The organism is Streptomyces sp. NEAU-YJ-81, assembly GCF_017592595.1.
In the GTDB taxonomy this organism is placed as follows: Bacteria; Actinomycetota; Actinomycetes; order Streptomycetales; family Streptomycetaceae; genus Streptomyces; species Streptomyces hygroscopicus_B.
Genome location: NZ_JAGFNO010000011.1, coordinates 57,672 through 115,342, shown reverse-complemented (window position 1 = coordinate 115,342; position 57,671 = coordinate 57,672). Strand labels below are relative to the sequence as shown.

Annotated in this window: 35 protein-coding genes (2 of these 35 cut by a window edge); 20 read left to right on the top strand and 15 right to left on the bottom strand. The window is 72.2% G+C overall.

Annotated elements, in window-relative coordinates; translation table 11 throughout:
- A protein-coding gene (locus J5X86_RS24035; protein WP_208518826.1) for a Gfo/Idh/MocA family protein crosses the window boundary here: on the bottom strand, positions 1-1,225 show its 5' portion. 134 nt of this gene lie to the left of the window's left edge; only the first 1,225 of its 1,359 coding nucleotides appear in the window; the start codon lies at positions 1,223-1,225; its stop codon lies off the left edge, out of view.
- Positions 1,226-1,421: 196 nt separating this feature from the next.
- On the opposite strand from J5X86_RS24035, the gene J5X86_RS24030 reads away from it, so the two are divergent.
- The 3 genes from J5X86_RS24030 to J5X86_RS24020 all read left to right on the top strand — a co-directional run bounded on the left by J5X86_RS24030 (position 1,422) and on the right by J5X86_RS24020 (position 6,777).
- Entirely contained in the window at positions 1,422-1,796 is a 375-nt protein-coding gene (locus tag J5X86_RS24030) for a hypothetical protein (protein ID WP_208518825.1), read from the top strand.
- 247 nt (positions 1,797-2,043) lie between these two features.
- Complete coding sequence (locus J5X86_RS24025; protein ID WP_208518824.1) at positions 2,044-4,734, top strand: SpoIIE family protein phosphatase/ATP-binding protein; 2,691 nt, start codon at positions 2,044-2,046, stop codon at positions 4,732-4,734.
- A gap of 171 nt (positions 4,735-4,905) precedes the next feature.
- On the top strand, positions 4,906-6,777 hold the full coding sequence (locus tag J5X86_RS24020; protein ID WP_208518823.1) for a potassium transporter TrkA: 1,872 nt from the start codon (positions 4,906-4,908) through the stop codon (positions 6,775-6,777).
- A 12-nt stretch (positions 6,778-6,789) separates the two neighbouring features.
- On the opposite strand, the gene J5X86_RS24015 is transcribed toward J5X86_RS24020, so the two are convergent.
- Positions 6,790-7,536: a helix-turn-helix transcriptional regulator gene (locus J5X86_RS24015; RefSeq protein WP_208518822.1), complete on the bottom strand. Its 747-nt coding sequence runs from the start codon at positions 7,534-7,536 to the stop codon at positions 6,790-6,792.
- Between the two features lie 41 nt (positions 7,537-7,577).
- Entirely contained in the window at positions 7,578-8,354 is a 777-nt protein-coding gene (locus tag J5X86_RS24010; protein WP_208518821.1) for an SDR family NAD(P)-dependent oxidoreductase, read from the bottom strand.
- 159 nt (positions 8,355-8,513) lie between these two features.
- Here J5X86_RS24010 and J5X86_RS24005 point away from each other — a divergent pair, with 159 nt between their 5' ends.
- Positions 8,514-9,125 (top strand): TetR/AcrR family transcriptional regulator, encoded by a 612-nt coding sequence (locus J5X86_RS24005; protein ID WP_208518820.1) that lies wholly within the window; start codon positions 8,514-8,516, stop codon positions 9,123-9,125.
- Between the two features lie 30 nt (positions 9,126-9,155).
- Complete coding sequence (locus J5X86_RS24000) at positions 9,156-10,370, top strand: DUF4032 domain-containing protein (RefSeq protein ID WP_208518819.1); 1,215 nt, start codon at positions 9,156-9,158, stop codon at positions 10,368-10,370.
- Between the two features lie 23 nt (positions 10,371-10,393).
- Here the strand turns inward: J5X86_RS24000 and J5X86_RS23995 are convergent, their stop codons facing one another.
- The 3 genes from J5X86_RS23995 to J5X86_RS23985 all read right to left on the bottom strand — a co-directional run bounded on the left by J5X86_RS23995 (position 10,394) and on the right by J5X86_RS23985 (position 13,147).
- Entirely contained in the window at positions 10,394-11,149 is a 756-nt protein-coding gene (locus tag J5X86_RS23995; protein WP_208518818.1) for a thioesterase II family protein, read from the bottom strand.
- 161 nt (positions 11,150-11,310) lie between these two features.
- Positions 11,311-12,162 carry a RimK family alpha-L-glutamate ligase gene (locus J5X86_RS23990; RefSeq protein WP_208518817.1) on the bottom strand — a complete coding sequence of 284 codons (852 nt, stop codon included), beginning with the start codon at positions 12,160-12,162 and terminating at the stop codon, positions 11,311-11,313.
- Between the two features lie 82 nt (positions 12,163-12,244).
- Positions 12,245-13,147: a RimK family alpha-L-glutamate ligase gene (locus tag J5X86_RS23985; protein ID WP_208518816.1), complete on the bottom strand. Its 903-nt coding sequence runs from the start codon at positions 13,145-13,147 to the stop codon at positions 12,245-12,247.
- A 166-nt stretch (positions 13,148-13,313) separates the two neighbouring features.
- On the opposite strand from J5X86_RS23985, the gene J5X86_RS23980 reads away from it, so the two are divergent.
- Positions 13,314-14,450: a PfkB family carbohydrate kinase gene (locus J5X86_RS23980; RefSeq protein WP_208518815.1), complete on the top strand. Its 1,137-nt coding sequence runs from the start codon at positions 13,314-13,316 to the stop codon at positions 14,448-14,450.
- Complete coding sequence (locus tag J5X86_RS23975; RefSeq protein WP_208518814.1) at positions 14,447-15,370, top strand: pseudouridine-5'-phosphate glycosidase; 924 nt, start codon at positions 14,447-14,449, stop codon at positions 15,368-15,370. The genes J5X86_RS23980 and J5X86_RS23975 overlap by 4 nt, the downstream gene beginning before the upstream one ends.
- Before the next feature lie 67 nt (positions 15,371-15,437).
- On the opposite strand, the gene J5X86_RS23970 is transcribed toward J5X86_RS23975, so the two are convergent.
- On the bottom strand, positions 15,438-16,097 hold the full coding sequence (locus J5X86_RS23970; RefSeq protein ID WP_208518813.1) for a PhzF family phenazine biosynthesis protein: 660 nt from the start codon (positions 16,095-16,097) through the stop codon (positions 15,438-15,440).
- 53 nt (positions 16,098-16,150) lie between these two features.
- Here J5X86_RS23970 and J5X86_RS23965 point away from each other — a divergent pair, with 53 nt between their 5' ends.
- The 3 genes from J5X86_RS23965 to J5X86_RS23955 all read left to right on the top strand — a co-directional run bounded on the left by J5X86_RS23965 (position 16,151) and on the right by J5X86_RS23955 (position 17,634).
- A complete protein-coding gene (locus J5X86_RS23965; RefSeq protein WP_059144654.1) occupies positions 16,151-16,477 on the top strand; it encodes an MmcQ/YjbR family DNA-binding protein in 327 nt (108 codons plus the stop codon).
- A 155-nt stretch (positions 16,478-16,632) separates the two neighbouring features.
- On the top strand, positions 16,633-17,181 hold the full coding sequence (locus J5X86_RS23960; RefSeq protein ID WP_208518812.1) for a hypothetical protein: 549 nt from the start codon (positions 16,633-16,635) through the stop codon (positions 17,179-17,181).
- A 111-nt stretch (positions 17,182-17,292) separates the two neighbouring features.
- Positions 17,293-17,634 carry a hypothetical protein gene (locus J5X86_RS23955; RefSeq protein ID WP_208518811.1) on the top strand — a complete coding sequence of 114 codons (342 nt, stop codon included), beginning with the start codon at positions 17,293-17,295 and terminating at the stop codon, positions 17,632-17,634.
- A gap of 44 nt (positions 17,635-17,678) precedes the next feature.
- On the opposite strand, the gene J5X86_RS23950 is transcribed toward J5X86_RS23955, so the two are convergent.
- Positions 17,679-20,093: a tetratricopeptide repeat protein gene (locus J5X86_RS23950; protein WP_243981245.1), complete on the bottom strand. Its 2,415-nt coding sequence runs from the start codon at positions 20,091-20,093 to the stop codon at positions 17,679-17,681.
- Between the two features lie 72 nt (positions 20,094-20,165).
- On the opposite strand from J5X86_RS23950, the gene J5X86_RS23945 reads away from it, so the two are divergent.
- The 4 genes from J5X86_RS23945 (at position 20,166) to J5X86_RS23930 (ending at position 25,672) form a co-directional block, all read left to right on the top strand.
- Positions 20,166-20,711 carry a GNAT family N-acetyltransferase gene (locus tag J5X86_RS23945; RefSeq protein ID WP_208518810.1) on the top strand — a complete coding sequence of 182 codons (546 nt, stop codon included), beginning with the start codon at positions 20,166-20,168 and terminating at the stop codon, positions 20,709-20,711.
- A 71-nt stretch (positions 20,712-20,782) separates the two neighbouring features.
- Positions 20,783-22,354 (top strand): ABC transporter substrate-binding protein, encoded by a 1,572-nt coding sequence (locus J5X86_RS23940; protein ID WP_208518809.1) that lies wholly within the window; start codon positions 20,783-20,785, stop codon positions 22,352-22,354.
- Positions 22,355-22,509: 155 nt separating this feature from the next.
- Positions 22,510-24,282 carry an ABC transporter permease subunit gene (locus tag J5X86_RS23935; protein WP_208518923.1) on the top strand — a complete coding sequence of 591 codons (1,773 nt, stop codon included), beginning with the start codon at positions 22,510-22,512 and terminating at the stop codon, positions 24,280-24,282.
- Positions 24,283-24,463: 181 nt separating this feature from the next.
- Entirely contained in the window at positions 24,464-25,672 is a 1,209-nt protein-coding gene (locus J5X86_RS23930) for an RNA-guided endonuclease TnpB family protein (RefSeq protein ID WP_208518808.1), read from the top strand.
- 300 nt (positions 25,673-25,972) lie between these two features.
- Here the strand turns inward: J5X86_RS23930 and J5X86_RS23925 are convergent, their stop codons facing one another.
- Positions 25,973-27,055 (bottom strand): NAD(P)/FAD-dependent oxidoreductase, encoded by a 1,083-nt coding sequence (locus tag J5X86_RS23925; RefSeq protein WP_208518807.1) that lies wholly within the window; start codon positions 27,053-27,055, stop codon positions 25,973-25,975.
- A 74-nt stretch (positions 27,056-27,129) separates the two neighbouring features.
- Complete coding sequence (gene sigJ, locus J5X86_RS23920) at positions 27,130-28,002, bottom strand: RNA polymerase sigma factor SigJ (RefSeq protein WP_208518806.1); 873 nt, start codon at positions 28,000-28,002, stop codon at positions 27,130-27,132.
- A gap of 204 nt (positions 28,003-28,206) precedes the next feature.
- On the opposite strand from sigJ, the gene J5X86_RS23915 reads away from it, so the two are divergent.
- Together J5X86_RS23915 and J5X86_RS52045 are read left to right on the top strand one after the other, a co-directional pair.
- Positions 28,207-29,316, top strand: a complete 1,110-nt coding sequence (locus J5X86_RS23915) for a PP2C family protein-serine/threonine phosphatase (protein ID WP_208518922.1) — start codon at positions 28,207-28,209, stop codon at positions 29,314-29,316.
- A gap of 126 nt (positions 29,317-29,442) precedes the next feature.
- The gene (locus J5X86_RS52045; protein WP_208518805.1) at positions 29,443-32,112 is read left to right on the top strand and encodes an ATP-dependent Clp protease ATP-binding subunit; all 2,670 of its coding nucleotides are present in this window, start codon (positions 29,443-29,445) and stop codon (positions 32,110-32,112) included.
- Between the two features lie 28 nt (positions 32,113-32,140).
- Here the strand turns inward: J5X86_RS52045 and J5X86_RS23905 are convergent, their stop codons facing one another.
- Entirely contained in the window at positions 32,141-33,334 is a 1,194-nt protein-coding gene (locus J5X86_RS23905) for a CapA family protein (protein ID WP_208518804.1), read from the bottom strand.
- Between the two features lie 319 nt (positions 33,335-33,653).
- On the opposite strand from J5X86_RS23905, the gene J5X86_RS23900 reads away from it, so the two are divergent.
- The gene (locus tag J5X86_RS23900; protein WP_208518803.1) at positions 33,654-34,505 is read left to right on the top strand and encodes an SAM-dependent methyltransferase; all 852 of its coding nucleotides are present in this window, start codon (positions 33,654-33,656) and stop codon (positions 34,503-34,505) included.
- A 41-nt stretch (positions 34,506-34,546) separates the two neighbouring features.
- On the opposite strand, the gene J5X86_RS23895 is transcribed toward J5X86_RS23900, so the two are convergent.
- The 4 genes from J5X86_RS23895 to J5X86_RS23880 form a co-directional block, all read right to left on the bottom strand.
- Positions 34,547-36,445 carry a Xaa-Pro dipeptidyl-peptidase gene (locus J5X86_RS23895; RefSeq protein ID WP_208518802.1) on the bottom strand — a complete coding sequence of 633 codons (1,899 nt, stop codon included), beginning with the start codon at positions 36,443-36,445 and terminating at the stop codon, positions 34,547-34,549.
- Positions 36,446-36,531: 86 nt separating this feature from the next.
- Complete coding sequence (locus tag J5X86_RS23890) at positions 36,532-36,762, bottom strand: DUF5988 family protein (RefSeq protein ID WP_208518801.1); 231 nt, start codon at positions 36,760-36,762, stop codon at positions 36,532-36,534.
- A gap of 26 nt (positions 36,763-36,788) precedes the next feature.
- Positions 36,789-37,559: an AfsR/SARP family transcriptional regulator gene (locus J5X86_RS23885; protein WP_078647100.1), complete on the bottom strand. Its 771-nt coding sequence runs from the start codon at positions 37,557-37,559 to the stop codon at positions 36,789-36,791.
- Positions 37,560-38,302: 743 nt separating this feature from the next.
- Positions 38,303-39,115: a cyclopropane-fatty-acyl-phospholipid synthase family protein gene (locus J5X86_RS23880; RefSeq protein ID WP_208518800.1), complete on the bottom strand. Its 813-nt coding sequence runs from the start codon at positions 39,113-39,115 to the stop codon at positions 38,303-38,305.
- Positions 39,116-39,358: 243 nt separating this feature from the next.
- Here J5X86_RS23880 and J5X86_RS23875 point away from each other — a divergent pair, with 243 nt between their 5' ends.
- The 3 genes in view from J5X86_RS23875 to J5X86_RS23865 are tightly spaced (at most 41 nt apart) and all read left to right on the top strand, a layout consistent with a single transcriptional unit that may run on beyond the window.
- A complete protein-coding gene (locus J5X86_RS23875; RefSeq protein ID WP_243981243.1) occupies positions 39,359-46,639 on the top strand; it encodes a type I polyketide synthase in 7,281 nt (2,426 codons plus the stop codon).
- A 41-nt stretch (positions 46,640-46,680) separates the two neighbouring features.
- Positions 46,681-53,388 (top strand): type I polyketide synthase, encoded by a 6,708-nt coding sequence (locus tag J5X86_RS23870; protein WP_243981241.1) that lies wholly within the window; start codon positions 46,681-46,683, stop codon positions 53,386-53,388.
- A gap of 41 nt (positions 53,389-53,429) precedes the next feature.
- Positions 53,430-57,671: the beginning of a type I polyketide synthase gene (locus tag J5X86_RS23865; RefSeq protein WP_208518798.1), read on the top strand. 7,920 nt of this gene lie beyond the right edge of the window; only the first 4,242 of its 12,162 coding nucleotides appear in the window; the start codon lies at positions 53,430-53,432; its stop codon lies beyond the right edge, outside the window.

Sequence of the window (57,671 nt, the reverse complement as noted above, 5' to 3'; positions counted from 1 at the left end):
CGGCGGCCTTCCCGGTGGCCGCCGCCGGATCCACCGGGCCGTACAGCACCTCCAGCATCCGCTCGTCCCCGCCGCCGTGTCCCGCGTGGTCGAACGCCGGCAGCTCCACCTCCCGCGGCGGCTCCCACAGCGGCCGCAGCACCAGCCGCGGACCGCCCGCGTTGGCCAGGGCCTGGTCGCCGTGGATGGTGCCGCGGCCGGAGGAGGTGCCCAGCAGCGACGGCTGCCACTTGCTCTCCTCGACCTCCAGCTCCAGCCGGCCCCGGGTGCCGTTGAACATCACCCGGTAGCCCTCCCAGGGGGAGTAGGCGGTCAGGTGGTACGTCATGGTGGCGCCGGTGTCGAAGCGGACCAGCAGCGCCATGTCGTCCTCGATGGTGACGCCGTCGCCGAACACATTGCGGTCGCGGTGGTAGCCGTCCGCACCCTCGGCGTCCAGATACAGCGAGCGCAGCGCGTCGTTCTCGGCGAGCTCCAGCGCGAACGGGTCGTCCTGCGCGGCGGCGGCGCCGTGCGCCCGCTCGTACTCGCGCCGGTAGCCGCTGCGCTCGCCCGCCGCACGGCCGTAGAAGCCGAGCCGGCCGTAGCCGAACACCTCCTGCGGCCGGGCCCCCAGCCACCAGTTGACCAGGTCGAAGTGGTGACTGGACTTGTGCACCATCAGCCCGCCGCTGTGCTCCTTCTCGCGGTGCCAGCGGCGGAAGTAGTCGGCCCCGTGCCGGGTGTCCAGCAGCCATTCGAAGTGCACCGAGAGCACCTCGCCGATGGCGCCGCCGGACAACTGCCGGTGGACCTCCTCATGCACCGGGTTGAAGCGGTAGTTGAAGGCGACCGCCAGATGGTTGCCGGTCTCCTCGACCGTCTCCAGGATGCGACGGCACTTGGCCGCGTCGGTGGTCATCGGCTTCTCGGTGACCACCCGGCAGCCGGCTCGCAGCGCGGGCACGACATACGCGTCGTGCAGCGCGTCCACGCAGGTCACCACCACCTCCTGGATATCGTCCGCGCGCAGTCGCCGCTCGAACTCCTCGGGGGTCCAGGCGGCGGCCTCCGGCTCGCCGGCCTCCTTCAGCAGCCGCTGGTGGTGGGCGATGCGCACCGGGTTCGGATCGCACAGTGCGGCGACCCTCAGCTGCGGGCGGCGGGCCAGCGCCTCGGTGAACATCTGGGCCCGGGAGCCGGTGCCCACCACCACGGCCCGGGACGGGGTGCTGCCGACGGTCATGCGTCCTCCAGCGGGAAGCAACGATTCAATCCGAAGTCGATCAACGCGTGCGCAGGATAGGACGATCGGCGGCCCGCCACCACGGGGTGGGGCACGCGGCGCCGGGGAGCGGACGCGCGCGGGGGTGCGTCGGCGGACCCTGTGCAACGATGAAATATGTGGACATGATCTCCAGGTCCCGGGAGGGCGACGGGCGATGATCGACATCGAGGAGTCGCTGCGCGAGATGATGGAGTGCGAGGGCGCGCTGGCGGCTTCGCTCGTCGACTATCTGAGCCGGATCACCCTGGGCGCCGTCCAGACCCCGCGCGGTCCGGACCTGGAGAAGGTGGCCTACGGGGACACGGATGTCATGCGGGCCAAGCTGTCCACTCTGGAGCTGCTCGGCTACGACCCGGACCGTCTCGAGGACATCGTGGTCACGCTGGACACCGAGTACCACCTGATACGTCCGCTCAGCCAGCGCACCCGCCAGGGTGTCTTTCTCTATCTGGTGGCCGACCGGGCGCGGGTGGATCTGGACGCCGTGAGGGCGGCGATGCGGGCTGTGGCCCACCGGCTTGATGTGTGACCGTGGTAGAGGGGCCGATATGACCTGTGACGCTCGACGAGGAGCGCCGCGGTGAGCGATGCGTGGCCGGGCCGCCACACACCGTGCCGATGTGTATCGGAGACCGGGACGGTCCCCGATCGTGTGCCGCCAGGCTTCACGGTCCGAGGGTGATAAATGGTAGGAAGGGTGCGTGGTCGGAGTTTTCGGTCGGTCAAGACCTGCCCCACACCCCCTCTCCCGGAAGCGCTTCCGTTCGCTCTTGAGCATGCGCAGCTTGAGCGTACGCAGCATCGCCGGGCAGGTTTTCGCTGTTCAAGTGCTGCTTGTCGGCCTCCTCATCGTCGCGGCGACGACGGCGCTCATCCTCCAGGCGCGTAACGACAGCGAGCAGGAGGCCGTCCGCCGCGCGACCGCCGTCGCCCAGACCTTCGCCACCTCCCCGGGGATCGCGTCCGCGATGGGCGCGGAGAATCCGACCGCCCAGCTGCAGCCGCGGGCCGAGGAGACCCGTAAGCGGGCGCATCTGGACTTCGTGGTCGTGGCGAACACCAAGGGCATCCGCTACACCCACCCCAAGCCGGAGTTCATCGGCAAGGAGCTCGTCGCCGACTGGCGGCCCGTGGTGAAGGGCAAGATCGTCACCGAGTCCGTGCAGGGGCCCCTCGGCCGCGAGGTCCAGGCCACCGTCCCGATCCCCCGGGGCAACGGCACCGTGGCCGGTGTGGTGTGCGCCGGAATGACCGCCGCGGATGTGAGCGGCCGGGTCGAGCGCCAGCTGCCGCTGGTCTTCGGCTCCGCCGCCGGTGCGCTCGCGCTCGCCACCGGCGGGACGGCGCTGGTCGGCGGGCGGCTGCGACGCCAGACGCGAGGGCTCGGCCCCGCCCAGATGACCCGCATGTACGAGCACCACGACGCCGTCCTGCACTCCGTGCGCGAAGGCGTGCTCATCGTCGACAGCCACGGCCGCCTCGTCCTCGCCAACGACGAGGCCGGCCGGCTGCTCGATCTGCCCCGGGACGCCGAGGGCCGCCCCATCACCGAGCTCGGCCTCGAGCCGCGCACCGCCGAGCTGCTCGCCTCGGGCCGGGTCGCCACCGACGAGGTGCATCTGGCCGGGGACCGGCTGCTCGCCGTCAACCAGCGCCCCACCCGGTGGGACGGCGGGATGTCGGGAAGCGTCGCCACGCTCCGTGACTCCACCGAACTGCGCGCGCTGTCCGGCAAGGCCGAAGTGGCGGAGCGGCGGCTGAGGCTGCTCTTCGAGGCGGGCTCGAAGGTCGGCACCACCCTCGACATCGTGCGGACCGCCGAGGAGCTGACCCAGTTCGGCGTCCCGTGGTTCGCCGACTTCGCCACCGTCGACCTCGTGGACCCCGTGCTGCGCGGCGACGAGCCCGCGGGCAGCGCCATGCGCCGCACCGCCACCAGTGGCATCCGGGCCGACCATCCGCTGTGGCGGGTCGGCAAGATGATCACCTACGCCGGAGGCGTGCCCCAGGCGCTGGGCTTCGGCGCGGGCCGGCCGGTGCTCGAGGCGGATCTGCGGGCCTATGAGGGATGGCAGGAGCAGGACCCCGAACAGGCGACGAAGATCGTCAAGTACGGCATCCACTCGATGATCACCGTCCCGCTGCGGGCCCGGGACGTCACCCTGGGTATCGCCACCTTCTGGCGCTCCGAGCAGTCCGAGCCGTTCGACGAGGACGACGTGGCGCTCACCGAGGAGCTGGTCGCCCGCGCCGCGGTCGCCATCGACAACGCCCGCCGCTACACCCGCGAACACGCCATGGCGGCCACCCTCCAGCGCAGTCTGCTGCCCCAGGGCCTGCCCGAACAGGACGCCCTGGACGTGGCCCACCGCTATCTGCCCGCCCAGGCCGGGGTCGGCGGCGACTGGTTCGACGTCATCTCCCTGCCCGGCGGCCGGGTCGCCCTCGCCGTCGGCGATGTCGTCGGCCACGGACTGCACGCCGCCGCCACCATGGGCCGGCTGCGCACCGCCGTGCACAACTTCTCCGCCCTCGACCTGCCGCCCGATGAGCTCATCGCCCATCTCGACGAGCTGGCCAGCCGGTTCGACCAGGACCAGGCCGCCGCGGGCGCCGACGCCCCGGGGATCAGCGGCGCCAGCTGTCTGTACGCCATCTACGACCCGGTCTCCGGCCGCTGCACGGTGGCGGGCGCCGGCCACCCGGGCCCGGCGGTGGTCCTCCCGGACTCCACCGTGACCTTCCCCGACATCCCCCTCGCCCCGCCGCTGGGCCTGGGCGGCGAACCCATCGAGACCGTCGAGCTGGAGCTGCCCGAGGGCAGTCGGCTGGCCCTGTTCACCGACGGGCTGATCCGGGACCACGGGCGGGACTTCGACGAGGGCCTCGGCGTCCTGCGCACCACCCTCGCCGGGCTGCCCGACGGCACACCGGAGGAGACCTGCCAGGGCGTCTTCGACACCATGGTCTCCGCCCACCCCGGCGACGACATCGCCCTCCTGGTCGCCCGTACCCACCTGCTGGACCCCGGGCATGTCGCCGAATGGGAGCTGCCCTCCGACCCCGCCGCGGTCGCCCGCATCCGCAACGAGGCCGCCGAGCAACTCACCGCATGGGGACTGGAGGAGATCGCCTTCACCACCGAACTCATCCTCAGCGAGCTGATGACCAACGCCATCCGCTACGGATGCGCCCCCAGCCGCGTCCGGTTGCTGCGCGCCCGCACCCTCATCTGCGAGGTGGCCGACGGCTCCAGCACCTCCCCGCATCTGCGGCGCGCCGCCACCACCGACGAAGGCGGCCGAGGGCTCTTCCTCGTCGCCCAGTACGCGCTGCGCTGGGGGACCCGCTACACTCCCAACGGCAAGATCATCTGGGCCGAGCAGCCCCTGACCGACCCGATGCTCCCGCTGGCCGACACCGAGGGCGAGGACCTCCTCGACCAGTGGGACGACATCCCCGGCTGACCCCGCCTCCCCGCATGGTCGCCAAGGGGAGCGCCGGACGGACGCTCCGCTGGTCACCGGCGGCGCCCGATTGGCGCTGAGGCGGGGTCAGACGACACCCTCATGGCGTAAAGCGCCGCTCACCACGGGCCGTTGGGCCCGGCGGCGTGATGGGCTATGGAGGAATGCGGCATGCGCAAGAGGCTGCGGGAGCGGCTGCGGTACTGGTTCGACGGGACGATGGACCGTGGCACCCCGGCGCTGATCGGCTGGCTGGGGCTGGCCTCCCTGGCGTTGATCACCCTGGTCTCCGCGGTGGTGGTCGCCTTCGCCCACAAGGACACCGAGGACAACGGCGGTTGGCTCGGCGTCGTCTGGATGAGCCTGCTGCGGACCCTCGATCCGGGCACGATGGGCGGGGACACGGGCCGGCCGCTGTTCCTGGTCCTCATGCTCACGGTGACCATCGGCGGAATCTTCATCGTCAGCGCGCTGATCGGTGTGATGACCACCGGCCTGGAGGCCCGGATCCAGCAGCTTCGCAAGGGCACCTCACGGCTGATCGAGCATGGCCACACCATAGTGCTGGGCTGGTCGGAGCAGGTCTTCACGGTGATAGCGGAGCTGGCGGAGGCCAACCAGAGCGAGCGGCGCTCGTGTGTGGTGATCCTCGCCGACCGGGACAAGGTCGACATGGAGGACGAGATCCGGCGCCGCATCCCGGACACCGGGAAGACCCGGGTGGTCTGCCGCTCCGGCAATCCGCTCCAGCGCGGCGACCTGGAGCTGGTGAGCCCGGACAGCGCCAAGGCCATCATGGTGCTCTCTCCCATCGGGGACGACAGCGATATCGACGTCATCAAGACGCTGTTGCTGCTCAACGGCCGCACCTGGACCGGGACGCGGCCCAATGTGGTGGCCGCCGTGCAGAGTTCGGCGAACCTGGCGGCCGCCCGGCTGGCCGCGGGGGACACCGCGCTGGTGATCGACGCCGATGACATCGCGGTCGGGCTGATCGTGCAGTCCCACCGCCAGTCCGGTCTGTCCACCGTCTTCAACGAACTGCTCAGCTTCATCGGCAACGAGATCTACCCCTGGCATGCGCCCACATTGGCCGGCGCCACCTACGGGGAGTCGCTGAACGCCTTCGAGCTCGGTGTGCCCATCGGTGTGCAGCGCGCGGACGGCGAGGCGCTGGTCAACCCCGCCATGGACACCGTGATCGAGCGCGGGGACCGGCTGCTGATGGTCGCGGAGGACGATCTGCTCATCAAGGTGGCGGCCACCCGGCCCCGGATCGCGCGCTCGGCGATGGCCGCGGCCGCGTTCCGCCCGCCGGTACCGGACCGGACCCTGCTGATCGGCTGGAACTCCCGCGCGGAGAAGATCATCGCGCAGCTCGACCTCCTGGTGAAACCCGGCTCGGTGGTGGACATCGCCGCCCCGCGCCCGCCCCGGGAGGAGGCGAACCGGGAGCTGAAGAACCTCACGGTCGGCTTCAAGCACTGCGAGCCCACCCGCCGCCCGTCGCTGGAGACACTCGGGCTGGACGGCTACCGCCATATCGTGGTGCTGACGGACGACGGGATCGACCCCGGGCGGTCCGACGACCGCACCCTGGTCACCCTGCTCCATCTGCGCGACATCGAGATCCAGCTCGGCGATCCGTATTCGATCGTCACCGAGATGCACGACGACGCCAACCGCGAGGTCGCGCAGGTCACCAAGGCCGACGACTTCATCGTCTCCACCAAGGTGATCAGCCTGCTGCTGACCCAGCTCACCGAGAACCGCCATCTGTACGCGGTCTTCGCCGACCTTTTCGACCCAGAGGGTTCCGAGATCTATCTCAAACCCGCGCCCAGCTATCTGATACCCGGCGCGGAGGCCAACTTCGCCACCGTCATCGAGGCCGCCCGCCAGCGCGGTGAGACGGCCATCGGCTACCGGCTGGCCCGGCAGAGCGATGAGCCACCGCTCTACGGCGTCCACCTCAACCCGTCCAAGACAGCGCCGCTGACGCTGGAGGAGGGCGATACGGTCGTGGTCCTGGCCGAGGACTGAACCAGCGGCGGATCAGCCGAGCGCGCGGTGGGCGCCGGGGGTGTGGCCGAAGGCCCGGCGGAAGACATCGATGAAGGCGCTGCTGGACGCCCAGCCGCACCGATGGGCGACGGCCGTGACCGGGGCGCCCTCGGCCAGCAGCCGCAGGGCGTGGTGCAGGCGCAGTTGGGTGCGCCACTGCGGGAAGGTCATCCCCAGCTCCGCCGCGCACAGCCGGGTCAGGGTGCGCTCCCCGACCCCGACCGCGGCCCCGAGCTGCCGCAGGGTCCGGTTGTCCGCCGGGTCGTCGTGGAGGAGGGCGCACACCGCCGCCAGGCGCGGGTCCCCGGCGGCGGGCACATGCACCGGCTGCTCGGCACAGCGGCGGAGCTGATCGAGCAGTACGGCCCGAAGCCGGCGGCGTTCGGCGCCAAGGTCCGCCGGCCGCGCGGTGTATTCGATGATCAGCTCGCGCAGCAGCGGGCCGACGCCGAGGACCGCGGGCTGCTCCAGCCGCAGCGGATTGTCCGCCACCGCCAGCCCCACCATATGGAGGTCGGTGGCGCCGTACGCGCGGTGCTCATGGACGGTCCCGGCCGGTATCCACAGCGCCCGGTTGGCGGGCGCGATCCAGCTTCCCGCGTCGGTGGTGACGGCCAGCACCCCTCGCCCGGCGTAGACGATCTGGTGCTCGTCATGCCGATGCGCGTCGATGCCGCCACCGGCGGGCAGCGGGCGCAGACCCGTCGTCGCCTGGGGAGTGTGGCGGATTCTCGGCATCGGAGGCGATTTTATCGGCCGCCGGGCTCTTGCGAAGGTGGTCAGCGGACGGTCAGCCCGCCGTCCACGTTCATGATGGTGCCGGTGGTCCACCCCGCCTGCGGGGAGGCGAGGAAGGCCGCCGCGGCGGCCACCTCGTGGGGTTCGCCGACGCGGCCCAGGGGATAGGCGTCCCGGGTGCGGCGGTCGTGCCCGTCACGCTCCTCGGCGCTCATCGGGCCGAGGTAATCCCGTTCGTAGGTGGGGGTGCGTACGGCGCCGGGGGCGATGCCGTTGACCCGGACGCCGGAAGGGCCCAGCTCATTGGCGAGGGCCCGGGTCATCGCGTTGATGGCGCCGCGGGTGGCGGAGTAGGCCGCGGACGGGCGGTCGGCGACCATCTTGTGCGCCCAGTAGCTGCTGATGTTGATGATGCTGCCGCGGCCCTCGACGAGCGCGGGCAGCAGCGCTTGGGCGAGGAGGAAGGGCACCCGGACATTGAGGTGGAGCATGGCGTCGAAGGAGTCGGCCGAGGTCTGGGCGAGCGGGCTGAAGTGTGCCGTGCCCGCGTTGTTGACCAGGGTGTCCACCCGTTCGGTGAGCGCGAGCACCTGACGCGCGGCGGTGGTCACGGCGCCGGGGTCGGCCAGGTCGACGGAGAGGGTGCGTACGGTGGTGCCGTGTCCGGCCAGGGTGTGCCGGGCCCGGTCGAGCTTCTCCTGGTCGCGGGCGAGCAGCACCAGGTCGGCGCCCTCGGTGGCGAAGGCGTCGGCGATGGCGTAGCCGAGGCCCTCGCTGCCCCCGGTGATCACCGCGGTGCTGCCGTCGAGATGGCTCATGCCCGTGGCTCCTGTTCGGTCGTGCGGGTGGGACGTGTGGCGGGAGGCCGGTGGGGTAGGCGGCCGTGGTGCCGCTCGCTAAATGGACAGATCTTGTCCGCTTAGAGTTCAGCGTACGGAGGTGGACAGCTTCTGTCCACTTCTGACTAGGCTGGGGACATGACGGGCATGCCCTCCGCTCAGCGGCCCCCCAGACCGCCGCGCGCGGACGCGCGGCGCAACGCCGCCCGCGTCCTGACCGCCGCACGCCAGGCGGTGGCCGCCCATGGCTTCGACGTCAGCTATCACGAGATCGCGCGGCTGGCCGGTGTCGGCGTCGGCACCGTCTACCGTCGCTTCCCCGAGCGGGCCCAACTGCTGGAAGCCGTCCTCCTCGATGTGCTCGGCGAACTCGCCGACAGCGCCGAACAGGCCTTGGGCGAGGACGAGTCCTGGCCGGCCTTCACCCGGTTCTTCACCGGCCTCGCCCTGCGCACCGGAGAGAACGCGGGGCTGTCGGACTCCCTCGACGACCGCGGCGGACCGCAGGTGGCCGCCGCCCGCCGCACCCTGCTCGATTTCGTACGGCGCCTGACCGAGCGCGCCCAGCGGGACGGCGTGCTGCGCGCCGATCTGTCCTGGCGGGACATTCCGTTCCTGGCCAGGGCGGCCGCCGCCGGAGCCTGTGTGCTGGACATCCCGGCCGACCCGCTCCAGGTCGAACGGTGTGTCACGGTCGTCCTCGACGGAATGCGCGCACCGGCGAGTACCCCACTGCCCGACCGGCTCTGATCACATCTGCGTACCGCACACTGGGGTGTCATGGAGCTGCAGATCACCGCCACCTCGCCCGAGCATCCGGCGTCGCTGCTCGATCTGCCGTGGAACATCCCGCTGGAGGAGTGGCCCAAGGAGCACCTGGTCGCACTGCCCCGGGGCATCTCCCGCCATGTCGTCCGCTTCGCGCAGGCGGGCGGCGAGATCGTCGCGGTCAAGGAGGTCGGCGAGTGGGCGGCCGTGCGGGAGTACGGGCTGCTGCGCGACCTGGACCGGCTCGCGGTCCCCGCGGTGGACGCGCTCGCGGTGGTGACCGGGCGGACCGACGAGCACGGCGAACCGCTGGAACCCGCGCTGATCACCCGCCATCTGGTGGGCTCGCAGCCATACCGCTCGATGTTCCAGACGACCATGCGGCCGAGCACCATCCGACGGCTGCTCGACGCGCTCGCCGTGCTGCTGGTGCGGTTGCATCTGGCCGGGTTCGCCTGGGGCGACTGCTCGCTGTCCAACACCCTCTTCCGGCGCGACGCGGGCGCGTACGCCGCCTATCTGGTCGACGCCGAGACCGGGCAGATCCAGCCGAGGCTCACCAGCGGACAGCGGGATTACGACGTCGAGGTGGCACGGGTGAACATCGCGGGCGAGCTGATGGACCTGGAGGCCGGCGGTTCCCTGCACCCCTCGGTCGACCCGGTGCTCTTCGGCGAGGCCATCGCCGAGCGCTACCGCGACCTATGGCATGAACTGACCCGCCAGTCGGTCTATCCGCTCGCCCAGCGCCACGCCATCGACCAGCGCGTCCGGCGCCTGAACGACCTCGGGTTCGACGTGGCGGAGATGCAGATCGAGCGCTCACCCGACGGCGACACCGTCACCTTTGTGCCCAAGGTCGTCGACGCGGGCCACCACCAGCGGCAGTTGCTGCGGCTGACCGGACTCGACGCGGAGGAGAATCAGGCCCGCAGCCTGCTGAACGACCTGGAGACCTGGATGGCCACACAGGACGACTACGCGCCCGGCGATCCGCTCGGCGCGCGCCCGGAGGTGCTCGCCCACCGGTGGGTCCGCGATGTCTTCCGGCCCACCGTGCGGACCGTTCCCAAGGATCTGCGCGGTGCCACCGACACCGCGCAGATCTACTACGAACTGCTCGAACACCGCTGGCTGTTGTCCGAGCGGGCCGGGCGTGACGTGGGCTTGGAAGCCACCGTCGAGGACTACATACGAACCGTCCTGGCGGACCGGCCGCAGGGCTGAACGCCTCGCGGCCGGGCGGGAGTTCAGGACCGCTCGGACAGCACCTTCCGGATCGAGGCGATGACGCGCGGGGCCTCGTCGTTGAGGTAGAAGTGGCCGCCGGAGTAGACCTGGAGGTCGAAGCCACCGGTGGTGTGCTCGCCCCAGGCGCGGGCCTCCTCGACGCTCGCCTTGGGGTCGTCGTCCCCCACATGTGCGTGGATCGGCGTCGCCAGCCGCGGGCCGGAGGCGTAGCGGTAGGTCTCGGCCGCCTTGTAGTCGCTGCGGATGGCGGGCAGCACCATCCGGAGGATCTCGTCGTCGCCCAGGAGCTGGGTGTCGGTCCCGGCGAGCGCCTTCACCTCGGCGATCAGCCCGTCGTCGTCGCGGAGGTGGACGGACTCGTCACGGTGGCAGGAGGGGGCGCGCCGCCCCGAGGCGAACAGCGCCACCGGCACCACGCCCTTCTGCTCCAGGCGCAGGGCGACCTCGAAGGCGAGGGTGGCGCCCATGCTGTGGCCGAAAAGCGCCACCGGCTTGTCCGTGAAGGGCAGCAGCTCCGGCACCAGCGCGTCGGCCAGCTCGGGGATGTTGTCTATGCACTTCTCGTTGCGCCGGTCCTGGCGCCCCGGGTACTGCACGGCGAGCACATCGACCGTGGGCGAGAGCGCCTTGGAGACCGGGAAGTAGTAGGAGGCGGACCCGCCGGCGTGGGGCAGGCAGATGAGTCGCGTCGCCGCGGCCGGCACGGGGTGGAACTGCCTGATCCACAGGCTTGTGCCGGTGGGGTTTGCGGTCACGTGATGTCCTTTCGCGCCGTTCGTTCTACGGCGGCTGTCGTGTGGCTGTCACGCGCGTGCCTCGGGTCGCGCGGAGACCAGTAGACCACCCTGCCGGACCGGCCCGACCTGCGACCACCCCTATTTCGGACCGGAGTCCCCTAGTATTTCCCTCGTGTCGGTCATGTGCGGGGCGCGGTGAGTCCGCCTCGTTCGGCGGTCCGCAGTGCCAGGGCCGCCAGCGCCTCGGGGGCGCCGGCCTGACCGCGGACGCCCGGGAAGGCGTTGATGTCCACGATCAGCGGGGCGCCGCCACCCGCGTCGATCAGATCCACGCCGTAGACGTCCAGCGAGAACACCGGACCGACGCGGCGCACCGGATCCAGCCAGCCGGGTGGCAGCGCGTCCAGGGCGAGCGGCAGGCTCGGACCGCGGCCGCCGGTCGCCAGCTCCGACCGGCGCAGCGCGGCGAACACCCGGCCCGCGATCACCCACAGCTTGTGGTCCCAGCCGTCGTTCGGGGTGAAGTCCTGCACCACCACGGGCTCATCCGCCCAGTCGGCGCTCAGGGCGCGCAGCCGTGCGGTGTCGTCGACGCGGGCCACCAGATCATGGCGGCGGCTGTGGCGGCTCTTGACGACGACGGGGCGAGGCAGCCGCTCCGTCGTCAGCCCGGCGAGTGAGGCCACGGTACGGGTGGGGGCGAACGGCAGACCGGCGCGGAGCGCCAGTTCGGCCATCGCCGTCCGGTCCTGGCACAGCGCGGTGGCCGCGGCGGAGTTCACCACCGGGGCGCCGCGCCGCTCCAGGGACCGGGCGAGCGCCAGCGCACGCGGCGTCCGGGCCTTCAGCAGATACACATCGGCGAGTTCCCCGGGGTCGGCCGGGTCTTCCCCGGGGGAGACCCGGCCCCGTGCCCCGGCCCCGCGGCCGCCAGGGTCGAACGCCACCACCTCATGGCGGGGCGTCAGCAACTCCGCCGTGTCGGCGAGGAGTTGATGACCGGGGTCGGCGGTGATCAGACCGATCCTCATCGGTCGCCGCTCACCGTCGCGCTCATGACCGGCTCGTGGCCACGGCCCGCGCTCATAGCCGTCCCGTGGCCACGGCCCGCGGTCATATCCGACCCGTGGCCACGGCCGGGACCGGCTCCGGAGCCGGCACCGACTCGGTGAGGGCACCGACGAGCGCCGCCCCGGACCGGGCGCCGCCCCTGCGCGCCAACTCCAGCACCGCACGCCCCACCCGGGCCGCCGCGTCCGGCACCTCCTTGAAGCTGGGGAAGTCGTTCACATCGACGACCACCGGCCCGTCCGGGCCCAGCAGTACGTCCACCCCGTACAGATCGAGGCCGTAGACCGCACCCACCTCGGCGGCGATGGCCGCCACTTCGGCGGACAGCCGTACCCGACGGCCGCGTGCGCCCCCGCCGGGGCTGAGCGGTGAGTTCCGCTCGGTCGCGTGCAACTCCCCGTCCACGCAGTACACCTTGAGGTCGATGCCCGAATTCGGCACATAGGGCTGGGCGATGAGCATGCCCTCCGCGGCCAGTTCGGCGCGCAGCGCCCGCAGCCGGTCCAGTGTCGGCACCAGCCGTACGGCCCGCCCGGAGCTGCCGTCCGCGGGCTTGACCACCAGCGGGAACTCGGCCTCCGGTATCTCCTCCAGCGCCTCGGGCCGGGCCGCCGCGTAGGTGGGCGGCAACGGCAGCCCCCGGCCGCGCCCGATGGCGGCCGCCAGCGCCTTGTCCCGTACGCCGCGGATGGCGCGGGCGTCGTTGACGGTGGTCAGCCCGACCGCCGACGCGGCCTCCAGCAGCGTCAGCCCGGGGCCTCCGGACACCGTCTTGAGCACCCAGGCGTCATGGCTGCCCGCCCGCACCGCATCGGACATCCGCAGCAGGGAAGTGCCCGGCCGGACCACGTCCACCTGGTGGCCCCAGGCGGAGAGCTGACGGATCACCTCACGGGGCATCCCGTCATGGCGATAGCGCTCCTCCACCAGAAAGCAGAGTCTCATCGGCCTTCTTCCTCGTCACCGGACAGGTTCCCGGGCCGCTGCCGAGAGTGTCCGGCGCGCCATGGCTTCCCAGGATGTCATCCGCCGTTCCTTTACGATCTCCTGGGCCAACCCATGGGTGTCGGTGGCCTGTTTATCGGGCTAAGGGTCCTTTACTCTGCTGAGCATGATGCTGACGCGCAGGGAACGGGAGATTCTCGCGCTGCTGCGGCGGGACCCGCTGGCCGGGGCCCAGTCCATCGCCGACGCCCTCGGGACCACACGGGCCGCGGTCAACGTCCATCTCTCCAACCTTGGCAAAAAGGGCGCCATCCTGGGACGCGGCTACATCCTGCGCCAGGAACACGCGGTGGTGGTCATCGGCGGGGCCAACGTGGACATCAAGGTGCGCAGCCTCGCACCCGTCGCGTACCGCACCAGCAATCCGGGCCGGTCCCACACCGGCCCCGGCGGGGTAGCCCGCAATGTCGCCGAGAACCTCGCCCGGCTGGGCACCCCCACCCATCTCATCGCCGCGGTGGGTCAGGACGCGGCGGGGGAGCGGCTGCTGACCGAGACCCAGGCCGCCGGGGTGCGCATCGACCATGTGCACCGCGGCCCGCACCCCACCGGCACCTATACGGCGGTGCTGGACGCCGACGGCGATCTGGTCGTGGCCATCGCCGACATGGCCGCCACCGACGCGCTCAGCCCCGAGCATCTGCACGCCGCGCGTGAGCTCATCGGCCACGCCGGTCTGCTGGTGCTGGACGGGAACCTCTCCCCGCGGGTGCTCTCGTACGTCCTGGACATCGCCGCCGCCACCGGCGTCCAGACGCTGATCGACCCGGTGAGCGTCCCCAAGGCGGCCCTGCTCGCCCCGCTGTTCGCCACCGGGCGGCCGGTCTTCGCCGTCACGCCGAACGTCGCGGAGCTGGGCGCGCTCACCGGCCGGGACCTCGACGGGGACGCCGACGCGGAGGATCCGGAACTGCTCGGGGCCGTGGCCCTCCTCCACGAGCGCGGCGTGCGGCATGTGTGGGTGCGGCTCGGTGCGCGCGGCTCCCTGCTGAGCACCCTCGACGAGGGCCGGGTGCCGCTGGAGGCGCCACCGGCCGAGGTGCACGACGTCACCGGGGCCGGCGACGCGATGCTCGGCGCGTTCGCCCACGCCCTGCTCGGTGGCGCCGACCCGGTCGACGCCGCCCGCTACGGCCACGCCGCCGCCGCGCTGACCGTGGCCACCCCCGCCACCGTACGACCCGACCTGACCCCGCGTCTGATCGAGGACGCGCTCAACGAACCGCTGCGGAGGACCACATGACCACGCCCCACCCCCGGCTGACCCTCACCGAGGAGGTCGCGGAGGCCCTGCGCGACGGCCGTCCCGTGGTCGCGCTGGAGTCCACGATCATCAGCCACGGCATGCCGTATCCGCAGAACGTCGAGATGGCCACCGAGGTCGAGGAGATCATCCGCGCCGAGGGGGCGATCCCCGCCACCATCGCCGTCCTCCACGGCACGCCACGTGTCGGACTGGACCGGGCCGCTCTCGAACTGCTCGCCACCAGCCCCGACGTCGGCAAGGTCAGCGTGCGCGACCTCGCCCATGTCATCGCGCGCGGCGGCCACGGCGCCACCACCGTGGCGTCCACGATGCGGCTCGCCGCGCTCGCCGGGATCCGGGTCTTCGTCACCGGTGGCATCGGCGGAGTGCACCGGGGAGCGGAGCACTCCTTCGACATCAGCGCGGATCTCACCGAACTCGCCACCACCCCGGTGGCCGTCATCAGCGCCGGGGTCAAGAGCATCCTCGACATCGGACTGACCCTGGAGAAGCTGGAGACCCTGGGCGTTCCGGTGCTCACCTACGGCACCGACGACTTCCCCGCCTTCTACTCGCGGGTGAGCGGCTTCCGCTCCCCGCTGCGCGTCGACTCGCCCGAGGAGATCGCCGCCACCATGCGCGCCCAGTGGGAGCTGGGCATGACGGCGGGGCTGAGCATCGCCAATCCGGTGCCCGAGGCCGAGGAGATCCCCGCCGAGCGGATCGACGGCATCATCGAGCAGGCCCTCGCCGAGATGGCGGAGGCGGGAATCGGCGGCAAGGACGCGACCCCGTATCTGCTGGGCCGGATCGTCGAGTTGACCAAGGGCGAGAGCCTGCGGACCAATATCGCGCTCGTCAAGAACAACGCGCGCCTCGGGGCACGGATCGCGATCCACTACGCCCGTACGGACTGACCACGACGGCCCGGACCTCCGCCGGGATTCAGGACGGCCGCCGGGCCGACTCGTCTCCGCGAGGGGCCTACAGCGAGCGGACCTCGGCGAGCTCGACCCGGCCACCGATCTCGATGGAGCCGTCCGGCAGGGGGCCGGTGAGGATCTGCGACCCCACGCCCTGGGTGATGTTGAGGGCACGGCCCAGCTCGCCCGAGAGAATCAGGGCGGCGGCGCCGGTGGCCTCGTCCTCGACGATCCCGTCACCGCGGCGGGGAAACGCGCGCGCCCGCACCCGGCCCGCCGCCTCGTCCTGCCACGCCCAGGCGTAGAGCCAGCCTTCGCCCTCGGGAGGGGTGGGCAGGGCCTCGACCTCCTCCGGGGAGGCGTACTGCTGGGTGCGCCGCCCGGCCGCCCACGCGGGCCGGCCGGTGATCCAGGTGAACTCGCCGTCCTGGCGCGTGGGGACCTCACCGGCGGGCGGCAGCAGCTCGGGCAGGTCCAGCAGCCAGGCGGTGCCCACCAGCGGATGGCCTGCGAAGGGCAGCCGGACGCTCGGGGTGTAGATGTCGACGACGCCGCGCTCCGGGTCGTCCACGAACACGGTCTCGCTGAACCCCAGCCGGGCGGCGACCCGCTGCCGCTCCGCCTCACCGACTACGGCGGCGCCGTCCCGCACCACGCCGAGTTCATTGCCACCGCGGCCGTAGGGCCCGCAGAACACCTTGAGCACGTCCAGATCCGTCACCTGGGCATTCAAGCACGGGCACGCTTGTCGGTGGGGTGTTCTACGGTCGGGCCATGACCACCTCCGACGATGTCCGTGCCGTCGCCCTGTCGCTGCCGGAGACCACAGAGAAGATCGCCTGGTCGATGCCCACCTTCCGGGTCGCCGGGAAGATGTTCGCCACCTTGCCCGAGGACGAGACCTCGATGGCCGTCAGATGTCCCAAGGAGGAGCGGAAGGAGTTGGTGCTGGCGGAGCCGGAGAAGTTCTGGGTCGCCGCCCATGAGGCGAGTTCGGCCTGGGTGCGGGTGCGGCTCGCCGCGCTGGAGGACGTCGATGAGCTGCGGGACATCCTGCTGGACTCCTGGCGGCAGGCCGCACCGGCCACGCTGCTCGAATGATCACACCACGGCGGCCGGTGATTCCTCGAAATGCGACGATATGTGTGTTCGAGGAGATAACCGACACGGGTGAAAGTATAGACTTTTCCCGGTAATCGGAGTGCCGTCTTCCGCTGTGCGGGGTTTCCTGGAGGGGGATCAGCGAGGGAGGCCGCATGGTGCACGGCCGCGACACGAACCGCCCCGCGGTGTGCGGCGGCCCGTGCGCGGCCGCCCTCCTTCTGCTGCTGGCGGTCACGTTGCTGCATGCCGTGCTGGCTCTGGGGGTTGTCCGCGACTCGCCGTCCACCGGGCCGGACCAGTGCGCGGCCGGGCCTCCGAGCCCGGCCACGTCCACGCCCGGTGACGCCGGTGCTCCCGCCTCGGCCCTGGCCCTCGCCGCGTCCGCCCCCTCGGGTGCTCCCGTCGTCCCAGCGCCTGTTCCGGTGGCGCCGGAGACCGAGGACGAGCGCTCCCCCGCGTCGGCGTCGGCCACGCTCTTCGCCCGGGACGGTGCCGGGCATCCGGCGCGGCATGCCGGGCGGGTGGTCCACGGCGCGTCGTTCGGCGCCCATCGATCCCTCTCGACGTCCCTCGGCCCCCTCGTGCTCGTCGCGGTCCGCGGTCGCCCCGCCGACCCCGCGACGGGCGTCGGCGCGTTCGCCGCCGGTGGCGACATCCCGGCCGATCGGCTCTCCTCACGGTCCGCCGTCCTGCGCTGCTGACCGGGCCCGGGCGCGTCCGTCATCCCGTTTCCGCGGCTGCCGCGCGGATCCCGGATGCGGTGTGCCCTGCCCGCTCAGCCATCGGACGTCCGAGACCGCAGGAGTATCCGCATGCCCATCGATGTCTATGCCGCCATGCGCGCGATGATGCGCGCAGAAGCCACCCGGCGCCCCGTCACCCCGCAGGCCAGGACCACCGATCCGTCGCCGCCCCCGGCCGATCCGGCCGCTCCCGATCCGGTGGACGCCACCGCTCAGGACGTGGCCGAGGCCGCACCGGCTCCGACGTCCGCACCGGCCCCGTCGGCCGTACCGGTTCCATCGGCCACACCGCGCCCGGGCCGCCGGTCCCGCCCGGCCCGGTATCTGTCGCGCTGCCGTGCCGTGCTGCGCGCCGTACGCCACGCCGTGTCGTCCTGCATCACCCGGCGCGTGTCACGACAGGGCCGGTGACCGGCCGCGGAGGGAGAGGAGCCGGAAGCACGGGTGCCGGGAGGTCACACCGGTCCGTCGTTCCGTCCGCCCTCCGGTGAATCCCCGCCGAGCAGCAAACGCTCGCGCTGCGCCACGGCCCAGGCGTAGCCGGGATTCAGCTCCACCGCACGGTCCAGATCCGCCAGCGCCGCCGCGCGTCTGCCCAGGGCCTCGTTGGCCATCGCGCGGCTTCCCAGGGCCCAGGCGTAGCCGGGGTCGAGGGCCAGCGCCCGGTCGTACGCCGCGATGGCCTCCTCGTAGCGGCCCGCGAAGCGGTGGACATCGCCGCGCTCGCCCAGCGTTCCCGGGATGCCGGGCTCCAGTGCCTCCGCCCGGTCCAGGTCCTCCAGCGCGCCCGCCGCGTCCCCCAGGGTGCTGCGGACACGGGCCCGCCGGACCAGCGCCCAGGTGTAGTCGCCGTGTCGCTCGATGGCCCGGTCGAAGTCCGCCAGGGCCTCCTGGATCCGGCCGAGCGCCATCATGGTCTGGCCGCGGCTGCCCAGGGCCACATGGTCCGCCGCATCGGCCTCGACCACCGGGTCGAGCAGGGCCAGCGCCTCCTCGTACCGGCCCGCCCGGCGGCAGGTCTCCCCGCGCTCCCGCTGAACCCAGGTCGAGCCCGGCTCCAGCGCCTCCACGCCCTCCAGCGCGTCCATCGCCGCGGTGAAGTCCCCGGTCGCCCGGTGGACCACGGCACGCCCGAAGTGCGCGCGTACGTTCCCGGGGTCCAGCTCGATCGCCCGGCGGAAGTCCTCCAGCGCCGCGTCGTACTCCTCGACCGACCGGCGGTGCCACCCCCGTACGACGAGTGCCGCGACCCGGTCGGCGGCGTCCAGCCCGGCCCGCGCCAGCAGCAGCCCCAGCGCCTCGATACCGCGCCGCCGTTCGTCCGCCAGCGCCTCCACCAGGCGCCGCCCCCAGGTGCGCACCGCGTCCGAGTCGGCGTCCTCGCCCGCCTCGACCAGGGTGGACGCCCAGCGCCGGGCCACCGCCGGACCCGCGTCGCAGGCGTCGATCCCGTCCCGCAGCGCTCCGGGCAGTGCCGCCGACGGCCGTGCGCACAGCAGGTGGTACCACTCCTCCAGACGCGGTCCGCTCCAGGCGTCCAGCCGCCACCCGTCGCGCGCGTCGAGCCCCCCGGCGGCCGCCTCCCGCCACCCGGCGAAGGTCTCCGCGAGCCGGGTGTGCGCCGTGCTCCACCGCTGCGGTGAGGTGGTCCGCTGAAGCCGCAGCATCGGGGCGCGGACCACATCGTGGTAGCGGGCCGCCCCGTTGCGGTCGCCGATGAAGGGCAGCGACCGCAGCCAGCCGAACAGCTCGGCTCCGTCCTCGTCCGCCGCCGCCCTGAAGACGTCCTCGTTCAGCCGCCGGGGCAGCGCGCCCGCCAGGGCGGCGGAGCGGCGCACCGGATCGCGCTCCCACTTCAGGAACCGGTCGACGGCGGTGGCGCTGGGGTCGTCCAGGTCACCGCTGGTTCCGGGGTTCTCGGCGAGGGTGGACACCAGCACCGGCAGCCGGCCGGAGAGCCGCAGCACCTCCCGCACCACCGGCTCATCGGTGATCCCCTTGGCGGTGAGCAACTGCCGGGCCTCCGCGTCCGTGAACGGCTCCAGCGGGAGCTCCGCGACCACATCGGCCAGGTCGCCCCAGCAGCCGGGGTCCGGGCGGGTCTGCCCGGCCAGCACCAGCACGGTGTTGGCGGGGAGGGTGCCAAGGCGTTCGCTGGTCAGCAGGGTGCGCAGCCAGGGGTCGAGCAGCGGGCCGAGGCGCTCGTAGGTGTCGAAGAGCAGCACCAGCCACGGCACCGCCGCTGCCGCCTCCGACAACTCCCTGACCAGCAGCGGGGTCAGCGTCTCCGCCGGGTCCAGCACGAGCTGGACGTCCTTGTGGTCGCGGAACCGCGAGCTCAGCGCCGCGCGCAGCCGGTCGGTCCCCTCGGCGAGCGGCACCGGGTCGACGGCGCCGGCCAGCGCCCCGACACCCGGCACCAGGCCGAGGCCGGTGAGCCCGGCTCGCGCGGCGACCATGCTGCCGGTGCTGGGCCCGGTCCGCTCGCCCTCCGCCGGTACCGACTCCGCCTCATGGCGGCGCTGCCGATACGTGGCGAGCCGCCGGTCAAAGGCTGTTAACTCCCGCCCCTGGCGGGCGAATTGCTCGCTGATCGCGGCCATCGCCTCGGGGACGGAGCCCGCCGCCTCGTCGACGCGGGCGGTGAGCGCGCCGTACTCCTGGCGGGCGGTCTGTTCCAGCCGGCGCATCAGCCAGGTCTTGCCCACGCCCGCGTGGCCGTGCACATGGAAGACGAAGCGATGCCGCCCGTCCTCCGGCGGCAGCCCGAAGTTGTCCCGGAACGCGTCCAGTTCCCGGTGCCGCCCCACGAATCCGGCGTTCCTGCGCCGCTGGATCAATTCCTGCATCGACGGCCGTCCCCGCCCCATCGGCCCCTCCTCCGGTCCCGGACCAGTCTGCCAGTACGATCAGCGCGTAGGCTTATTGCGTACGATGCGCAGGTGCCCAGCTACCGCATCAGAACCGCGACCCCCGATGACCTCGACGCCGTCCGCAGCGTGATGCTCGACACCGTCTACCGCGACTTCGGAACCGGCTATGTGCCACGCTGGCACGCCGACATCATCGATCCCGCCGCCGCGTATCTGGACGGCGCGCGCCACACCCTGCTGGTGGCGGTGGACGAGAGCGACGGAGCGGTCGTGGCGACCGCCGCGCTCGACTCCCGGGGCCCGGCCCATCCGCCCAACCCGTCGTGGCTGGCCGCGCGGTACCCGTCGGGAGAGACCGCCCAGTTGCGCCGGGTCTATGTGCGATCCGAGCATCGGCGCAATGGGCTGGCCCGGCGGCTGGTGCATGCGCTGCTGGACTTCGCCGTGGCGGACGGCGGCTATCGCGCGGTCTATCTGCACACCGATCCGGGGGTGGCGGGCGCCGAGCCGTTCTGGCGGTCCATGGGGAAGGTCGTCTGCGATGAGCGGGAAGCGCCCGGGGGTGGCCAGGGCATCGTCCACTTCGAGGTCCCCATGGGGCCGGGGATGCCATGAGTTGATGGAAATGATTATCATCTAGCATTGGTGTTTCGCCGTCCCCGCGCAGCCCCTGGAGAACCACGCCCATGCACTCTGTCCGCCGCCGGTGGGCCGCCGCGCTGCTGCTCGTCCCGCTGCTCGCCGGGTGTTTCGCGGCCCGCGACGGTTCGCCGTACGACGCCGGGGCCGGTGCGGGCGGCGGACGCCTCCGGGTCGCCATGGCCTTCCCGCCCGCCGAGCGCTTCTCCCCGTACGGCGCCGACGCCACCTTGCTCAGCCGGCTCGGGGTCACCGAGGGGCTGACCCGGCTGGACGGCAACGGCGGCGCCGTGCCCGCCCTCGCCGAGTCCTGGACCCGGGAGAGCGGCGGCGGCTGGGTGTTCACCCTGCGCGAGGCGCGGTTCCAGGACAGCACCGAGGTCACCCCGGAGGCGGTGGCGGACGCCCTCACCCATGCCACCCACGCCGATCCCGCGCCCGCCGCGCTCACCGGGGTCACGCTCACCGCCGAGGCGGTGGGGGAGCGGCGGGTCCGGGTCACCACCGCCACCGCCGACTCCGCTCTGCCGCTGCGACTGTCCAGCCCGAGCCTGGCCATCCTCTCGCCCAAGGCGTATCGCACGAAGGCCGGTACGAGGACGGCCGGTACGGATAAGTCCGGTTCGGCGGAGGCTCGTTCGGACGCGGCGGACGGGAAAGCGGCCGTCGATCCGGCCGGCACCGCCACCGGTCCCTTCACCCTGGCCAGGACGGGCGGCGCCACCCGCGCCACCCTCCACCGCTTCGACGACTACTGGGGCGGCCTCGCCCACGCCTCGGGTCTCGATGTCCGCTTCATAGCCGACGGCACGGCCCGCACCAACGCGCTGCGCAGCAGCGAGGTGGACATGGCCGAGGCGGTTCCGGTCTCCCAGGCGGCCACCCTCGACCAGCCGACCGTCCGCGAGGTGCCCACCGCCCGCACCACCGCCCTCTTCCTCAACACCCGCTCCGGACCCTTCGCCGACCCCGCCGTCCGCGCCGCCGCCCGCGAGGCCGTCGACGCCTCCGCCCTCGCCGAGGACGTCTACGAGGGGCATGCCGACACCGGCCGCGGCCTGTTCGGCCCGGCCCTCACCTGGGCCGCGGGCGAGCGCCCCCGGCCGTCCGGCCGCCCTGCCGCCAAGCGCGCCGGGAACACCGCGCTCACCCTCGCCACCTACGACAACCGGCCCGAGCTGCCCGAGGTCGCCCAGGTGCTGCAACAGCAGCTGCGCAAAGCCGGGTTCAGCGTGAAGCTGGAGGTGCGGGAGTACTCCCGGCTCGAAGGCGACGCCCTGGCCGGGAAGTTCGACGCCGTGGTGGCCGCCCGTAACACCATGCTCGACACCGGCGACCCGGTCTCCTATCTCGCCGACGACTTCACCTGCGACGGCGGCTACAACCTGGCCCGGGTGTGCGACAAGGCCGTGGACCGCGCGGTCGCCGAGGCCGGGTCCCGCGCCGACGACGCCGCGCGCCATCGCGCCGCCCTGGCCGCGCAGACCGCCGTGCTGCGCACGGACGGGGTCGTCCCGCTGGTCCATCAGCGGATCATCCACGGCGTCGGCACCTCGGTGCGGGGTGTGATCCTCGATCCGTACGAGCGCACGCTCGTCGGCACCGGTACGCGGCGTTGAGCGGCGCGCGGACCAGGCCGCGGTCCACCGGGCCGAGCGCGGGGCGGTCCACCGGGGAGAGCGCGGGGCGGCCGACCGGGCCGAGCACGGGCGGGCGGTCCAGTGGGCTGGGCGCCGGGCGGTCCGCCGGGCCGAGCGCGGCGCGGTTCACCCGCCTGAGCGCCGGGCGGTCCACCGGCCTGAGTGCGCTGTGGCGCCTCGCGCTCGCGGGGGTGCTGCTGTGCGGTATCGGGCTGCTGCCCTGGCTGTCCCGCACCGATCCCGCCCGTACCGTCCTCAAGGCGCGCGAGGCCGACCGCGAGCCCAGCCCCGAGCTCCTGGAGTCCCTGCGCTCCCAACTCGGCCTCGACGCCGGGCCGTTGCGGCTGCTCGGCCGGTGGCTCGCCGGACTGCCGCACGGCGACGCGGGCACGTCCTGGATCTCGGGGACGGCCGTGGCCCCCTCGGTCGCCGAGGCGCTCGGCGTCTCGCTGCTGCTCATGGGCGGGGCGCTGGTGGTCGCGGCGGTCACCGCGGGCGCGGTGTGCGGGCGCACGCTGTGGCTCGGGCCGCGGCGGCGGGCCGCCCGGCGCGGGGCCGCTGCGGGAAGCGGCGGCGCGCTGTTCGCCGCGCTGCCGGAGTTTCTGCTGGCGTCCGTGCTGGCCGCCGTGGTCGGGGTGCGGCTCGGCTGGCTGCCCGCGGTCGGCTGGTACGGGCCGCGGTGGATGGTGCTGCCCTCGCTCGCCCTCGGCGTCCCCGCGGGCGCCCTGCTGGGCCGGGTCCTGGACGACGCCCTGCCCGGCGCGTTCGCCGAACCCTGGGCCCGGGCCGCCGCCGCACGCGGGCTGCCCGCCCGGCGGATCGCCCGCCACGCGCTGCGGCGTGCCGTGCCCGGAGTGCTGCCGAACATCGGGCTGTTCGTGGTCGGGCTCACCGGCGGGGCGGTCGCCGTCGAGCAGGTCTTCGACATCCCCGGGCTCGGCCGGCTCACCCTGCAGGCGGCCATCGCCCAGGACCTGCCGATGCTTCAGGCGGGCACCCTCGTCCTCGTCCTGCTCGCGGCCGCCGCCGGAGGTCTCGCCCGGCTCGCGGCCCGGCTGTTGCTCGGGCCCGCGCTGCGCGACGGGGCGCTGCCCTCGCTCCACCGGCCCTCCGCGCCGTCCGCCCGCTCCGTTCCGCTGCTCTACGGCACGATCCTGCTCGCCGTCGTGGTGCTCGGTGCCCTCCGGGACCCCCTCGCGGTGGACACCGCCGCCCGGCTCACCTCCCCGTCCTGGACACATCCGTTCGGCACCGACGCGCTGGGCCGCGATCTGCTGGCCCGGGTGGGGCACGGCGCGCTGTCCACGCTCGCGCTCGCGGTGGCGGTGAGCGCCGCCGCGCTGGTGGCGGGGGTGCTGCTCGGCCTGGTGCCCCGGCTGTCCGGTGGACTCGTCGAGACCGTGAACGCGGTGCCGCCCGTGCTCGCCGGGCTCCTGGTCGCCGGAGCGGCCGGGCCCGGTCCGTACATCCCCGCGCTCGCCGTGGCCGCGGTCGCCTGGGCGCCGCTGGCCGCGCACACCTCCGCCCTGCTGCGGCAGCAGCGCGCCGCCACGCATCTCGCCGCCACCCGCGCACTGGGCGCCTCCCGCCGCCATCTGCTGCGCCGCCACGTCCTGCCCGCGGTCCTGCCCCCGGTCGTCCGGCACGCCCTGCTGCGCCTGCCGGCCGCGGCGCTCGCCCTGGCCTCGCTGGGCTTCCTCGGCCTGGGCGCGCAGCCGCCGTCCCCGGAGTGGGGGCGGCTGCTGGCCGAGAACCACCCCTACGCCGAGCGCGCCCCGTGGACGGTCCTCGCCCCCGCCACCGCACTGGCCCTCCTGGGCGTCCTGGCGGTGACGGCATCCGGCGGGGTGCGGTGGCCCCGTCGGCGTCTGCACATTGACGACGGCCCGGGGCGCGGCGGAGACTGACGTCCCGCCATGGTGAAATTGAAGTTCATCTGATGCCTCCGTGGATACGCTGGCCTTCAGGCCGGGGAGGAATCGGCCCCCTGCGGGGTAGGGCAAGGGGCGGGGTTTCGCCGCCAAGGCGAAGGTCCGTGCCCTGACCAGCAGGCTTGATTCTCACAAGTGGCCTGGCTAGTTTGTGAGCATGTCCGAGACTCATGTGAAGCGGGCGTACAAGTACCGCTTCTATCCGACCGGTGCGCAGGCAGCCGAGCTGTCGCGCACGTTCGGGTGTGTCCGGAAGGTCTACAACCTGGCGCTCGCGGCCCGTACCGAGGCATGGACGCGGCAGCAGCGCGTCAACTACAACGCCACGTCGGCGATGCTGACGGCGTGGAAGAAGACCGAAGAACTGGCCTACCTCAATGAGGTCTCGTCAGTGCCGCTCCAGCAGTGCCTGCGGCACCTCCAGGCGGCGTTCACCAACTTCTTCGGCAAGCGGGCCAAGTATCCGCGCTTCAAGTCGCGGAAGAAGTCCCGGGCGTCGGCCGAATACACCACATCCGGTTTCCGGTACCGGGACGGGAAACTGACCCTGGCGAAGATGACCGAGCCGCTGGACATCGTTTGGCCCCGGCCCTTGCCCGAGGGCGCGGCGCCGTCCACGGTGACGGTGTCGCAGGACGCGGCCGGACGCTGGTTCGTGTCCTTCCTCGTCGAGGACCCGACAGTTCAGCCGTTGCTCGCCACCGATACGGCGATCGGTATCGACGTCGGCCTGGGCCACCTTCTGACTCTGTCCACCGGGGAGAAGGTCGCCAACCCTCGCTACGAGCGCCGGGACCGGGTTCGTCTCGCCCGTGCCCAGCGGGAACTGACCCGCAAGGTCAAGGGGTCCGCGAACCGGGTCAAGGCCCGGCTCAGGGTTGCCCGCGTGCACGCCCGGATCACTGACCGGCGCCGCGACCACCTGCATAAGCTGACCACTCGTCTCGTGCGTGAAAACCAAACGCTCGTGATCGAGGACCTGACCGTGCGCAACATGGTCAAGAACCGGAAGCTCGCCCGCGCCATCTCGGATGCGTCGTGGACAGAGTTCCGCAGCATGCTGGAGTACAAGGCCGCCTGGTACGGCCGCGAGGTGATCGCGGTCGACCGCTTCTTCCCCTCCTCCAGGCTGTGCTCTCACTGCGGCACCCTGCAAACCAAGATGCCGCTGAATGTCCGTACCTGGACGTGTGATTGCGGCATGACCCATGACCGCGATGTGAACGCGGCGAAGAACCTTCTGGCCGCCGGGCTGGCGGTGTCGGCCTGTGGAGCCGGTGTAAGACCTCAACGGAGAACTCCGGGCAGGCAGTCGGCTGTGAAGCAGGAACCCCAGCGGGCGACCGCTGGAATCCCCCGCCTTTAGGCCGGGGGAGATGTCAAGAACTCCGGTCAGATCTGCATGTCCGGCGACCGGATACTCGTCCACGAGAGCCTCGCGGTTCGGTGGCCGCTGGGGCATCGAGGCGTTCAGCGACACCCGGTGGATCACCCTCGCCACCCAGCACGCGCACTACCCCTTCTAGCGGCTGTCCGGTCCCTCGGCGCATTCCGGGGATGCGGCCCGTCCCCGGGACTCAGCTCACCCCGGGGACCGGGACTCAGCTCACCCCGGGACCGGGACGCAGCTCACCCCCGGGACCGGGACGCACCTCATCCCGGGGACTCAGCTCATCCCGGGGATGAGGGGCACGGCCCCGGGGCGGCGCGCCGCCAGCCGCAGCATGCTGACCGTGGAGCGCACGACCCGCTCCTTGGTGCGTGCGGCCAGGCCACCGCGCAGCACCCGCTCGCGCGGGGAGTCGTCCGCCCGCACCATCTGGATCAGCCCGTCCCGGCGGCCCAGGCTCACGCACTGCACCACAAACCGGAAGCGCAGCGGCTCCGGCTGCCGCCCCCGCGTCTCGGCGATGATCGAGGAGGCGGCGTGCGAACCGGCCGGGAGCGCGGTGGCACAGGCCATGCGCAGGGCACCGGCGGCCGGGGTGGTCATGGCCGCCGAGTCGCCCACCGCGTAGATCTCCGGATGGGACACCGAGCGCAGGGCGCCGTCGACGCTGATGCCGCCGGTGGGGTCAAGGCTGATCCCGGCGGCCTCGGCCAGGGAGGTGTTCGCGGTCATCGCGGTGGCCCAGACCACCGCGTCGGTGTCGATGTCCTCGGGGCCCGCCACCCGGCGGCCCTCCTCGATCCGGACCCCGAGCCCGGTGAGCGTCGCCCGGACATGAGCGCGGCCCTTCGCCGACAGCCCCGTGCCGACCTCGTCGCCCGTGATCAGCCGGACCTTCCAGGTGTGCTGGGACTCGGCGATCTCGGCCGCGAGCTCGATGCCGGTGAGTCCCCCGCCGACCACCGTCAGCTCACCCGGGCCGTCCAGCAGCCGCTTGTGCAGTTCGGCCGCCGTCTCCGGGGTGTAGGCCCGCTCACCGGGGTCGGGGGTGCGGCTGCCGAGCGCGTACACCAGCCGGTCGTACGGATACCGTCGGCCGTCGTCGGTGGTGACCTGCCGGGCGGCCGGGTCGATCCGGGTGGCGCGGGCGGCCACGTGGACGATGCCGGCCCGCCGCGTCAGCGCGTCGAGCGGATGCGTGATGTCGGGCCGTCCGGCGGCCCGCTCATGCAGCCGGACGCGTTCGGTGAAAGCGGTGCTCGGATCGACCAGGGTGACGCGGGTGTGCGGGGCCAGCCGCAGGGCGGCCATCAGCCCCGCATAGCCCGCGCCGAGTACCAGGACCTGCTGCTTCTCCATACCGGCGGCCTCCTTCTCGGGTGGTGTTCACGAGGAGGACGACATAGCGGCTCCAGATGTGACGGTGATGCCGGTCACAGGTTCGGCAGGTCGAGATGGCGGAGCTTGTCGGGGTTGACGACCACGTCGATCTCGGTGATCAGCCCCTGGTGCACGGAGAACGCGAAGACCACGGCCTGGCCGGCCGTGCGGTCGGCGATGACCAGGCCCGGGGCGTCGTTGACCGCGCAACGGTGCACCACCATCGTGGCCGGGTCGAAGCCCCGGGCGAGACCCTGGGCGAAGCGGGCCACCTTCTCGTTGCCCAGCACCGGGACCCGGGCCGCCGCCACCTTGCCGCCACCGTCCGAACGCCAGACGACGTCCGGATCCAGGATCTCCAGCAGCCCGTCCATGTCGCCGCCCAGGACCGCCTGGAGAAACGCGTCCACGGCCCGCCGGTGCTCCCCGCGGTCCACCGAGCGCCGCGGCGCCTCCTCCCGGACCCGCTTGCGCGCCCGGGAGGCCAGCTGCCGTACGGACTCCGGGCTGCGGCCCACGACCTCGGCGATCTCGGGGAACGGCACCGAGAAGACATCGTGCAGGATGAACGCGGTCCGCTCCGCCGGGGTCAGCCGCTCCAGCACGGTGAGCAGCGCCAGCCCCACCGACTCGTCGAGCGTCACCCGGTCCTCAGGACCGCCGGTCGCCACCACCGGCTCGGGCAGCCAGGGGCCGACGTACGCCTCGCGCCGCACCCGCGCCGAACCCAGCAGGTCGTAGCAGATCCGGCTGATGACGGTGGTCAGATACGCGCGGGGGTCGGCGACCTCGTCCGCGGGCAGCGCCTGCCAGCGCAGCCAGGTCTCCTGCACCGCGTCATCGGCGTCGGCGACCGAGCCGGTGATGCGATAGGCGACGGCCCACAGCCGGTCGCGCTGCTGTTCGAAGTCGGTCAGCTCTGCCATGTCCTGATCCTCTCGTCGGCCTGAGAGGGAGGACGAGATGGCGGCCGGAAGTGTGACAGCCGCCTCCCGGGCGCGGCGGCGGTCTCGTCGGCGAGGCCGCGGCCTCGTGGGAGGTCCGGGCCACTTCCGGTGGAACGTTGTGCCCTGCCGGGCGGGGCGGGGCTGGCGCGGGGGCAAGGGCAGGCGTAAGCAGTAGATGTGCATATGTGGCAGGGTCATTCGGATCTGCGCCGGCCAAGGTGGCGTACCCGCGTCTTGGTCGTGATCCCCCTGCTGGTCATCGGGCTGATCACGCTCGGCGATGTGCTGGCCCCGGCGAGCGTCCGGCTCAGCCCGCTGCTGATCGCGGCCCCCGCCATGACCGCCTCGTTCGCCGGCCCCCTGCTCACCGCGTGCATCGGGCTCCTGGCCGTCGGCGCTCAGATCGTGGCGAACGCCTATGAGGGCTTCCTCGGCCACCCCGGCCGCCTGACCGAGGTGATCACCCTGGCCCTGGTCTCGGCGATGATCGTGCTGTTCCGCGCGGTCCTCGACCGGCATATGCGCGAGCTGAACCGGGTGCGGGCGGTGGCCGATGTGGCGCAGCGGGTCCTGCTGCGCCCGCTTCCCGTCCGGGTCGGACCGCTGCTGATCGCCTCGGTCTACCTCGCGGCCGAGCCGGGGGCGGAGATCGGCGGCGATCTGTACGCGGCGGCGCGCACCTCCAACACCACCCGCCTGATCATCGGCGATGTCCGGGGCAGCGGCCTGACCGCCGTCGCGGACGCCTCCCTGGTGCTCGGCGCCTTCCGCGCGATGGCCCACTGGCCCGTGCCCCTGACCGATCTGGCGGCCCACTTGGACACCGCCCTGTCCGCCGAGCGGACCGAACCCCCCGACAAGGCGCCCGGGGCGGGGGAGTCGTTCGTCACCGCCGCCGTGCTGGAGATCCCCGACGACCAGCCGGTGGTCCGCCTCGTCAACTGCGGACATCCACCGCCGATCGTGCTGCGCGACTCGGGTGTGAAGACGCTGGAGGGCTATGCGCCCGCACTGCCACTGGGCCTCGGCCATCTGGTGGCCGACCGGTACCACAGCGAGGTCTTCCCCTTCGGCGAGGGCGATCAGTTGCTGCTCTACACCGACGGGGTCATCGAGGCGCGCAACAGCGAGGGCACCTTCTACCCGCTCGCCGAACGGCTCCCCGGATGGAACGGCGCCGGACCCCAGCACCTCGTCGACCGAGTGCACCGCGATCTGCTCTCCCACACAGGCGGCCACCAGGGCGATGACGCCGCCCTGGTCGTCCTCGAACGCCACCGGATGGAGCCCTGACCCCGCCGGACGGAGAGCCGAGGCGGCCCGGCGGTGAGCTGGGCGGGGTCTGATGTCGCCGATGCCCGCCGCCCGCGAAACCGCCCACGAACGGACATCAGTGTCAATCGCCCTTAAACTGGTCACATGGGCAGCGGGAATGAGGGCCCGAACCAGGGCCCCGAGGACTTCGGGCCGGATCCACTCGGCGACTTCCTCGCACGCTTCCTCGGGACCGGGCCTGCCGGGCAGCGGCCCGATTCACGACATGTCGACTTCGGCCGGCTGATGAGCGAGAACGCGCGGCATCTCGTCTCGGCCGCCGCCTCCTACGCCGCCGAACACGGCAGCACCGACCTCGACACCGAACATCTGCTGCGGGCCGCGCTCTTCTCCGAGCCCACCCGGACGATGGTCTCGCGCGCCGGGGCCGACCCCGACCGGATCGCCGCGGACATCGACCGGGAGGCGGGGGGCGGCCCGCCGCGCAACTCGGTCGCCGTCACCCCGGCCGTCAAGCGGGCGTTGCTCGACGCCCATGAGATAGCCCGCTCACGCGGCTCCTCGTACATCGGCCCCGAACACGTACTGATCGCGCTCGCCGCCAACCGCGAGTCCACCGCCGGGCAGATCCTGGGCGCCGCCCGCTTCGAACCCCGGGCCCCCGGGCCGCCCCAGACCGGCGGCCTCACGCCGAGCGCCCCCACCACCGACCAGCGGCCCGTCGTGGACCAGCGGAAGACCCCGAACCTCGACCGGTTCGGCCGCGATCTGACCGAACTGGCCCGCGAGGGGCGGATCGACCCGGTGATCGGCCGCGATGAGGAGATCGAGCAGAGCATCGAGGTGCTAGCCCGGCGCGGCAAGAACAACCCCGTGCTCATCGGCGAGGCCGGAGTCGGCAAGACGGCCGTCGTCGAAGGGCTCGCCCAGCGGATCACCGACGCCGAAGTGCCGGACATCCTGCTCGGCCGCCGGGTCGTCCAGCTCGACATCGCGAGCGTCGTGGCCGGCACCCGCTTCCGCGGCGACTTCGAGCAGCGGGTCACCGGCATCGTCGATGAGATCCGCGCCAACACCGACGAGTTGATCATCTTCATCGACGAGCTGCACACGGTCGTCGGCGCCGGCGGCGGTGGCTCCGAGGGCGGCCAGATGGACGCGAGCAATCTCCTCAAGCCCGCGCTGGCCCGCGGCGAACTGCATGTGATGGGCGCATCAACGCTCCGGGAGTACCGCCAGTACATCGAGAAGGACGCGGCGCTCGCCCGCCGCTTCCAGCCCATCATGGTCCCCGAGCCCACCCCCTCGGACGCCGTCGCCATCCTGCACGGTCTCCGGGACCGGTACGAGGCCCATCACCAGGTCCGCTACACCGACGAGGCGCTGCTCGCCGCCGTCGAGCTCTCCGACCGCTATCTGACCGACCGTTTCCTGCCCGACAAGGCCATCGACCTCATGGACCAGGCCGGGGCCCGGGTCCGGCTGCGCTCCAGCGGCCGCGGCACCGATCTGCGCGCCCTGGAGCGGGAGGTCGAGCAGCTCACCCGGGACAAGGACCAGGCCGTCGCGTCCGAGAGCTACGAACGCGCCACCTCCCTGCGGGACCGCATCGCCGAACTGAACACCCGGATCGCACAGGCATCCGGTACGCAGTACCACGGCGGGCGCGTCGCCGAGGTCACCGTCGAGGACATCGCCGAAATCGTCTCCCGGCAGACCGGAATCCCCGTCGCCAGCCTCACCCAGGAGGAGCGCGAACGCCTGCTGGGCCTGGAGGAACACCTCCATCGGCGGGTCGTCGGGCAGGAGGAGGCCGTGGCCGCCGTGGCCGACGCGGTCCTGCGCGCCCGCGCCGGACTCGCCGACCCCAACCGCCCGAGCGGCAGCTTCCTCTTCCTCGGCCCCACTGGCGTCGGCAAGACCGAACTGGCCCGCGCACTGGCCGAGGCGCTCTTCGGCAGCGAGGACCGCATGGTCCGCCTCGACATGAGCGAGTACCAGGAGAAGCACACCGTTAGCCGCCTGGTCGGCGCGCCCCCCGGATACGTCGGGCACGAGGAGGCCGGGCAGCTCACCGAGGCGGTGCGCCGCCAGCCCTACTCCCTGCTGCTCCTGGACGAGGTGGAGAAGGGGCACCCCGATGTCTTCAACATCCTGCTCCAGGTGCTCGAAGACGGCAGGCTGACGGACGCCCAGGGCCGCACCATCGACTTCAAGAACACCGTCATCGTGATGACCAGCAACCTCGGCTCGGAGGCCATCACCGGACGCGGCGGCCCCCTGGGCTTCGGCGGCGGTGACGACGAGGCCGACGAGGCGGCGCGCCGGGAGCGGGTGCTGCGCCCGCTGCGCGAGCACTTCCGGCCGGAGTTCCTCAACCGCATCGACGAGGTCGTCATCTTCCGCCGGCTCGCCGACGACCAGCTCCGGCAGATCGCCGATGTGCTGCTGGAGGAGACCCGGCGCCGGCTGCGCGCCCAGGACGTCAGCGTGGAGTTCACCCCGCCCGCCGTCGAGTGGCTGGCCCGGCACGGACATCAGCCGGAGTACGGCGCCCGGCCGCTGCGCCGCACCATCCAGCGCGAGGTCGACAATCCGCTCTCCCGGATGCTGCTCGGCGGCACGCTGCCGGCCCACAGCCATGTCCGCGTCGATGTGGAGAACGAGAACCTGGCCTTCCACACACAGGAGGCGGAGCGGACGGGGCAGCCCGGCCCGCCGGGTCAGGCGGAGCAGGCCGGGGGTCAGGCGGAGCGGCCGGGCCGGACGGAGCAGCGGGACGAGCCGGGCGGGCCGGACCAGCCCGAGTGGTAGCGCCAGGCGGCACGGGGAGCGGGCCGGGTCAACGGCCCATCGTCAGGCCGTCCTTCTTGGCGCCCCGGCTGAGCACCGCCTCCTGGATGGTGCTCAGGGCGCTGGTGTAACCCGGGTTGCCGGGGCTCTTCTCCAGGGCCCGGGGAAGGTTCACCAGGGAGATCGGATCGTTGTCCACGGCGTGCGGGATGTACTCCGCCTTCTTCACCTCCCACGCCCTGCCCTGGGCGGTGGGCGGGGTGAAGGTGAAGCGCGCCGCCGAGCCCATCTGGCCGCGCTTGTCGGGCATGATCCCCGCGATCTGGTCCCCCATGCCGTAGACCACCCAGGTGCCGTTGACCTTCTCGTACGCCTGGGGGATATGGGCGTGGGTGCCGATGATCAGGTCGATGTCGCGGCGGCCCCCGTCCTTGGAGGCGGTCAGCTTCTTGGCGAGCGCGAGCTGCAGCTTGTCCGGCGCCTGCTGCCATTCGGTGCCCCAGTGCACGCTGACGACGACCACATCGGCCCCGGCGCGCCGCGAGGCCCGCGCGTCCTTGATGATCCGCGCCGGATCGATGAGGTTGACCAGCCACGCCTTGCCCTTGGGGACCGGGATGCCGTTGGTGCCGTAGGCGTAGGCGAGCTGGGCGACCTTGGCGTCACCGGCCTCCATCATCGTGGGACGGGTGCTCTCCGCGGCGGAACGGGCCGATCCGGCGTGCTTGAGCCCGGCCTTGTCCATGGCGTCGAGGGTGCGGACCACCCCCTCGGGACCGGCGTCGAGGGTGTGGTTGGAGGCGGTGGAGCAGGAGTCGTAGCCGAGCCTCTTCACGGCCGAGGCGAGCTGCGGAGGCGTTTTGAAGGTCGGATAGCCGGTGAACGGCCCGTGGGCGGCCCCGTAGACGGTCTCCATATGGCAGATGGCCAGGTCGGCCTGGGCGACGACGGGCGCGGCCTCCCGGATCATGCGCTGGAAGTCATAGCCGTCACCGCCCGCGTCCGCCTGTGCCTGCCGGATGACGGAGGCGTGCACCAGCAGATCGCCGGTGGCCACCAGGGTGAAGCCCTTCATGGCCCTGCTCCTGGCCGGTGCGGTTCTCGATGGCTTCTCCTCGGCCTTGGGGGTTGCCGGTGTCCCGCTGCCGCACGCGGTGGCGGCACCGAGCAGGGCGACGGCGAGCAGCGCCGTCCGGTGGCGTGGGTGATGGGACACGGTGCACTCCGCACTGGTCCGGGCCATGCCGGACCCTTTTGTTCTGATTGTCGGATTGTCATATTTATAGGCATGACATCCGGAGGGGTTGCGGAGTGATGGGGAGCTTCACCGGTTCGGCCGACCGGATGTACCCGATGGGCCCGGCTGCCCCCTGTCCGGCGCCCATCGATGGGACAATGCGCGCCTGCCGGGCGGCGCCGCGGCCCCGGCGGTCCCCAGGCCGTTGCCCGTCGCGTAACTCCCTTGTGAACATGAGCGGTTGGCGATGCGCGCGGAGTGCGGAGCTGACACCATGGGGTGTGCCGCCCGCGACATACGGCGGGACCTCGGGGGAGGACGCTTCATGCAGATCGGCCGGCCCAGCATCACCGCCCGCGGCGCCGCCGCGTTCCGCGCGGCCCACCAGGAGCTGGAGGGCGGCCGGGTGTTTCACGATCCGCTGGCGCTCCGTATCCTCGCCGCCGACGCGGACGACCCCCTCCTCGAGACGGCCTTCCGGCCCGAGCGCGAAGATGTGCGGCTGTCCGTGGCCGCCCGCGCGCGGTTCGCCGAGGACGCCGTAGCCGCCGCCGTGACGCGCGGGGTGCGGCAGGCGGTGGCGCTGGGGGCGGGGCTGGACACCTTCGGCTGCCGCAATCCGTACGAGGCGGAGGGCTTGCGGGTGTTCGAGGTGGACCATCCCGCGACCCAGGAGTGGAAGCGCGGCCGGCTGGCCGCCACGGAGATCCCCGTACCGCCCTCACTGACCTTCGCGCCGGTCGATTTCGAGCGGCAGAGCCTGGCCGACGGGCTGACGGCGGCGGGCTTCGACCCGGCCCGCCCGGCGTTCTTCATCTGGCTCGGGGTGGTGCCGTATCTGACACACACCGCCGTGCTGGACACGCTCGGCTTCATCGCGGGCCTGCCGGGCGGCTCCGGAGCCGTCTTCGACTACGGCGAGCCGCCGGACACGCTGCCACCGGAGCACCGCGCCGTGCACGAGGCCCGCGCGGCATGGGCCGCCGAGGCCGGTGAGCCCTTCCTCAGCTTCTTCACCCCGGAGGAGCTCGCCGGTGACCTGCGCCGGCTGGGCTTCTCCGCGCGGGAGGACATCCGCTACGGCGACCTCACGGCCCGGTACGAGAGCGGCCACCGCATGGCCGACGGGTACGCGGACCTGGGCGCCCATGTGATCCACACCTGGGTCCAGGGCTGAGCCCGGACCGCCGGTGGGCGGCCCGGGCATCGCCAACGTGCCTATGAGCGAAGGGACTTGGTGATTCCACCGGTGGCGGTCACCGGCACGGTGACACGGCTGCCGCCCAGGTCAACCGTCACCTTCGACCCGGTCGGATCCTCGAAGTAGAGGAAGTCGGCGTCGGTGCCGCCGAGGACCAGCCCCAGCCGATGGCCCGGCTTGATCTCGTAGTCGTTCGGCAGTGTCTTCCAGGCGATCCGGTAGGACCGGCCGGGGGTCATCGGTTGGGGGGTGGTGAGCGAGTGGCGGTTCTGGGCGTCCATCCAGCCGCGGGCGATCACCTCCGAGGATTTGCGCGCCGTCACATTGGCGGTCTTCTGGTAGCAGGCGTCGTCCTGGGCGGTGCTCTCCCCGTGGCAGGATTCCTCGTCCAGCCCCCGCAGACCGTCGTGGATCCTGTTCTGGGGCTCGTTGCGGTTCCAGTCGATCCGTTCCTCCTCGCCGTAGTCCACGAGCAGCGCGGTGAGGTTCGAGGTCGGTTTGTCGAGCGTGACCCGCAGATCCGCGGTGGGCGTGCCGGAGAGCCGTACCCCGGTGCGCAGCGGCGGGGTGAGGAACGCCAGCCGGCCCGGACGGCTCGCCGACGGGTCGGCCGTGAGATCCGCCTCGCTCAGCTTGGTGTCGGTGAAGGTCCCGGTGCCGCTCGCGGGGCTCAGCGCCAGCGAGCCGTCGGGCCCGGGGTGCAGGGGCACCGAGGAGGTGCGCGCGGGCCAGTCGGCCTGGGTCGTCCAGGTGGTCGGGCCGGTCTGCAGATCGACCCGGGGCTCGTCCATGATTCCGTTCTGGACGCCGTACAGCCAGTGGTCGAACCACCGGTGCACGGTGTCGACCCACTGTGCGCGCCGACCGGGCCAGTCGAACGGATCGGTGTGCCCGTAGCGGCCCAGCCACAGCTTGCGCGGCACATCGCGCTCGGCCAGCGGGGCCCACCAGTTCGCGAACTGGTCGATCCGTACGTTGTAGTCGCTGAGGTCGTGTGCCGCGAGGACGCTCGCGCGCACCTTGCTCACCTCGGGCGCCGGCCGCGCGAGGTAATTGCGCTCATGCCAGTGGGCGTTGTAGTTGCCGGTGGCGTCGTCCTCGCCGGCCTGCAACAGGTCGCGCACCGCCTGGCACTTCTGGGGTGGGTCGGTGTCCAGCGCCGTCGTCAGATAGGAGGCGAAACCATTCCAGTGCTTGGCGCCGTTGGTACGGGCGAAGTCGTACCACGAACTCATCCCGGAGATCGGGACGATGGTCTCCAGCCCCTCCACACCGGTGCCGGCCACGGCATTGGCCAGCATGCCCTCGTACGAGTGGCCGATCATGCCCACCTTGCCGGTGGACCAGGAGGCTTTCACCTCGCTGCCGTCGGCCGCGTACGCCGTGGCCCGGCCGCCCAGCCAGTCGATCGTCGCCTTGGCGGCCGCCACGTCGGAGGCGCCGCCGACCGTCAGACAGCCGTCGGATCTGCCGGTCCCGGTCACATCCACATCGACCACGGCGTAGCCGCGCGGCACGAAGTAATTGTCGTAGAAGAGAGGGAACTTGGCCGGGGCGCCCTGGGCGTCGTAGCTCTTCCGCTCCGACTCGAACCCGCGGCCCACGGTGTCGTTGTAGGGGCTGGCCGACATGATGACCGGCACCTTGAGACCCTGCTGGGTCTCCTTGGGCCGGATGATGTCCACCGCGACCCGGTCCTTGTGCCCATCGCCGTCACTGTCGACGGGCGTCTGGACCATGAGGTGCTCGCGCACGGCATCCGGATACGAGAACACCGGCTGGGTACGGCCGTCCACCACCCGGGCACCGGGCCGGGCGGATGTGCGGGCCGAGGCGGGCCCGGCGGGCAGTGCGGCAAGGGCTGTCGATATCGCGACCGCGGCGATCACCACGCCGCGCCATCGTGAGGTGAGCATACGGACCTCCTGGCCACGGCCCCCGCCCCGGGATCGGGAGTCGGCGGCGACCGGTCGGCGATCCCGGGGTTCCGGGGCCATGGAGGCTACTCGGCGATTTTCGTTCGCATGGTCCAGCGAAAGATCGCTGTGGTGATGTCAGCGGAATCGCTGACGAGTTCGAAGTGCTCGTATCCATCGCGATGCTGGATTTTGAGCTTTTTGCTGGTGAGGGTCGATTGCCCGGTCTGGAATGCCCGGGGCAGATCGTCCGGTCCGCCTTCGAGGACGACCTCGATCGGGCTGCCGTCGGACAGGTAACTGACGTGATCGCTCATATGTCCACCTCCTTACGCGGTCTTCCTCATGCGGGAACATGCAGTTCCAGCCGGTCATCCGAGGTGAGGATGGCCCGCTGCATGTCCTGCAGGGCCCGGCACGGTTCGAGCCCGAGTTCCTCATTGAGCGTCTTGCGCGCCGCTTGATACACATGCAACGCGTCCGCCCGGCGGCCACAGCGGTAGAGCGCCAGCATCAACTGACGGTGGAGTGCCTCCCGCAAAGGATGCTCGGTGGTCAACTGGTACAGGTCGCTCACCAGTTCACGATGGCGGCCGAGCATGAGGCGGGAATCGGTCAGCATCTCGATGCATTCCAGCCGGGCTTCCTTCAGCCAGGTCTGAAAGCCTTCGAGGATCGGCCCATGGCATACATCATCCAGCAACGGATCGCGCCAGAGATCGAGTGCGCTTTCGAAAGTGTCCGTGGCCTGCTGGTAGCGCCGCTCCCTGAGATGATCCCGGCCCTCGCACACCAGTCGTTCGAAGCAGTGGAAGTCCAGGCGATCGGGGCCCAGCCGCAGGACATATCCCGGGGGGCGGGTGAGAACGGGGCTTTCGCTCTGGCCGGGCCGGCGCAGGAACTTACGGATCTGGGAGACATACACATGGAGCCCGGCGATCGCCCGGCGCGGCGGATACTCCCCCCAGATCTCCGCGATGAGCTGGTCGATCGGGACCACTTGATCGGCGCGGACGAGCAGAACGGTCAACAGGACCTCGATCTTCCGCGCCCTGATGGTTAATTTCCGCTCTCCTTCTACCACCCGGAGAGGTCCCATGATCTCATATCGCACGATGTGCCCCATCCGAGTCGCCGACGTGTGCGGTCATGGGACAGTCGGCGCCTTTGCCGGAAGTGCCCGTGGTGTTTTCTGGGTGTTTCCTCGATTTCGAGGGCGATGTCCGTCTGCTTCCGGAGGCGCACGCATGTGCGGGGCGGGCTCTGGTGGCTCTGGAGGTCCGCGCGGATCGCCGTCCCGGGCCGTCCGGATGGCGCACGGCAATTGTCACGTCCCCGGAGTCCGGCGACCCCGGAGGGGATGGGAAGTGGGCGCTTGCTGAGCCGCTTGCGTGTGGAAAGTGGTCCGGCCGCGCCCCTCTGCGCGGGGACGGGCGGTGCCGCCGGATCCACTGACGCACGCCGTTCGCGACTGCCATTACTCACCCCTCTTTTATCGCGGGCCCTGCCGAGGAATCAGAGAACGGACAAGATCGACGTCTTCGGCGGGTGCCCCACATCGTAAGCAAGTCCTATGACTACCCACCTCACCTAGAATCCGGATATACGCGCCCTCGAGGCGGCGTCCTCGACGGTGCGGAGCGGGTATTCGCAATACGTCCGGAAGATCGGAGTCCGGATATCCCGCACTTGAGGTGGTGCAGTCCGCGAATGAGAATACGCGGACCGCATCGGCCGGGACAAGCGAATCTTGCGAGATCATGGGCCCCTTGTCGCCGCTTTGATGAGGAGCGAGGAATTCCGGCTCCGCGGGGCCCATGAAGGGGATGTCGAATAACCGTCAGGTTTGTTGGTGATTCAGGGCTTGTGGGCCACCACGATGGCGCAGCCGGCGCTCGGCACGGTGGGAAGCGCCGACTTGGCGGCGTCCAGCACCTCCTGGACGCTGACCCCGTGCCGCGCCTCGAACTCCCGGCGGCAGCGCAGGATGCCGTCGATCATCCGGTTGGCGGTGTCCTTCGTGTTCTCGGTGACATCGGTCAGCTCATCGAGCACCAGCCCCGCGTCACCGATCAGACCGGGCCAGTCCTCCAGCCGGGTCAGCGAGGTGACCACATCGGGATCGGCGTCCGGCTGGTAACTGCCGTCGCTCGGCGGGGTGACATCCGTGAGCACCACCCGGCCCCCGGACCCCAGCACACGGGCCATCTCCCGCAGCGCCGTCGGGCGGTCCATGTGATTGATCGATTCGAATGCGAGTACGGCGTCGAAAGCCGCGTCGTCGAAAGGCATGGCCATGGCGTCGGCGTATTGGAATGCCACCTGGTGGGACAGGTCGGCCAGCCGGGCGGATTCGGTCGCCTGTTTGACCTGGAGCTCGCTGATCGTGATGCCCAGGACATCGGCACCGGTGGCGGTCGCCACGCGCATCGCGGGTTTCCCGATACCGCAGCCGACATCCAGTACCCGGTCTCCCGCCCCCACCCGCAGCCGTTCGATCAGCAGATCCGTGAAGCGATCGGTGGCCTCCTGGACCGAACGGGTATCGGACGGACCGTCCCAGTAGCCGAAGTGGAAGTTGTCGTCCCACGCCATCTGCAGAAGCGGTCCCAGCGAGCTGTAGTAGTCCGACACCGTGCCGCCTGGCGGCACGGCCGATGGAGATGTCATGGCACTCCTCCTGTGTGCTCGGAGATCGGGTCGGCCAAGGGCACATAAAGGGCTCACCCGCTCAGCGATGGTCATGGGTTCCGGTAACGCGTCTCTAAAGTCACCGGCCGCGGCCTATTTGGTCTTGCTTTAGAGCCGCGCCCCACGATGGGCCACGTGCTCGCACCGATCATCAATCCGGAGCGGGAGTGCCGCCCATGACCCAGAACACGCAGATGTTCTCCCAGCGCCATATGGGGTGCGATGGATAGCGCCGCGCCCACCCGGACACCTCAGCAAGCGGAGCCCATCGCCGTGGTGGGAATGGCCTGCCGCCTGCCGCACGCACCCAGTCCGTCAGCCTTCTGGCGGCTGCTGCGGCAGGGCGGGAACGCCGTCACCACCATGCCGGAGGACCGCCGCCGGACCGGCACCGCCGCCACTGGCACCGCCGCCACCGGCACCGCGGCCAGCGGCGGCCCCGACCGGCCCGCGCCGACCTGGTACGGCGGCTTCCTGGACCGCGTCGACACCTTCGACGCCTCCTTCTTCGGCATCTCGCCCCGCGAGGCGACGGCCATGGACCCCCAGCAGCGGCTGATGCTCGAACTCGCCTGGGAGTCGTTCGAGGACGCGGGAATCCGCCCCGGAACACTGAAGGACACCCCGACCGGTGTGTTCGTCGGCGCCATCTGGGGCGAATACGCCACCCTGCTGCGCCGGGACACCACCGCGGCCACCCGGCACGCCATGACCGGTGTCCACCGCAGCATCATCGCCAACCGGGTCTCCTACGGATACGGTCTACGCGGCCCGAGCCTCACCGTAGACACCGCACAGTCGTCCTCGCTGGTGGCCGTCCACACGGCCTGCGAGAGCCTGCGGCGCGGGGAGTGCACTCTGGCGCTGGCCGGCGGTGTCAACCTCATCCTCACCGAGGACAGCATGACGGCCGCCGCCGCCCAGTTCGGCGGGCTGTCCCCGGACGGGCGCTGCCACACCTTCGACGCCCGCGCCAACGGCTTCGTCCGTGGTGAGGGCGGCGCGGCGGTCCTCCTCAAACCACTCGCCGCGGCCGTACGCGACGGCGACCCGGTCTACTGCGTCATCCACGCCGGCGCCATCAACAACGACGGCGCCACCGACGGGCTGACGGCCCCCAGCCCGGCGGCCCAGGAGGACGTGGTGCGCACCGCCCACCGGCGGGCCGGAGTCGCACCCGACGACGTCCAGTACGTCGAACTGCACGGCACCGGAACCCCCGTCGGCGACCCCGTCGAAGCGGCGGCGCTCGGCGCCGCGCTCGGCACCGCCCGGACGGACGGCACACCCCTGCTCGTCGGCTCCGCCAAGACCAACGTGGGCCACCTCGAAGGCGCCGCCGGCATCGTCGGCCTCCTCAAGACCGCCCTCGGCATCCAGCACCGACTGCTCCCGGCCAGCCTCCACTTCACCACCCCGAACCCGCGGATCCCGCTGACCGAGCTCGGACTGCGGGTCCATGACCGGCTCGGCGACTGGCCCCGCCCGGACCGGCCACTGCTCGCCGGGGTCAGCTCCTTCGGCATGGGCGGCACCAACTGCCATCTCGTCCTCGGCGAAGCGCCCGCCCACGCGTCCGCCTCCGTGCCCGCACCCGCGTCCGCCCCGGCCGACACCCCCGCGCCCCCCGTGCCCCCTGTGATGGCCTGGCCGATCTCCGCGAAGACCCCCGCGGCGCTGCGCGCCCAGGCCGGGCGGCTGCGTGACCATCTAACGGACCACCCCGACCTCTCCCCGGCCGACATCGCACACTCCCTGGCCACCACCCGGACCGCCTTCGACCACCGCGCCGTGCTCCTCGGCGAGGACACCGACGAGCTGCTGAGCGGGCTGGACGCGCTGGCCGATGGCGCGGAGACCGCCGGAGCGGTGCGGGGCAGCGCCGTGGACGGCGGCCTCGCCTTCCTCTTCAGCGGCCAGGGCAGCCAGCGAGCGGCCATGGGCCGTGAGCTGTATGCCGCCTATCCGGTCTTCGCCGCGGCGCTGGACGAGGTGTGCGACTGCCTGGACGCACGGCCGGCGGAGCCGCTGCACGAGGTGATGTTCGCCCAAGCCCCTTCGCCGCGGGCGGCGTTGCTCGACCGGACCTCGTACACCCAGCCCGCGCTGTTCGCCATCGAAGTGGCCCTGTACCGGCTGGCCGAATCCTGGGGACTCACCCCCGGCCATGTGATGGGCCACTCGGTCGGCGAGATCGCCGCGGCCCATGTGGCCGGTGTGCTCACCCTGCCCGACGCCTGCACCCTGGTGGCCGCACGCGGCCGGCTGATGCAGTCGGTCACGGCGAAGGGGGCCATGGCCGCGCTGCAGGCCGACGCGGACGAGGCCGCCGGACTGCTCGCCGGATGGGACGACCGGCTGGACATCGCCGCCGTCAACGGGCCCTCGTCCGTGGTCCTTTCGGGCGACCACGACGCCGTCCACGCGGCCGCCGCCGCCTGGCGCGAGCGTGGCCGCAAGGCCCGGCTGCTGAAGGTCAGCCATGCCTTCCACTCGCCGCATATGGACGGCATGCTCGACGAACTGCGCGCGGTCGCCTCGGAACTGACCTTCTCCGCACCGGCCATCCCCCTCGTCTCCAATGTGACGGGACGGCTCGCCACCGCCTCACAACTCGCCTCACCCGAGTACTGGGCCCGCCACGCCCGCCACGCGGTGCGCTTCATGGACGGTGTGCACACCCTCCTGGACGCCGGTGTCACCACCTTTCTCGAACTCGGACCGGACGCCCCGCTCACCGCCATGACCCGCGAATGCCTCACCGCACTGCCGGGACCGGCCCCCGGGAGGCCGCGCCCGGCCGCCGCGGCCGCGCTGCGCCGCGACCGCCCCGAGCCGCGCACCTTCGCCACCGCCATGGCCCAGGCGAATGTCCGCGGCGCCGAAGTGGCCTGGGACCGGGCCTGCGCCGGGCATCCACGGCAGCGGGTCGCCCTGCCGACGTACGCCTTCCAGCGGGACCGCTACTGGCCCGGCGCCCCACCCGAATCCACCGCGCCGTCCACCCACGCCACCGGGACGGACGGCGCCCTGGACCCGGCACCGCCCACAGGTGAGTCGGCCGAGTCTGCCAACGCGGCGTGGCACCGCGATCCACTGGACACCGTGCGGACGCACGTAGCCCTCGTCCTCGGGCACTCCGCGCCGAGCGCCGTCGATCCCAGCCTCACCTTCAAGGAGCTGGGCTTCGACTCCCTCGCGGCGACCGAACTGAGCGAGCGGCTCGGCGCGGCCACCGGGCTGCCCCTGACCGCCACGCTCACCTTCGACCACCCCACGCCGCTGGCCGTCGCCGACCACCTGAGGGCCCACACCACCCCCGCCACCGGCCCTTCCGCCACCCCACCCGCGGCCACGGCCACCACACCGGGCGACGCCGGGGAGCCGATCGCGGTGGTCGCCATGGGCTGCCGCTTCCCGGGCGGGGTCGACTCGCCCGAGGCGCTGTGGCGGCTGGTGGCCGAGGGCGCCGACGTGATCGGGGAGTTCCCCCGGGACCGCGGCTGGGACCTGGCCGGACTCTTCGACCCCGACCAGGACCGCCCCGGCACCAGCTACGCCCACGAGGGCGGCTTCCTCTACGACGCACCGGAATTCGACGCGGAGTTCTTCGGCATCAGCCCCCGCGAGGCGCTGGCCACCGACCCCCAGCAGCGGCTGCTGCTGGAAACCGCGTGGGAGACCTTCGAACGGGCGGGCATCCGCTCCACTGCCCTCCAGGCCAGTCCGACCGGGGTGTTCGTCGGAGTGACGGCCCAGGACTACGGCCCCCGGCTGCACGAGGCGCCCAAGGGGCTCGACGGCCATCTGCTGACCGGCGGCACCCCGAGCGTGGTGTCCGGCCGGGTGGCGTTCACCTTCGGCCTGGAGGGGCCCGCGGTCTCGGTGGACACGGCGTGTTCGTCGTCGCTCGTGGCCGTCCATCTGGCGGTGCGGGCACTGCGGCAGGGCGAGTGTGCGCTGGCCCTGGCCGGAGGCGTGACGGTGATGGCCGCCCCCGGCATGTTCACCGGCTTCTCCCGCCAGCGGGGGCTGGCCCCCGACGGCCGCTGCAAACCGTTCGCGGCGGCGGCCGACGGCACCGGATGGGGCGAGGGCGTCGGCCTGCTGCTCCTGGAACGGCTCTCCGACGCGCGGCGCGAGGGCCACCGGGTGCTGGCGGTGATCCGGGGCTCGGCCGTCAACCAGGACGGCGCCTCCAATGGCCTGACCGCGCCCAACGGCCCCTCCCAGCAGCGGGTGATCCGTCAAGCCCTCGCCGACGCCCGGCTGTCGCCCTCCGAGGTGGACGCCGTCGAGGCCCATGGCACCGGAACCACCCTCGGCGACCCGATCGAGGCCCAGGCCCTGTTCGCCACCTACGGGCAGGAGCGACCCGGAGACCGGCCCCTGTGGCTGGGCTCGCTCAAGTCCAACATCGGCCACACCCAGGCCGCCGCCGGCGTGGCGGGTGTCATCAAGATGGTGATGGCCATGCGGTACGAACTGCTGCCCGCCACTTTGCACATCGACGCGCCCAGCCCGCATGTCAACTGGGACAGCGGCGCGGTGCGCCTGCTGACCGGGCCGGTGGAGTGGCCGCGCGACGAACGCCCCCGCCGCGCGGGTGTGTCCTCCTTCGGCATCAGCGGCACCAACGCGCATCTGATCGTGGAACAGGCCCCCGAGCCGGAACCCGCACCCGCAGAGGCGCGGACGGACGAGGACGACCAGCCGGTGCCCTGGGTGCTCTCCGCCCGGAGCGCCGAGGCCCTCCGGGGACAGGCCCGGGAGCTGGCCGCCCGCATGGCCGCCGACAACACGCCGTCACCCCGGGAGGTGGGCTGGTCACTGATCACCACCCGGACGGCGTTCGAGCACCGCGCGGTGATGGTCGGCGACGACAGCGACGAACTCACCGCCGCCCTCCAGGCGTTGGCATCCGAGGGCACCCACCCGGGCGTGGTGCACACGGGTACGGCCGCCACCACGGGCGGCGCGGGTCCGGTGCTGGTCTTCCCCGGGCAGGGCTCGCAGTGGGCCGGGATGGGTGCTGGACTGCTGGCCGCCTCGCCGGTGTTCGCCGCCCGGGTGGCGGAGTGCGAACGAGCGCTCGCACCCCACGTCGACTGGTCGCTCACGGATGTCCTGCGGGGGGCCGAAGGCGCCGCCGAGCTGAGCAGGGTGGACGTGGTGCAGCCGGTGCTCTGGGCGGCGATGGTGTCCCTGGCCGCCGTATGGGCCGAGTACGGTGTGCGGCCCGCCGCCGTGGTGGGCCACAGCCAGGGCGAGATCGCGGCGGCCGTGGTGGCGGGAGTGCTGTCCCTGGAGGACGGCGCGAAGGTCGTGGCGCTGCGCAGCCGGGCCCTGCGGCGACTCGCCGGCGGCGGGGCCATGGCCTCCCTCGGCGTAGGTGAGGAACAGGCCGCGGAGCTGCTGTCCGGGCTCGGCGACCTGGCCGCCGGGGTAGTGGTGGCGGTGGTGAACGGGCCCGAGTCCACTGTGGTGTCCGGGCCGCCGGAGCACGTGGCCGCTGCCGTGACCGCCTGCCGGGAGGCGGGCGAGCGGGCGCGGATGATCGAGGTGGACTACGCCTCGCACAGTCCCCAGGTCGACGAGATCGCCGAGGAACTCACGGGGCTGCTGAGGGGAGTTGAGCCGGTCGGCGCGTCCGGGGCCGGGGTGGTGTTCTACTCCACCGTGACCGGCGGCCGGGCCGATGCCTCCGTGCTGGACACGGGCTATTGGGTGCGGAATCTGCGCGAGCGGGTGCGGTTCGCCGAGGCGGTCCAGGCGCTGTTGGCCGATGGCCACCGGGTGTTCATCGAGGCCAGCACCCACCCCGTCCTCACCATGGCGATGCGGGAGAGTTTCGAGCACGCGGAGAGCGGCGCCGCCGCGGTGCCCACCCTGCGCCGGGACCACGGGGACCTGGCACAGCTCACGAAGTCGGTCGCGCGGGCGTTCATCGCCGGGGCCGAGGTGGACTGGTCGGCTGCCTTCCCGGCCGACCCCACGCCTCGTACGGTCGATCTGCCCACGTACGCCTTTCAGCGCCGGCGCTACTGGCTGGACACCCCCGGCGGGTCCGGCGGGGACCCCGGCGCCCTCGGTCTGGTCGCCGCGGACCACCCGTTGCTGGGCGCCGCGCTGCGGCTCGCCGACGGCAGTGGCCATGTGCTGACCGGACGTCTCTCCCCGCAGACGCACGGCTGGCTCGCCGACCATGTGGTGGCGGGCGTGGCCCTGGTCCCCGGAACCGTGCTGATGGAGTGGGCGCTGCGGGCGGCCGACGAGGCGGGCTGCGGTGCGGTGGAGGAACTCGCGCTGCGGCTGCCGCTGGCGATGCCCGCGACGGGCGGCCGGTGCGTCCAGGTGGTGGTGGGCCCGTCCGCCGACGACGGACGCCGCGACCTCGCGGTCTACTCCCTCCCCGACGACGCCCTTCGCGCGGGTGGGGACACCGACTGGATGTGCCATGCCGTGGGCGTACTCGGTCCTGCCGTACCGGAGAGCCGAGCGGGGGAGCTGCCCGGGACATGGCCGCCGCCCGGAGCGCGGCCGGTGGACACCGACGGCTTCTACGAACGGATCGCCGCATCCGGATACGCCTACGGAGCCGCGTTCCAGGGGCTGCGCGCGGTATGGCGGGACGGCGCCGATCTGCTGGCCGATGTGGAACTGCCCAAGGCCGCGGGAGAGCCCAATGGGTTCGGTATCCACCCCGCCCTGCTGGACGCGGTGCTCCATCCGACGCTGCTGCCCGGCCATACCGATCCCGGGCCGGAGCCGGACGAGGGGCGGATGTGGCTGCCGTTCACCGCGAGTGGCGTGTCCTTGTGGGCGGCCGAGGCCACCGCCGTACGGGTCAGACTCACCGCCCGTCCGCAGGCCGCCGAGGGCGAGCGGGAACTGCGGGTCGTCGTCGCCGACGCCGTGGGCGCCCCGGTGCTGACGATCGACGCACTGCTGCTGCGCCCCGCCGAGGCCGATCAGTTGCGAGCCCTGAACACCGGCCGGATGGCCACCGATGGCGGTGGCGGGGGAAGCGTACGGCGGCGTACCGCTGCCGCCGCCGAAGTGCCGTCCGTCGACTGGGCCGCTCGGCTGGCGCGGCTGTCGGCCCTCGACCGGTATCGCACGCTTCTCGGCCTGGTGCGCGACCACGCCGCCACCGTGCTGGGGCACACCGATGCCGAGGCGGTGCGCGCCGACGCCAGCTTCAAGGAGTTGGGCTTCGAGTCCCTGACCGCTGTTGAACTGCGCGATCGCCTCGCGGCCGCCACGGGTCTGCGGCTGCCCGCGGCCCTGATCTTCCGGCATCCCACCCCGGAAGGCATCGCCCACCACCTTGTGCGACGGCTGACCTCGGACGGCACCGCCGCCACCCCCACCGCGATCGTCCCGCCGAGCACGCAGGTGCCACGGCAGCCGACGGATGAAATGAGCGCGGCCCAAAGGCTGGAGTCCGCCTCGGCGGATCAGGTCCTTGAGTTTATTGACAACGAGCTTGGAGTGTCCTGAATGTGCCGGGCGCGACGATCGCTGAAGGCCGGGTAACCCTCATGGCGAACGAAGAGAAGCTGGTCGAGTACCTCAAGCGTGTTTCCGCCGATCTGCACGATACGCGTCTGCGTTTGCGCGAGATGGAGGAGCGTTCCCACGAGCCGGTGGCCGTGGTCGGCATGGCCTGCCGCTTTCCCGGCGGGGTCACCTCCCCGGAGGAGCTGTGGGAACTGCTCGTCTCGGGTGTCGACGCGATCGGGGACTTCCCGACGGACCGCGGCTGGGACCTCGAGAACCTCTACCACCCCGATCCGGAGCACTACGGCACGAGCTGTGTCCGGCAGGGCGGATTCGTCGAAGCGGACCGGTTCGACGCGGCGTTCTTCGGCATCAGCCCCAGGGAAGCGCTCGCCATGGACCCGCAGCAGCGGCTGGTGCTGGAGATGGCCTGGGAATCCCTTGAACGGGCCGGTATCGATCCGGTGTCGCTCAAGGGGACCCGCACCGGTGTCTACGCCGGTGTGTCCAGCCAGGACTATCTGTCCCGGGCCCCACGCATCCCCGAAGGATTCGAGGGCTACGCCACCACGGGCGGACTCACCAGCGTGATCTCGGGCCGGGTGGCCTACACCTTCGGTCTGGAGGGGCCGGCGGTGACGGTGGACACCGCATGTTCGGCCTCGCTGGTGGCCATGCATCTGGCGGTACAGGCGCTACGGCAGGGAGAGTGCACCCTGGCCCTGGCGGGCGGTGTCACCTCGCTCGCCACCCCCATCATGTTCACCGAGTTCTCCCGGCAGCGCGCACTGGCCCCGGACGGCCGGTGCAAGTCCTTCGCCGCCGACGCGGACGGCACCGGCTTCTCCGAAGGCGTCGGCCTGGTGGTGCTGGAGCGGCTCTCGGAGGCGCGGCGCAACGGCCATCGGGTGCTGGCGGTGATCCGTGGCTCGGCGATCAACCAGGACGGCGCCAGCAACGGCCTCACCGCGCCCAACGACGTGGCCCAGGAACGCGTCATCGGCCAGGCGCTCGCCAACGCCCAGCTGACCCCGGGCGATGTGGACGCCCTCGAGGCACACGGCACCGGCACCAAACTCGGCGACCCGATCGAGGCCGAGGCCCTGACCGCCACGTACGGCCAGAACCGCCCCGCCGACAGACCACTGCTGTTGGGCTCGCTGAAGTCCAACATCGGCCATACGCATGCGGCGGCCGGTGTGGCAGGCGTGATCAAGATGGTGATGGCGCTCCGGCACCCACAACTGCCCGCGAACCTGCACCTCGACGTCCCCACCCCGCACGTGGACTGGGAGGACAGCGGGCTGCGGCTGCTGAACGAACCGGTGGAGTGGCCCCACCTGGAACGACCCCGCCGTGCGGCGGTCTCCTCGTTCGGCATCTCCGGTACGAACGCCCATCTGATCCTGGAGCAGGCGCCAGAGGACGATGCGCCAATGGACCCGGCCTGCTCGGACGTGAGCACGGTTCCGTGGGTGCTCTCGGCCCGTAGCAAGGAGGCGTTGCGGGGGCAGGCTGCCGCTCTGGCTGAGCGGGTGGAGGGCGCGTCCGAGCTGTCGTCCGTTGATGTGGGGTGGTCGTTGGTCACCACGCGGTCGGTGTTTGAGCATCGGGCGGTGGTGGTGGGTGGTGACCGGGCCGAGTTGTCGGCTGCTGTGGGGGCGTTGGTGGGGGGTGTGTCGCATCCGGGTGTGGTGGAGCCGGGTGGGGCGGCGTTGGTGGGTGATGTGGGTCCGGTGTTGGTGTTTCCGGGTCAGGGTTCGCAGTGGGTGGGGATGGGTGCGGAGTTGTTGGAGGTGTCGGCGGTGTTCGCGGCGCGGGTGGGGGAGTGTGAGCGGGCGCTTTCGGCGTATGTGGACTGGTCGCTGACGGATGTGTTGCGTGGTGTGGAGGGTGGGGCGGATCTGGGCCGGGTGGATGTGGTCCAGCCTGTCCTGTGGGCGGTGATGGTGTCGCTCGCTGCGGTGTGGGCGGGGTATGGGGTGCGTCCTGTGGCGGTGGTGGGTCATAGCCAGGGTGAGATCGCGGCTGCGGTGGTGGCGGGGGCGCTGTCCCTGGAGGACGGCGCCAAGGTTGTGGCGCTGCGCAGCAAGGCGTTGCGACGGTTGGCTGGTGGCGGGGCGATGGCCTCCCTCGGTGTGGGTCAGGAGCGGGCGGGTGAGTTGCTCTCCGGTCTGGGTGATCAGGCGGCTGGTGTAGGGGTGGCGGCTGTCAACGGGCCTTCGTCGACGGTGGTTTCGGGTCCGCCGGAGCAGGTGGCCGCTGTGGTGGCGGTGTGTCAGGAGGTGGGGGAGCGGGCGCGGTTGATTGAGGTGGATTATGCCTCGCATGGTCCTCAGGTGGAGGAGATCCGGGAGGAGTTGAATGAGGTTCTGGGTGGTGTCCGTCCGGTTGTTGGTGGGGCGGATGAGGTGGCGTTTTATTCGACGGTGACCGGTGAGCGGGCGGACGCTTCCGTCCTGGACACGGGCTATTGGGTGGCGAATTTGCGGGAGCGGGTGCGGTTTGCCGATGCGGTCGAGGCGTTGCTGGCGGATGGGCATCGGGTGTTCATCGAGGCCAGCAGCCACCCTGTGCTGACTCTCGGTTTGCAGGAGACGTTCGAGCAGGTGGGTGTGGATGCGGTTGCGGTGCCCACGTTGCGTCGTGATCACGGTGGGCGGGCTCAGCTTCTGCAGTCGCTGGGCCAGGCGTTCATTGCTGGGGTCGAGGTGGACTGGAGGGCCGCGTTCCCGGCCGACCCCACGCCTCGTACGGTCGATCTGCCCACGTACGCCTTCCAGCGCCAGCGCTATTGGCTCGATGGCCTCAGCAGCGGCCGGGGTGCCGATCCCACCGACCTCGGCCTGGTCGCGGCGGGGCATCCGTTGCTGGGCGCCGCCGTGGAGCTCGCCGACGGCCAGGGCCATCTGCTGACGGGACGGCTCTCGGCACAGTCCCATGGCTGGCTCGCCGACCATGTCGTGGCGGGCGCGGCCCTGGTGCCCGGGACGGCCCTGGTGGAATGGGCGTTGCGGGCCGCCGATGAGGTCGGCTCCGGTGGTGTGGAGGAGCTGGCGCTTCAGGTACCGCTCGTGCTGCCGCCCCACGGCGGGGTGCGTCTGCAAGTGGTCGTCGGCGGGCCGGGTGCCGATGGCCGACGCGATGTGCGGATGTACTCGCGTCCCGACGACGGTGGCGACACGGTGGCCGGGTGGGTGTGCCATGCGGAGGGTGTGCTGAGCCCGCCTCCCGAGGGCCCCGGGCCGGTGGAGGAGCTGGGCGGGGCATGGCCACCGGCGGGCGCGAAGCCGGTGGACCCCGTGGACTTCTACGAGCACATCGCGGCCTCGGGGTATGCGTACGGCCCGGCCTTCCAGGGGCTTCGCGCCGTGTGGCGGGAGGGCGCTGACCTGCTGGCCGAGGTGGCGCTGCCCGAAGCGGCGGGGGAGCGGACGGGGTTCGGCATCCACCCCGCGCTGCTCGACGCCGCGCTGCATCCCGTTCTGCTGACCGAGGGGTCCACGAGCGACGACGCCGAGTCGGCCGGTGGCCGGGTGTGGCTGCCGTTCACCTGGAACGGAGTGTCGCTGTGGGCGGCCGGGGCGACCACGGTACGGGTGCGGATCTCTCCGTACGAGCCGAGCGCGGAGGGGGAGCGCACGCTGCGGGTGACGGTGGCGGACGCTCTCGGTGCCCCGGTGCTCAGCGCCGACGCGGTGGTGTTGCGATCGGCTGACCCTGATCAGCTGCGTACGGCCCAACGCCCGGGCGCAGATGGGCTGTTCGTCATGGACTGGGTTCCCTTGCCGGTTCCCGCGTCGCCCAACGGCGCCGGGCAGTCCACGGACCACACGGCCGATGACGCCGGCTGGGCGATCCTGGGGCCCGGGGACAGGGCTCCGGCCGGGTCCGCCGCCGTATGCCATCCGGATCCGCAGGCGTTGATCAGCGCGCTCGACGCGGGCGCGCCCGCCCCCGCGGTCGTACTGGCCCTTGAGCCCGCCAAGCCGGTGGATGCGCGGGATGGCGGCATCGCGGCCGACGGTCTGGCCTCGGCGGAACGGGTCCTGGCGCTGCTGCAGGACTGGCTGGCCGAGCCACGCCTGGCGGAGGCCCGGTTGGTGGTGACGACGCGTGGCGCCGTCGCGACGGGTGACGCGGATGGCGTTGATCCCACGGCCGAGGGTGTGGATGCGGCGGGGGCCGCGGTATGGGGTCTGGTGCGCAGCGCGCAGGCCGAGAACCCCGGCCGTTTCCTGCTGCTCGATCTCGACCCTCACACCGAGGTGTCCGCCCGCCTCGTGGCCGAGGCCGTGGCGCGCGCCGTGGAAATGGACGAGTCGCAGCTGGCGCTGCGCGCGGGGCGGGCGCTGATGCCCCGGCTGGTGCGCGCCGCGCGAAGCGGGGGCCTGGCAGCCCCGGTGGGGCGGTCCGCGTGGCGGCTCGGGCTGGAGGGCGCCGGGACGGTGGACGGCGTGCGGCCGGTGGCGTGCCCGGAGGTGCTGGAGCCTCTGCGGGCGGGCCAGGTGCGGATCGATGTCCACGCGGCGGGCCTCAACTTCCGTGATGCGCTGATCGTGTTGGGGATGTACCCCGGGGACGTGGTGTTCGGGGGCAGCGAGGGCGCCGGTGTGGTGCGGGAGATCGGCCCCGAGGTGACCCATGCGTCGGTGGGCGACCGGGTGATGGGCCTGTTCGAGGGCGCGTTCGGCCCGCAGGCCGTGGCGGACGCCCGTACGGTCGTACCCATCCCTGACGGCTGGACCTTCCGGCAGGCAGCCGCGGCGCCCGTGGTGTTTCTCACCGCCTGGTACGGGCTCGTGGAGCTGGGCGGGCTCCAGGCGGGTGAACGGGTGCTGGTCCATGCCGCGACCGGTGGTGTGGGGATGGCCGCGGTGCGGATCGCGCGCTATGTGGGCGCGGAGGTCTACGCCACGGCGAGTCCGGGGAAGCATGCGGTGCTGGAGTCGATGGGCATCGACGAGGCGCATCGGGCCTCCTCACGCGATCTGGACTTCGAGGAGACGCTTCGGGAGGCCACCGGTGGCCGGGGTATGGATGTGGTGCTCAACAGTCTCGCCGGGCCGTTCGTGGATGCCTCGCTCCGTCTCCTCCGCGAAGGCGGCCGGTTGCTGGAGATGGGCAAGACCGATGTCCGCGACCCGGAGCGCATCGCGGTGGACTATCCCGGGGTCCGGTACCAGGCGTACGACCTGATCGCTGATGCCGGTCCGGATCGTATCGGCCAAATGCTGTGGGAGCTAGGCGAGTTGTTCGCCTCCGGTGTGCTGGAGCCTCCTCCGGTACGGGCGTGGCCGCTGAGCCGGACGCGTGAGGCGTTGCGGTATCTGAGTCAGGCCAAGCACACCGGCAAGCTGGTGCTGGACGTCCCGGCCCCCGTGGACCCGGACGGCACCGTGCTCATCACGGGTGGCACCGGCACCCTCGGCCGACATGTCGCCGAACATCTCGTCCGCGCCTGGAACATCCGCCATCTGCTGCTGGTGAGCCGCAGCGGCCCCGAGGCCCCCGGCGCACCGGAGCTGCTGGCCCACCTCACCGACCTGGGCGCCGACGTACGTATCGTCGCCTGCGACATCGGCGACGCCGCCCAGGTGGCCGAGGCCCTCGCAGGCATCGACCCGGCCCACCCCCTGACCGGTGTCGTGCACGCGGCGGGGGCGCTGGACGACGCCATGCTGCCCTCGCAGGATCCGAAGCGGCTGGCGCGGGCCTGGTCGGCGAAGGCCGCAGCGGCAGCCCAACTGCACACGGCCACCGCGCATCTGCGGCTGGGCATGTTCGTGCTGTTCTCCTCCTTCGCCTCCGATCTCGGCACCCCCGGCCAGGCCAACTACGCCGCCGCCAACGCCTTCTGCGACGCCCTGGCCACCCGCCGCCAGGCGGCCGGGCTCCCCGGGCTGTCGGTGGCATGGGGACTCTGGGCGGCCACCAGCGGTCTCACCGCGCGGCTGGCCGAGGCCGATCTGGCCCGGATCGGCCGTCTGGGCATCAAGGCCAACAGCACCGAGGAGGGGCTGGCACTGCTGGACGCGGCCTGCCACCACGGCCATCCGCATCTGCTGGCGCTCCACCTGGACACCGGCTCCCTCGCCGCGCAGACTCCCGGCGCCCTCCCGGCCCCCCTGCGGGCCCTCGCCACCGTCGGCGGCAGCGGGCGGGCCCGGCCCACGGCCGCCGCCGGTGGACAGACCACCGACTGGGCGGGCCGACTCAGGGGGCTGCCGTCCACCGAACAGCACCGGCTGCTGCTCAACCTGGTGCGTACCCAGGCGGCCACGGTGCTCGGCCACGCCGATCCGGGTGTGGTGCAGCCGGACGCGTCGTTCAAGGACCTCGGCTTCGACTCGCTGACCGCCGTGGAGCTGCGCAACCGGCTGGCCGCGGCCACCGGACTGCGGCTGCCCGCGGCCCTCGTCTTCGACCACCCGGAGGCGGCGGTGCTGGCCGAGCATCTGCGCCAGGAGCTTTCGCCGGACGGTGAGCCGGGCGCCCAGGGCCCCGGCGTACCCCAGCCCCACCCCGTCCTCAACGAGCTGGTCAGGCTGGAGAACAGCCTGTCGGCCGTCGTCGTCGAGGACGTGGACTCCGGCGCGGTCACCGCCCGGCTGGAGACCTTGCTGTCCAAGTGGAAGGCGATGTGCTCGCCGGCGGAGGCGGACGACGGCAATGCCGTGGAGCGGTTGCAGGTGGCGACCGCCGATCAGGTTCTGGAATTCATCGACAACGAACTTGGCCTGTCATGAACAACGTGGCGCGCCCTTCGCTGAAGGCCGGGTGACCCTCTGTGACGCACGCTAATGAAGAGAAGCTGGTCGACTATCTGAGGCGAGTGGCAGGCGATCTGCACGAAACGCGTCAGCGGCTGCGCGAGTTGGAGGACCGCTCCCAGGAGCCGGTGGCCGTGGTCGGCATGGCCTGCCGCTACCCGGGCGGGGCCGACTCGCCCGAGAAGCTGTGGCGGCTTCTCGCCTCGGGCACGCACGCCATGGGGGAGTTCCCGGCCGACCGCGGCTGGGACCTGGAGGGACTCTTCCACCCGGACCCGGACCACCCCTGCACCAGCCATGCCCGCGAGGGCGGTTTCCTCTACGACGCCGACCGGTTCGACCCCGAGTTCTTCGGGATCAGCCCGCGCGAGGCGCTGGCCATCGACCCGCAGCAGCGGCTGCTGCTGGAGGTGGCCTGGGAGCTGCTCGAACGCGCCGGAATCGACCCGCTCTCGCTGAAGGGCACCTCGACGGGCGTATACGCCGGGACCGCGCTTCCCGGCTTCGGCACCCCGCACATCGAGAAGAGCGCCGAGGGCTATCTGGTCACGGGCAACGCGCCCAGTGTGCTCTCCGGCCGGGTGGCGTACACCCTCGGTCTGGAGGGACCCGCGGTCACGGTGGACACCGCGTGCTCGTCCTCGCTGGTGTCGATGCATCTGGCCGGTCAGGCGCTGCGGCAGGGTGAGTGCACCCTGGCGCTGGCCGGCGGGGTGACGGTGATGGCCATCCCGAACGTCTTCACCGAGTTCTCCCGGCAGCGCGGGCTGGCTCCCGACGGCCGGTGCAAGGCGTTCTCCGCCGACGCCGACGGCACCGCCTTCTCCGAGGGCGTCGGCCTGGTGCTGCTGGAGCGGCTGTCCGACGCACGCCGCAACGGCCATCAGGTGCTCGCGGTGATCCGGGGCTCGGCCATCAACCAGGACGGCGCCTCCAACGGCCTGACCGCGCCCAATGGCCCCTCCCAACAGCGCGTCATCCTCCAGGCGTTGGCGAACGCACGGCTGTCTCCGGCCGAAGTGGACGTGGTGGAGGCACATGGCACCGGAACCCGCCTCGGCGATCCCATCGAAGCCCACGCGCTGCTCACCACCTACGGCCGGGACCGGTCCGAGGACCGGCCGTTGTGGCTGGGGTCGGTCAAGTCCAACATCGGGCACACCCAGGGCGCCGCGGGCGTGGCCGGCGTCATCAAGATGATCATGGCGATGCGGCATGAGTCGCTGCCCGCCACTTTGCACGTCGACCAGCCCACGCCCCATGTCGCCTGGGACACCGGCGCCGTGCGCCTGCTCACCGAAGCCGTCGACTGGCCGCGTGGCGAGCGGCCCCGCCGGGCGGCGGTGTCCTCCTTCGGCATCTCCGGGACCAACGCCCATCTGCTGCTCGAACAGCCCCCCGCCGACGAGCCCTCCGCCCCGGACCGGACCCCCGGCCCGACCGCCGTGGACACCGAGGAGGGCGGCAGCGTGGTGCCCTGGGTGGTGTCCGCCCGAACCGACCAGGCGTTACGGGACCAGGCCGAGGCACTCGCCGCACATCTCACCGCCCACCCCGGGCTGTCCGTGGCCGATGTGGGCTGGTCGCTCGCCCGGACCCGCTCGGCCTTCGAACACCGGGCCGTGGCCATCGGCGAGGACCGCGACGAACTGCTGGCCGCCGTGCGGGCCCTGGCCGAGGGCCGGAGCCACCCCGGGCTGACCAGGGCCACGGTGGCGGCCCGCTCCGGCGGCACCGCCTTCATGTTCACCGGGCAGGGCAGCCAGCGGCCCGGTATGGGCCGCGAGCTGTACCGGACCTTCGATGTGTTCGCCGCCGCCCTCGACGACGCCTGCGCCCATCTGGACCCGCTGCTCGGCCGCCCGCTGCGCGACACCCTCTTCGCGGCCGAGGACACCGACCAGGCGCGGGCGCTGCACGGCACCGGTGTGACCCAGGCGGCCCTCTTCGCCCTGGAGACCGCGCTCTTCCGGCTCGTCGAGTCGTTCGGCCTCACCCCGTCGTTCCTGACCGGCCACTCCGTCGGTGAGCTGGTGGCCGCGCAGGTGGCGGGCGTGCTGTCCCTTCCCGACGCCTGCGAGCTGGTGGCCGCCCGCGGCCGGCTGATGCAGGCGCTGCCGTCCGGTGGCGCCATGACGGCCGTCGAAGCCACCGAGGAACAGGTCCTCCCCCTGCTCACCGGCCGTGCGGACCGCGTGGCGCTCGCCGCGGTCAACGGCCCCAGCTCGGTGGTCGTGTCCGGAGCCGCGCAAGACGTCGACGAGATCGCCCGCACCCTGAAGGAGCGAGGGCACCGCACCAAGCGGCTCCGCGTCAGCCACGCCTTCCACTCGCCCCTGCTCCATCCCATGCTCGACGACTTCCGCGACGTGGCGCGGCGGCTCACCTACCACGCACCGCGCATCCCGGTGATCTCCAACGTCACGGGCCGGCCGGCCGACCCCGAGCAGCTCCGCGACCCCGAGTACTGGGTACGCCACGTCAGCGAGCCCGTACGGTTCCACGACGGTCTGCGCACCCTGCACGGCGAAGGCGTGACGCGCTACCTCGAACTCGGCCCGGACGCCGTCCTCACCACCATGGCCCAGGACGCCCTCGCCGCCACGACATCCACCGCCGATGCCTCCGACACGCCCGATACTCCTGACACCGCGCCTGTGTTCGCCACCGCCCTGCGCCCGGGCCGCGACGAGCCCCGTACGCTGCTGACCGCGCTCGCCCTGACGCACATCGACGGCGCCACGGTCGACTTCGCCGCCGCCCTCCCCGAGGAAGCGGGCCGTGTCGACCTGCCCACCTACCGGTTCCAGCGGCAGCGGTACTGGCGGCCCGTCCCGAACGCCACCGCCGACGTACGCGCCGTCGGCCTCGGCCCGACCGGTCATCCCCTGCTCCAGGCCGCCGTGGAGACACCCGACGGCGGGCTGCTGCTCACCGGCCGGCTGTCCGCACACACCCACGCCTGGCTCGCCGACCACACCATCGCGGACAGCGTGCCCCTGCCCGGTACGGCCCTGCTGGAGCTGGCCCTCCTCGCCGCCGCGCACACCGGCTGCGAGCTGCTCGACGACCTCACCCTGGAGGCGCCGCTGATCCTGCCCGCCTCCGGTGCCGTACGGATCCAGCTCGCCGTCACCGCGCCCGACGAGACCGGACAACGGACCGTCACCATCGCCTCGCGCCCCGCCGACGAGGGCGGCGACGCCCTGGACGCCCCGGCCACTTGGCGCCACCACGCCACCGGCGTACTGGCCGACCAGGTCACGTCACCGCCCGACGACGAACCGCGGGCCACGGCCTGGCCACCCGCCGGGGCCTCTCCGGTCGACGTGACGGACCTGTACGAGCGGCTGACCGCACAGGGATACGCCTACGGGCCCGCCTTCCGCGGCCTGCACACCGCATGGCGGCTCGGCGAGGAGATGTTCGCCGAGGTACGCCTGGCCCCGGAACAGCGCGGCGAGGCCGAGGGCTACGGACTGCACCCCGCCCTGCTCGACAGCGCCCTGCACCCGGTGGAAGAGCTCTTCGGCGGCGACCACGCGCCGGACGGCGCCGAGGGAACCGTCAGACTGCCGTTCTCCTTCAGCGGGGTACGGCTCTTCGCCACCGGCGCCACCCGGTTGCGCGTGCGCATCACCCCCACCGCCCCGGACACCATCACGCTGCGGCTGACCGACGACCACGGCGCGCCCGTGGCCACCATCGACGCCCTCGGGCTGCGGGAGGTCTCCGCCGACCGCTGGCGCTCCGCCCGCGCTGCCACGGCCGACGCCCCGCTGTACCGCCTGGACTGGCAGCCGTATCCGGTCTCCGCCGACTCGGCCCCGCCCACGGCGAGTTGGGCGCTCGTCGGATCCCAGGACCCGGACTCAGCCCTCCCGGCACATCCGGACTTCCCGGCACACCCGGACCTCCCGGCATATCCGGACCTGGCCGCCCTGCGGGCCGCCCTCGACGGCGGACAGCCCGCCCCCGACGTCGTCGTCCTCGCATGCTCCGGCGCACCGGACACCGCAACGCCCCCGGACGAGACGCCCGCCCGTGTACGCGCGGCGGTCCACCATGTCCTCGGCGTACTGCGCACCTGGCTGACGGACGAGCGGTTCAGCGGGGCCCGGCTGGTCATCGCCACCCGTGGCGCGGTCGCCACCGGCCCCGGGGACGGGCCCGCCGACCTGGCTACCGCGCCCGTATGGGGTCTGGTCCGCGCCGCCCAGGCCGAACACCCGGAGCGCATCCTGCTGCTCGACCTGGAC

Coding starts and splice junctions, on each gene's coding strand:
- J5X86_RS24020 (WP_208518823.1), top strand. CDS start 4,906: ATGCGCAAGAGGCTGCGGGAGCGGCTGCGGTACTGGTTCGACGGGACG.
- J5X86_RS24010 (WP_208518821.1), bottom strand. CDS start 8,354: ATGAGCCATCTCGACGGCAGCACCGCGGTGATCACCGGGGGCAGCGAG.
- J5X86_RS23990 (WP_208518817.1), bottom strand. CDS start 12,162: ATGAGGATCGGTCTGATCACCGCCGACCCCGGTCATCAACTCCTCGCC.
- J5X86_RS52045 (WP_208518805.1), top strand. CDS start 29,443: ATGGGCAGCGGGAATGAGGGCCCGAACCAGGGCCCCGAGGACTTCGGG.
- J5X86_RS23985 (WP_208518816.1), bottom strand. CDS start 13,147: ATGAGACTCTGCTTTCTGGTGGAGGAGCGCTATCGCCATGACGGGATG.
- J5X86_RS23925 (WP_208518807.1), bottom strand. CDS start 27,055: ATGGAGAAGCAGCAGGTCCTGGTACTCGGCGCGGGCTATGCGGGGCTG.
- J5X86_RS23960 (WP_208518812.1), top strand. CDS start 16,633: ATGGTGCACGGCCGCGACACGAACCGCCCCGCGGTGTGCGGCGGCCCG.
- J5X86_RS23895 (WP_208518802.1), bottom strand. CDS start 36,445: ATGCTCACCTCACGATGGCGCGGCGTGGTGATCGCCGCGGTCGCGATA.
- J5X86_RS24015 (WP_208518822.1), bottom strand. CDS start 7,536: ATGCCGAGAATCCGCCACACTCCCCAGGCGACGACGGGTCTGCGCCCG.
- J5X86_RS23905 (WP_208518804.1), bottom strand. CDS start 33,334: ATGGCCCGGACCAGTGCGGAGTGCACCGTGTCCCATCACCCACGCCAC.
- J5X86_RS23915 (WP_208518922.1), top strand. CDS start 28,207: ATGTGGCAGGGTCATTCGGATCTGCGCCGGCCAAGGTGGCGTACCCGC.
- J5X86_RS24005 (WP_208518820.1), top strand. CDS start 8,514: ATGACGGGCATGCCCTCCGCTCAGCGGCCCCCCAGACCGCCGCGCGCG.
- J5X86_RS23980 (WP_208518815.1), top strand. CDS start 13,314: ATGATGCTGACGCGCAGGGAACGGGAGATTCTCGCGCTGCTGCGGCGG.
- J5X86_RS23930 (WP_208518808.1), top strand. CDS start 24,464: ATGTCCGAGACTCATGTGAAGCGGGCGTACAAGTACCGCTTCTATCCG.
- J5X86_RS23940 (WP_208518809.1), top strand. CDS start 20,783: ATGCACTCTGTCCGCCGCCGGTGGGCCGCCGCGCTGCTGCTCGTCCCG.
- J5X86_RS23890 (WP_208518801.1), bottom strand. CDS start 36,762: ATGAGCGATCACGTCAGTTACCTGTCCGACGGCAGCCCGATCGAGGTC.
- J5X86_RS23875 (WP_243981243.1), top strand. CDS start 39,359: ATGGATAGCGCCGCGCCCACCCGGACACCTCAGCAAGCGGAGCCCATC.
- J5X86_RS24000 (WP_208518819.1), top strand. CDS start 9,156: ATGGAGCTGCAGATCACCGCCACCTCGCCCGAGCATCCGGCGTCGCTG.
- J5X86_RS23975 (WP_208518814.1), top strand. CDS start 14,447: ATGACCACGCCCCACCCCCGGCTGACCCTCACCGAGGAGGTCGCGGAG.
- J5X86_RS24025 (WP_208518824.1), top strand. CDS start 2,044: ATGCGCAGCTTGAGCGTACGCAGCATCGCCGGGCAGGTTTTCGCTGTT.
- J5X86_RS23955 (WP_208518811.1), top strand. CDS start 17,293: ATGCCCATCGATGTCTATGCCGCCATGCGCGCGATGATGCGCGCAGAA.
- J5X86_RS24030 (WP_208518825.1), top strand. CDS start 1,422: ATGATCGACATCGAGGAGTCGCTGCGCGAGATGATGGAGTGCGAGGGC.
- J5X86_RS23870 (WP_243981241.1), top strand. CDS start 46,681: ATGGCGAACGAAGAGAAGCTGGTCGAGTACCTCAAGCGTGTTTCCGCC.
- J5X86_RS23900 (WP_208518803.1), top strand. CDS start 33,654: ATGCAGATCGGCCGGCCCAGCATCACCGCCCGCGGCGCCGCCGCGTTC.
- J5X86_RS23950 (WP_243981245.1), bottom strand. CDS start 20,093: ATGGGGCGGGGACGGCCGTCGATGCAGGAATTGATCCAGCGGCGCAGG.
- sigJ (WP_208518806.1), bottom strand. CDS start 28,002: ATGGCAGAGCTGACCGACTTCGAACAGCAGCGCGACCGGCTGTGGGCC.
- J5X86_RS23880 (WP_208518800.1), bottom strand. CDS start 39,115: ATGACATCTCCATCGGCCGTGCCGCCAGGCGGCACGGTGTCGGACTAC.
- J5X86_RS23965 (WP_059144654.1), top strand. CDS start 16,151: ATGACCACCTCCGACGATGTCCGTGCCGTCGCCCTGTCGCTGCCGGAG.